The 56177-nt window shown below is 70.8% G+C and carries 57 protein-coding genes and 1 pseudogene (1 of these 58 only partly in view); 27 read left to right on the forward strand and 31 right to left on the reverse strand.

The genetic code is table 11. From position 1 onward, the window contains the following. Positions 1–472: 472 nt before the first annotated feature. The 3 genes from ACFWY9_RS17920 to ACFWY9_RS17930 are packed head-to-tail and all read right to left on the reverse strand — an operon-like array spanning position 473 to position 5062. Positions 473–1558: a glycosyltransferase family 4 protein gene (locus ACFWY9_RS17920; protein ID WP_378339289.1), complete on the reverse strand. Its 1086-nt coding sequence runs from the start codon at positions 1556–1558 to the stop codon at positions 473–475. Then, positions 1551–4103, reverse strand: coding sequence for a glycosyltransferase (locus ACFWY9_RS17925; protein WP_378339290.1), 2553 nt, complete (start codon positions 4101–4103; stop codon positions 1551–1553). Before ACFWY9_RS17925 ends, ACFWY9_RS17920 begins: the two co-directional genes overlap by 8 nt. 32 nt (positions 4104–4135) lie before the next feature. Continuing rightward, positions 4136–5062: a glycosyltransferase family 2 protein gene (locus tag ACFWY9_RS17930; protein ID WP_378339291.1), complete on the reverse strand. Its 927-nt coding sequence runs from the start codon at positions 5060–5062 to the stop codon at positions 4136–4138. A gap of 19 nt (positions 5063–5081) precedes the next feature. Here ACFWY9_RS17930 and ACFWY9_RS17935 point away from each other — a divergent pair, with 19 nt between their 5' ends. The 3 genes from ACFWY9_RS17935 to ACFWY9_RS17945 all read left to right on the forward strand — a co-directional run bounded on the left by ACFWY9_RS17935 (position 5082) and on the right by ACFWY9_RS17945 (position 8335). Further along, complete coding sequence (locus ACFWY9_RS17935; protein ID WP_378327980.1) at positions 5082–6158, forward strand: glycosyltransferase family 4 protein; 1077 nt, start codon at positions 5082–5084, stop codon at positions 6156–6158. Between the two features lie 92 nt (positions 6159–6250). Continuing rightward, positions 6251–7381 (forward strand): glycosyltransferase family 4 protein, encoded by a 1131-nt coding sequence (locus tag ACFWY9_RS17940; protein WP_378339315.1) that lies wholly within the window; start codon positions 6251–6253, stop codon positions 7379–7381. Between the two features lie 93 nt (positions 7382–7474). Continuing rightward, complete coding sequence (locus tag ACFWY9_RS17945) at positions 7475–8335, forward strand: glycosyltransferase family 2 protein (RefSeq protein WP_378339292.1); 861 nt, start codon at positions 7475–7477, stop codon at positions 8333–8335. On the opposite strand, the gene ACFWY9_RS17950 is transcribed toward ACFWY9_RS17945, so the two are convergent. Continuing rightward, a complete protein-coding gene (locus ACFWY9_RS17950; protein ID WP_378339293.1) occupies positions 8332–8769 on the reverse strand; it encodes a hypothetical protein in 438 nt (145 codons plus the stop codon). The two genes, ACFWY9_RS17945 and ACFWY9_RS17950, sit on opposite strands and share 4 nt — an antisense overlap. A 143-nt stretch (positions 8770–8912) precedes the next feature. On the opposite strand from ACFWY9_RS17950, the gene ACFWY9_RS17955 reads away from it, so the two are divergent. Both ACFWY9_RS17955 and ACFWY9_RS17960 read left to right on the forward strand, forming a co-directional pair. Further along, positions 8913–10016 carry a sugar phosphate nucleotidyltransferase gene (locus tag ACFWY9_RS17955; RefSeq protein ID WP_378327977.1) on the forward strand — a complete coding sequence of 368 codons (1104 nt, stop codon included), beginning with the start codon at positions 8913–8915 and terminating at the stop codon, positions 10014–10016. Between the two features lie 6 nt (positions 10017–10022). Next, a complete protein-coding gene (locus ACFWY9_RS17960) occupies positions 10023–10916 on the forward strand; it encodes a DNA-3-methyladenine glycosylase family protein (protein WP_378339294.1) in 894 nt (297 codons plus the stop codon). A gap of 243 nt (positions 10917–11159) precedes the next feature. Here ACFWY9_RS17960 and ACFWY9_RS17965 read toward each other — a convergent pair whose 3' ends face one another. From ACFWY9_RS17965 to cofD, 7 genes are all read right to left on the reverse strand, one after another. Next, complete coding sequence (locus ACFWY9_RS17965) at positions 11160–11645, reverse strand: hypothetical protein (RefSeq protein WP_378327975.1); 486 nt, start codon at positions 11643–11645, stop codon at positions 11160–11162. After that, the gene (locus tag ACFWY9_RS17970) at positions 11642–12049 is read right to left on the reverse strand and encodes a GntR family transcriptional regulator (protein ID WP_378327974.1); all 408 of its coding nucleotides are present in this window, start codon (positions 12047–12049) and stop codon (positions 11642–11644) included. Before ACFWY9_RS17970 ends, ACFWY9_RS17965 begins: the two co-directional genes overlap by 4 nt. Before the next feature lie 35 nt (positions 12050–12084). Next, positions 12085–12927 (reverse strand): hypothetical protein, encoded by an 843-nt coding sequence (locus tag ACFWY9_RS17975; RefSeq protein WP_378339295.1) that lies wholly within the window; start codon positions 12925–12927, stop codon positions 12085–12087. Between the two features lie 99 nt (positions 12928–13026). Further along, on the reverse strand, positions 13027–13524 hold the full coding sequence (locus ACFWY9_RS17980) for a hypothetical protein (protein ID WP_378339296.1): 498 nt from the start codon (positions 13522–13524) through the stop codon (positions 13027–13029). A gap of 29 nt (positions 13525–13553) precedes the next feature. Continuing rightward, entirely contained in the window at positions 13554–14099 is a 546-nt protein-coding gene (locus tag ACFWY9_RS17985; RefSeq protein WP_378327971.1) for an NUDIX hydrolase, read from the reverse strand. Beyond that, positions 14096–15445: a coenzyme F420-0:L-glutamate ligase gene (locus tag ACFWY9_RS17990; protein ID WP_378339297.1), complete on the reverse strand. Its 1350-nt coding sequence runs from the start codon at positions 15443–15445 to the stop codon at positions 14096–14098. The genes ACFWY9_RS17985 and ACFWY9_RS17990 overlap by 4 nt, the downstream gene beginning before the upstream one ends. Further along, the gene (gene cofD / locus ACFWY9_RS17995) at positions 15442–16437 is read right to left on the reverse strand and encodes a 2-phospho-L-lactate transferase (RefSeq protein ID WP_378327969.1); all 996 of its coding nucleotides are present in this window, start codon (positions 16435–16437) and stop codon (positions 15442–15444) included. The genes ACFWY9_RS17990 and cofD overlap by 4 nt, the downstream gene beginning before the upstream one ends. 182 nt (positions 16438–16619) lie before the next feature. Between cofD and ACFWY9_RS18000 the strand changes: the two genes are divergently transcribed. The 3 genes from ACFWY9_RS18000 to dapC all read left to right on the forward strand — a co-directional run bounded on the left by ACFWY9_RS18000 (position 16620) and on the right by dapC (position 18306). Further along, positions 16620–16799, forward strand: coding sequence for a hypothetical protein (locus ACFWY9_RS18000; protein WP_378327968.1), 180 nt, complete (start codon positions 16620–16622; stop codon positions 16797–16799). 98 nt (positions 16800–16897) lie between these two features. After that, complete coding sequence (fdxA, locus tag ACFWY9_RS18005; RefSeq protein ID WP_378327967.1) at positions 16898–17218, forward strand: ferredoxin; 321 nt, start codon at positions 16898–16900, stop codon at positions 17216–17218. Next, positions 17215–18306: a succinyldiaminopimelate transaminase gene (gene dapC, locus ACFWY9_RS18010; protein ID WP_378339298.1), complete on the forward strand. Its 1092-nt coding sequence runs from the start codon at positions 17215–17217 to the stop codon at positions 18304–18306. Before fdxA ends, dapC begins: the two co-directional genes overlap by 4 nt. 6 nt (positions 18307–18312) lie before the next feature. Here dapC and ACFWY9_RS18015 read toward each other — a convergent pair whose 3' ends face one another. Beyond that, positions 18313–18933, reverse strand: a complete 621-nt coding sequence (locus ACFWY9_RS18015) for a TetR/AcrR family transcriptional regulator (RefSeq protein WP_378339299.1) — start codon at positions 18931–18933, stop codon at positions 18313–18315. Between the two features lie 86 nt (positions 18934–19019). On the opposite strand from ACFWY9_RS18015, the gene ACFWY9_RS18020 reads away from it, so the two are divergent. Further along, a complete protein-coding gene (locus tag ACFWY9_RS18020) occupies positions 19020–20444 on the forward strand; it encodes an FAD-dependent monooxygenase (RefSeq protein ID WP_378339300.1) in 1425 nt (474 codons plus the stop codon). On the opposite strand, the gene ACFWY9_RS18025 is transcribed toward ACFWY9_RS18020, so the two are convergent. The 3 genes from ACFWY9_RS18025 to ACFWY9_RS18035 all read right to left on the reverse strand — a co-directional run bounded on the left by ACFWY9_RS18025 (position 20431) and on the right by ACFWY9_RS18035 (position 23320). Further along, complete coding sequence (locus tag ACFWY9_RS18025) at positions 20431–21411, reverse strand: CHAD domain-containing protein (protein ID WP_378339301.1); 981 nt, start codon at positions 21409–21411, stop codon at positions 20431–20433. The two genes, ACFWY9_RS18020 and ACFWY9_RS18025, sit on opposite strands and share 14 nt — an antisense overlap. A 465-nt stretch (positions 21412–21876) precedes the next feature. Next, positions 21877–22860 carry a 2,3,4,5-tetrahydropyridine-2,6-dicarboxylate N-succinyltransferase gene (gene dapD / locus ACFWY9_RS18030; protein ID WP_378327962.1) on the reverse strand — a complete coding sequence of 328 codons (984 nt, stop codon included), beginning with the start codon at positions 22858–22860 and terminating at the stop codon, positions 21877–21879. A 28-nt stretch (positions 22861–22888) separates the two neighbouring features. Further along, entirely contained in the window at positions 22889–23320 is a 432-nt protein-coding gene (locus tag ACFWY9_RS18035; RefSeq protein WP_378327961.1) for a hypothetical protein, read from the reverse strand. Between the two features lie 69 nt (positions 23321–23389). Between ACFWY9_RS18035 and dapE the strand changes: the two genes are divergently transcribed. Next, a complete protein-coding gene (gene dapE, locus ACFWY9_RS18040) occupies positions 23390–24463 on the forward strand; it encodes a succinyl-diaminopimelate desuccinylase (protein ID WP_378339302.1) in 1074 nt (357 codons plus the stop codon). Between the two features lie 10 nt (positions 24464–24473). Here the strand turns inward: dapE and ACFWY9_RS18045 are convergent, their stop codons facing one another. Both ACFWY9_RS18045 and ACFWY9_RS18050 read right to left on the reverse strand, forming a co-directional pair. After that, a complete protein-coding gene (locus ACFWY9_RS18045; RefSeq protein WP_378339303.1) occupies positions 24474–26069 on the reverse strand; it encodes a M28 family peptidase in 1596 nt (531 codons plus the stop codon). Positions 26070–26158: 89 nt separating this feature from the next. Then, positions 26159–28423, reverse strand: a complete 2265-nt coding sequence (locus tag ACFWY9_RS18050; RefSeq protein WP_378327958.1) for a M4 family metallopeptidase — start codon at positions 28421–28423, stop codon at positions 26159–26161. A 516-nt stretch (positions 28424–28939) separates the two neighbouring features. Here ACFWY9_RS18050 and ACFWY9_RS18055 point away from each other — a divergent pair. Next, entirely contained in the window at positions 28940–29728 is a 789-nt protein-coding gene (locus ACFWY9_RS18055) for a TIGR00730 family Rossman fold protein (RefSeq protein ID WP_378327957.1), read from the forward strand. Next, on the forward strand, positions 29728–30306 hold the full coding sequence (locus tag ACFWY9_RS18060) for a TIGR00730 family Rossman fold protein (protein ID WP_378327956.1): 579 nt from the start codon (positions 29728–29730) through the stop codon (positions 30304–30306). The genes ACFWY9_RS18055 and ACFWY9_RS18060 overlap by 1 nt, the downstream gene beginning before the upstream one ends. Before the next feature lie 51 nt (positions 30307–30357). On the opposite strand, the gene ACFWY9_RS18065 is transcribed toward ACFWY9_RS18060, so the two are convergent. After that, positions 30358–31026: a lysophospholipid acyltransferase family protein gene (locus ACFWY9_RS18065; RefSeq protein ID WP_378339304.1), complete on the reverse strand. Its 669-nt coding sequence runs from the start codon at positions 31024–31026 to the stop codon at positions 30358–30360. A gap of 50 nt (positions 31027–31076) precedes the next feature. Here ACFWY9_RS18065 and ACFWY9_RS18070 point away from each other — a divergent pair, with 50 nt between their 5' ends. Continuing rightward, on the forward strand, positions 31077–31973 hold the full coding sequence (locus ACFWY9_RS18070) for a glucosyl-3-phosphoglycerate synthase (protein ID WP_378339305.1): 897 nt from the start codon (positions 31077–31079) through the stop codon (positions 31971–31973). A gap of 36 nt (positions 31974–32009) precedes the next feature. Here ACFWY9_RS18070 and cydC read toward each other — a convergent pair. From cydC to ACFWY9_RS18090, 4 genes and pseudogenes are all read right to left on the reverse strand, one after another. Further along, positions 32010–33566: pseudogene (cydC, locus tag ACFWY9_RS18075) on the reverse strand (thiol reductant ABC exporter subunit CydC); the annotation flags it as partial. Further along, positions 33563–35122: a thiol reductant ABC exporter subunit CydD gene (cydD, locus tag ACFWY9_RS18080; RefSeq protein ID WP_378339306.1), complete on the reverse strand. Its 1560-nt coding sequence runs from the start codon at positions 35120–35122 to the stop codon at positions 33563–33565. The pseudogene cydC and the gene cydD, both read right to left, overlap by 4 nt. An 8-nt stretch (positions 35123–35130) precedes the next feature. Then, positions 35131–36126: a cytochrome d ubiquinol oxidase subunit II gene (gene cydB, locus ACFWY9_RS18085; protein WP_378327952.1), complete on the reverse strand. Its 996-nt coding sequence runs from the start codon at positions 36124–36126 to the stop codon at positions 35131–35133. A 3-nt stretch (positions 36127–36129) separates the two neighbouring features. Further along, positions 36130–37305, reverse strand: coding sequence for a cytochrome ubiquinol oxidase subunit I (locus ACFWY9_RS18090; RefSeq protein WP_378339307.1), 1176 nt, complete (start codon positions 37303–37305; stop codon positions 36130–36132). Between the two features lie 140 nt (positions 37306–37445). Here ACFWY9_RS18090 and ACFWY9_RS18095 point away from each other — a divergent pair, with 140 nt between their 5' ends. From ACFWY9_RS18095 to ACFWY9_RS18115, 5 genes are all read left to right on the forward strand, one after another. Beyond that, the gene (locus ACFWY9_RS18095; RefSeq protein ID WP_378327950.1) at positions 37446–37775 is read left to right on the forward strand and encodes a helix-turn-helix transcriptional regulator; all 330 of its coding nucleotides are present in this window, start codon (positions 37446–37448) and stop codon (positions 37773–37775) included. Between the two features lie 83 nt (positions 37776–37858). Then, positions 37859–38548: a permease prefix domain 1-containing protein gene (locus ACFWY9_RS18100; RefSeq protein ID WP_378327949.1), complete on the forward strand. Its 690-nt coding sequence runs from the start codon at positions 37859–37861 to the stop codon at positions 38546–38548. Further along, positions 38545–38880 carry a DivIVA domain-containing protein gene (locus ACFWY9_RS18105; RefSeq protein WP_378327948.1) on the forward strand — a complete coding sequence of 112 codons (336 nt, stop codon included), beginning with the start codon at positions 38545–38547 and terminating at the stop codon, positions 38878–38880. Before ACFWY9_RS18100 ends, ACFWY9_RS18105 begins: the two co-directional genes overlap by 4 nt. Continuing rightward, positions 38877–39332, forward strand: a complete 456-nt coding sequence (locus ACFWY9_RS18110) for an SRPBCC family protein (RefSeq protein ID WP_378327947.1) — start codon at positions 38877–38879, stop codon at positions 39330–39332. The genes ACFWY9_RS18105 and ACFWY9_RS18110 overlap by 4 nt, the downstream gene beginning before the upstream one ends. Beyond that, a complete protein-coding gene (locus ACFWY9_RS18115; RefSeq protein ID WP_378327946.1) occupies positions 39329–39892 on the forward strand; it encodes a DNA-3-methyladenine glycosylase I in 564 nt (187 codons plus the stop codon). The genes ACFWY9_RS18110 and ACFWY9_RS18115 overlap by 4 nt, the downstream gene beginning before the upstream one ends. A gap of 62 nt (positions 39893–39954) precedes the next feature. On the opposite strand, the gene ACFWY9_RS18120 is transcribed toward ACFWY9_RS18115, so the two are convergent. Continuing rightward, entirely contained in the window at positions 39955–40749 is a 795-nt protein-coding gene (locus tag ACFWY9_RS18120) for an enoyl-CoA hydratase-related protein (protein ID WP_378327945.1), read from the reverse strand. A gap of 191 nt (positions 40750–40940) precedes the next feature. Here ACFWY9_RS18120 and ACFWY9_RS18125 point away from each other — a divergent pair, with 191 nt between their 5' ends. Both ACFWY9_RS18125 and ACFWY9_RS18130 read left to right on the forward strand, forming a co-directional pair. Next, on the forward strand, positions 40941–41108 hold the full coding sequence (locus ACFWY9_RS18125; RefSeq protein ID WP_005155393.1) for a DUF3117 domain-containing protein: 168 nt from the start codon (positions 40941–40943) through the stop codon (positions 41106–41108). 88 nt (positions 41109–41196) lie between these two features. Further along, a complete protein-coding gene (locus ACFWY9_RS18130) occupies positions 41197–42663 on the forward strand; it encodes a leucyl aminopeptidase family protein (RefSeq protein WP_378327944.1) in 1467 nt (488 codons plus the stop codon). Between the two features lie 121 nt (positions 42664–42784). Here the strand turns inward: ACFWY9_RS18130 and ACFWY9_RS18135 are convergent, their stop codons facing one another. After that, positions 42785–43687, reverse strand: coding sequence for a LysR family transcriptional regulator (locus tag ACFWY9_RS18135; RefSeq protein WP_378327943.1), 903 nt, complete (start codon positions 43685–43687; stop codon positions 42785–42787). Positions 43688–43750: 63 nt separating this feature from the next. Between ACFWY9_RS18135 and ACFWY9_RS18140 the strand changes: the two genes are divergently transcribed. Continuing rightward, a complete protein-coding gene (locus ACFWY9_RS18140; protein WP_378327942.1) occupies positions 43751–45028 on the forward strand; it encodes an MFS transporter in 1278 nt (425 codons plus the stop codon). A 74-nt stretch (positions 45029–45102) separates the two neighbouring features. On the opposite strand, the gene ACFWY9_RS18145 is transcribed toward ACFWY9_RS18140, so the two are convergent. Next, a complete protein-coding gene (locus tag ACFWY9_RS18145; RefSeq protein ID WP_378327941.1) occupies positions 45103–45756 on the reverse strand; it encodes an O-methyltransferase in 654 nt (217 codons plus the stop codon). A gap of 188 nt (positions 45757–45944) precedes the next feature. Here ACFWY9_RS18145 and sigE point away from each other — a divergent pair, with 188 nt between their 5' ends. The 4 genes from sigE (at position 45945) to tatB (ending at position 49434) form a co-directional block, all read left to right on the forward strand. Further along, positions 45945–46574, forward strand: a complete 630-nt coding sequence (gene sigE, locus ACFWY9_RS18150; RefSeq protein ID WP_378327940.1) for an RNA polymerase sigma factor SigE — start codon at positions 45945–45947, stop codon at positions 46572–46574. After that, the gene (locus ACFWY9_RS18155; RefSeq protein ID WP_378327939.1) at positions 46571–47248 is read left to right on the forward strand and encodes an anti-sigma factor family protein; all 678 of its coding nucleotides are present in this window, start codon (positions 46571–46573) and stop codon (positions 47246–47248) included. The genes sigE and ACFWY9_RS18155 overlap by 4 nt, the downstream gene beginning before the upstream one ends. A 111-nt stretch (positions 47249–47359) precedes the next feature. After that, positions 47360–48898 carry a trypsin-like peptidase domain-containing protein gene (locus tag ACFWY9_RS18160; protein WP_378327938.1) on the forward strand — a complete coding sequence of 513 codons (1539 nt, stop codon included), beginning with the start codon at positions 47360–47362 and terminating at the stop codon, positions 48896–48898. Positions 48899–48981: 83 nt separating this feature from the next. Then, positions 48982–49434 (forward strand): Sec-independent protein translocase protein TatB, encoded by a 453-nt coding sequence (gene tatB, locus ACFWY9_RS18165; protein ID WP_378327937.1) that lies wholly within the window; start codon positions 48982–48984, stop codon positions 49432–49434. Positions 49435–49669: 235 nt separating this feature from the next. Here the strand turns inward: tatB and ACFWY9_RS18170 are convergent, their stop codons facing one another. The 4 genes from ACFWY9_RS18170 to ACFWY9_RS18185 are packed head-to-tail and all read right to left on the reverse strand — an operon-like array spanning position 49670 to position 53574. Then, entirely contained in the window at positions 49670–50818 is a 1149-nt protein-coding gene (locus ACFWY9_RS18170) for an Mrp/NBP35 family ATP-binding protein (protein WP_378327936.1), read from the reverse strand. Positions 50819–50828: 10 nt separating this feature from the next. Beyond that, positions 50829–51347, reverse strand: coding sequence for a DUF1003 domain-containing protein (locus ACFWY9_RS18175; RefSeq protein WP_378327935.1), 519 nt, complete (start codon positions 51345–51347; stop codon positions 50829–50831). Continuing rightward, positions 51340–52662, reverse strand: a complete 1323-nt coding sequence (locus ACFWY9_RS18180) for a magnesium transporter MgtE N-terminal domain-containing protein (RefSeq protein ID WP_378327934.1) — start codon at positions 52660–52662, stop codon at positions 51340–51342. The genes ACFWY9_RS18175 and ACFWY9_RS18180 overlap by 8 nt, the downstream gene beginning before the upstream one ends. An 18-nt stretch (positions 52663–52680) precedes the next feature. Next, positions 52681–53574: an aminoglycoside phosphotransferase family protein gene (locus ACFWY9_RS18185; protein ID WP_378327933.1), complete on the reverse strand. Its 894-nt coding sequence runs from the start codon at positions 53572–53574 to the stop codon at positions 52681–52683. Positions 53575–53665: 91 nt separating this feature from the next. Between ACFWY9_RS18185 and ACFWY9_RS18190 the strand changes: the two genes are divergently transcribed. Continuing rightward, positions 53666–54544, forward strand: coding sequence for a slipin family protein (locus ACFWY9_RS18190; RefSeq protein ID WP_378327932.1), 879 nt, complete (start codon positions 53666–53668; stop codon positions 54542–54544). On the opposite strand, the gene ACFWY9_RS18195 is transcribed toward ACFWY9_RS18190, so the two are convergent. Beyond that, on the reverse strand, positions 54541–55194 hold the full coding sequence (locus ACFWY9_RS18195; RefSeq protein ID WP_378327931.1) for a DUF4190 domain-containing protein: 654 nt from the start codon (positions 55192–55194) through the stop codon (positions 54541–54543). The two genes, ACFWY9_RS18190 and ACFWY9_RS18195, sit on opposite strands and share 4 nt — an antisense overlap. 61 nt (positions 55195–55255) lie before the next feature. Continuing rightward, on the reverse strand, positions 55256–55657 hold the full coding sequence (locus ACFWY9_RS18200; RefSeq protein ID WP_378327930.1) for a DUF4190 domain-containing protein: 402 nt from the start codon (positions 55655–55657) through the stop codon (positions 55256–55258). Positions 55658–55809: 152 nt separating this feature from the next. On the opposite strand from ACFWY9_RS18200, the gene ACFWY9_RS18205 reads away from it, so the two are divergent. Continuing rightward, positions 55810–56177: the 5' portion of an acyl-CoA dehydrogenase family protein gene (locus ACFWY9_RS18205; protein WP_378327929.1), read on the forward strand. Its footprint extends 829 nt past the window's final position; the window shows 368 of its 1197 coding nt (coding positions 1–368); the start codon lies at positions 55810–55812; its stop codon lies beyond the right edge, outside the window.

Here is a 56177-nt window from a genome sequence, read left to right on the forward strand (position 1 = left end):
ACGGGGGGTTGGGGATGTGTTAGGCACCGTTTGGGGGCTGTTTTTGCACTGAAGGCGTCCTTCAGCACGGCCAACGCACTGAAAGCGTCCTTCCGCACCCGGCTCGCCCCGAACCCGACGGCGCCGTTCAGCGTTCCCGCGGAGCTGGGCACTACCGGCATCGTAGAAGCACCGTCTGCGAGGCTCCACCCTTCCGTGAATGCCACATTGAGGGATTCAGAGTCTCTCGATGTGGCATTCACGGACTCGTGCGCCCTTCGGGACCTCGGCTTTCGTGGTTGTCCCCAGCCAAGCGCGATTGTGGACAACTTCCCGTCCCGCACCGCCGACGGCCCGTTTTCGTCGTACCTCCGCGATAGACTGGCCCAGGGCCGTCCCCCGGAGAGGGTGGGGGATACCCCTGGTAATACGTGACCTCAGGGGGAATCGGGTCACTGGGAGCGGTCGGGTCGAGCGGCGGAAACCGCGGGGATCAGCCGGAGACGGCGCGGCGGTAGGCCTCGACGGTGCGTTCGGCGCAGGTGCGCCAGGTGAAGCCCGCGGCGTGGGTGCGGCGGGCGGCGGAGGTGGCGACGGCGTGCGGGTCGATGACCGCGGTGCGCAGGGCGGCGGCCAGGCCCTCGACGTCGTCGTAGGGGACGAGGCTGGCGCAGTCGCCCGCGACCTCGCGCAGGGCGGGGATGTCGGTGCAGACGACGGGGACGTCCGACGCCATGGCTTCGAGGACGGGCAGGCCGAAGCCCTCGTCACGCGAGGGCAGCACGAGTGCCGAGGCGCCGGCCACGACCCGCCGGAGGTCCACATCGGACAGATAGCCGAGGTGCTGCGACCGCTCCGCGTGCGGGAACGGGCCGGGGCCGGCGAACACCAGCGGTGGCAGGTCAGGCGTCGTGGCGTGGGCGCGCACGAGCCAGTCGAGACCCTTGCGCGGCCCCGCGGCACCGGCGAACAGCAGGTACTGCTCCGGCAGGCCCAGCTCCGCGCGCTGCTCGTCCGTCGGTGGCCGGGCGGTGAACCAGGCCGGGTTCACGCCCAGCGGGGTCACCACGATCTTGTCCCGGTCGACGTCCAGCCGTTCGGCCACTGCGTCGGCGACGGCGGCTGTCGGGGTGCAGATGACGTCGGCTCGCCTGGCGCCGCGTCGCACCAGCCGGGGCAGGTCCTGGTCGCTGGGCCTCAGCTCCGCTGGATTGTCCAAAAAGGCCAGATCGTGGATGGTCAGCACGCCCGCGGCCCGCACTCGGCCCGGTAGCACGAAATTCGTCCCGTGCACGACGTCGGCCAGTCCCGCGAACAGTTCCACCGGCGGGAATTCTCCGTGCAGCCAGGCCTTGCGCAGCAGCCGCGCGGCCACCGGCATGCCCCGCGCCCGCGCGCCGTGCGGCAGGACGTGCCGCAGCCGCCGCCAGCCGCGTAACGTGAAGGCCACCGCGCGTGTGTCCACTTCGGACATCGAGGCCAGCTCCTCGCTCAGCGCCGCGGTGTACCGGCCGATGCCGGTCCTGGTGCCGAGCAGGGGAGTGCCGTCCAGCAGCACACGCAACGGTCGATCAGCCACGGCGCAACCGCTGCCTGGCGATCTTGAGGACCCGGCCGCCCGCCCGTCGCGCGAGCTCGCCCATGCCGCCGTCGTTGAGGTACTCCCGGACGAGCGCGACGTCGCGGCGCACCATTTCCTTGCCCCGCACGGGTTTCGTGGTCACGAGATCCGCCGATCCCGCCAGCCGGTCGGCGGCGGGGCGCGGATCCCGGCAGAACTCGACGAGCGGTTTCAACGCCTCGGGCCAGGCGAACCGCTGGGCGACCCCGGCGATCCGCTCGACGCATCCGGCGGCGAACTCCTCGTCGTACAACGCCTTTTCCAGTGCGTCGGCCAGCGCGTCGGCGTCCTCGGCGGGGACCACGACACCGAGGCGTTCGGCGCGGACGAGATCGGCGAAGGAGTCACCGTCGGTCGTGACGATCGGCAGCCCGGCCCACAGGTAGTCCAGCACGCGGGTGCGGAAGGCGAAGGTCGTCTCGACGTGCTCGAAGTGCGTGGTGACCCCGCAGTTCGCGTCGAGCAGCCAGTTCTGCCGCTCGCCGTAGGGCACCCACTGCTCGTTGAAGTAGACGTGTTTCCCGGTCAGCCCCAGCGAATCCGCCAGCCGGACGGTCCGCGCGCCGATGTCCATCTCGGCGACTTCGGGGTTCGGATGCTTCATCCCGAGGAACACGAGCCGGACGTCGGCGCGGCGCCGCCGCAGCTTCTCGACCGCGCGGACCAGGGTCAGCGGGTCGAACCAGCTGTACACACCACCGGCCCAGAGCACCACGTGGTCGGTCGCCCCGATGCCGAGCGCGGAACGCAGTCCCGGTCCGGTACGGGCCGGTGCCTCCGGCGACAGTCCAAAAGGGACGACCGCGAGCAATGACTGCGTCGTCGGATCGGCGTCGTAGAGCCGGGGCGAGAGCCTGCCGAGCGCGGCGAGGTGACCCAGCCAGAAATGACGCTGACGTTCCGACGCGCACAGGAAGAAATCGCCGCGTTCGAGCTGCGCGTCGAGCACCTTCGTGACTCCGGCGAGGTCCGCCGCGCGCTTGTCGTCGGCTATTCCCTTGCCCTGTTCCAGCAACTCCAGGTGCATCGGGTCGTACAGGTCGGCGACGACGATCTTGCTCGCGTACTGCTTTTTCAGCGACGGCGCGAGTTCGAGCACGTGCCCCTGCAGGATCACGATGTCGGCCTCGGCGATCGGCGCGTCCAGATCGTGCCGCTTGCCCGCGCTGACGCGGAACGGCGCGGGCGGCGGCGACACGTGCGGGTTCGTCGTGACGAGGTGGACGTCGTGCTCGCTCGCCAGGGTCGCGGCGATGTTCCAGGCCCGGATCGCCGGGCCCGCCATCCGCTCGGTGAGCGCGTCGCCGGTGATCACCAGGATCTTCCGGCGCTGCCCGAACGCGGCCTCGATGCCGAAGGCCTCGACGAGGATGTCATGCGCGGCGAGGTAACGCGGCAGCGGATACGCGGGCTCCAAAGCCTTGCGCAGCAAGGGAAGCAGATCGGCGTCGGTGCGCACGCGCGCGGCCTGCTCGACCGCGCGTGACTCCGCCAGCGACGGCAGCAGTTCGACGAACTGGTCGATCGCCAGCATTCCGGCGAGCGTCGTGCGCGGGATCGCTACGTCGCCGGTTTCGGCGGGCCCGACTCCGCGTTCGAGGTCGAGCTGGGTCGCGTCGAGATCGCCACGTGCCGTCGCCCGGCGGACCGCCAGCGCGAGCGCCGCGGGCAGCGCCTTCGCCAGCGACTCGTCGGAAAGGTTCTTGTACAGCGCGGCGAGTGCGTTGCGCTCCAACAGGAACGTCTCGCGGCCGGAGTCCGGGGCGTCCACCGCCGCCATCGTCGCGTGGTGCCGGTGGTAGGTCAGCGATTCCGGGACGTACCGGACGCGCCAGCCACGCAGGTTCAGCCGCCAGCCGAGGTCGACGTCCTCGTAGAACATGAAGAACCGCTCGTCGAACCCGCCGAGTTCGGCGAACACCGAAGCGCGGACGAACATCGCGGAGCCGGTGCCGAACAGCACGTCCTTCGCGACGTCGTGTTCGGCCGACGGGACGGCCGACAGCGGGCTGCCAGCGTGGCGCTTGTAGCCCATGCCGAACCAGGTGAGCCCGGCGTCGACGAAGTCGGTGCCGGTGCCGTCCCAGTCCAGGACCTTGCTGGCCACCGCGGCGACCCTCGGCTGGGCCCGGAGTTCGGCGACCGCGGCCGAGACCCAGCCGGGTGCGGGCCGGGCGTCGTTGTTGAGGAAGCCGAGGATCGTGCCGTTCGCGTGCCGCGCGCCGAGATTGCAGCCGCCCGCGAAGCCGCTGTTGACCGGCGATTCCACCAGCGTCACGCCGGGGACAGCCGCTTTGATGCGCGCGAGGTCGTCTCCGCCGGACGCGTTGTCGACGCAGATCAGCTCGGTTTCGGGTCCGTCCGAGGTACGTTTTCCCGCCGAGGACGCATCAGCGCAGTCGAGGTCCGAGGCGAGCGAGCGCAGGCACGTGATGGTGTCGTCCGCGCCGCGGTAGTTCACCACGATCACCGAGACGAGCGGTTGCGGGTCCCCTTGCGCCAAAGCCTGCTCCTGTCCTCGGGATTACGCAGATATTAGTGGCCCGCCCACGCCTCCCAGACCGCCCCTCGGCCGAGAGCGCTACGTCGCGTGATCATTCGGCGTGCGAACAATGCCGCCGGTAGCCGGAGGGCGACCTCTGCGAGTATCCGGCAGCGCAGGCCGAACCGGAAGTTCGGCGCGTCCGGTTTGCCCGATCGCAGTGGCAGCACGGCGGTGAGCAGCGCGAACCGGGCGAGCTGCCGCAGCGCGACGCCGCCGGGGGCGCAGCGCAGCAGGGTGAGCAGGCGGTTACGTTCGTTCCACCGGTGGAATTGCGGGCTACCCGGACGGGTGCTCGCCCCGTGCCGATGGCGCACGGCGGCCTCCGGCGCTCCGACGACGTCCCAGCCCGCCAGGCGCAGCCGCCACGCGGTGTCGGTGTCCTCGTAGTAGCAGAAGAACGACGCCGGTATACCGCCGACCGTACGCAGTGGACCGGTCCGGATCAGGGCCGCGCCGCCACAGAAGCCGAACACCTCGTCGGCGGGTTCGGGCAGGTCGGCGCCGTGGCCGTCGGCGGTGAGCCGGACGCCCGCCGACTGCGTCGAACCGTCCTCGAGGTCGAGCCGGGACGCGGCCGCGGCGGCGAGCGGCGCCGCGTCAAGGGTGTCCTCCAAAGTGGCCAGCCAGCCGGGCGCGGGTTCGGCGTCGTCGTTCAGCCAGGCCATGAGCGGGGTGTCGACCCGGCGCAGCGCCGTGGCCATCGCGCCGGCGTACCCGGTGTTGCGCGGCAGCCGCAGCACCTGGGGGGTGGACGGATGCGCCGCGAGCAGGGCGGCGGTGCCGTCGTCGGAGGCGTTGTCCACCACCAGCGTCCGATGTGGACGGGTCTGGGCGGCGAGCGCGTCGAGGCACGCGGTGACGTGCCCGGCACCCCGCCAGGTCACAACCACCACGGTGGTGGCGGGCTCGGGGGTCACCCGGGAGAGAATAGGCCCCGTGCCCCGACTGGTCGTCCTCGCCGAGCAACTGCTCGCCCCGGTGCCGGGTGGTACCGGCCGGTACACCGCGGAGCTGATGCTCGCGCTGGCCCGCACGGCGCCGCCTGGCTGGACGGTGTCCAGCGTGGTGGCGCGTCACCACGACGTCGAGGCCGCCGTTGTCGAGGGTGTCGAAGGTCCCCGGGTGCTGCGGATTCCGCCGCGCGCCCTGGTCGCGGCGTGGCAGCTGGGCCTGCCGTGGTGGCCGGGTGGCGACGCCGTGCACGCGCCGACGCCGCTCGCGCCGCCGCGCGTGCCCGCGGGCAAGACGCTGACGGTGACCGTGCACGACACCGTCCCGTGGACGCATCCGGAGACGCTCACCAGCCGGGGTGTCAGCTGGCACCGGTCGATGATCTCCCGCGCGGCACGGCGCGCGTCCGGTCTGGTGGTGCCGACCAGGGCGGTCGCGGACGAGCTCGCCGTGCTGATCGACGTCGACGTGCCGGTGAAGGTCATCCCGCACGGCGTGCGGATCCCGGCAGGGGACGCCGACGTCGAAGTGCCGGAGCGGTACGTGCTCGCGGTCGGGACCATCGAGCCGCGCAAGGGCATCGACGTGCTGATCGAGGCCGTCGCCGACCTCGAGGGCGTCTCGCTCGTGGTGGCCGGGCAGCAGGGCTGGGGCGGGGTCGACCCGGTGCGGCTGGCGAAGGACCACGGGCTGCCCGAGGAGCGGTTCCGGCTGCTCGGCCGGGTGAGCGACGCCGAGCTGGCGACTGTGCTGCGCGGGGCGGAGGCGCTGGCTGTGCCGAGTCTCACGGAGGGGTTCGGACTGCCGCTGCTGGAGGCGATGGCGGCCGGGGTGCCGGTGGTGCACACCGACGTCCCGGCGCTGGCCGAGGTGGCGGGCGGTGCCGGGCTGATGGTGCCGCGCGGCGACGTCGGGGCGCTCACGCTGGGGTTGCGCGAGGTGCTGGGGTCGGCGCAGCGTGCGGCCGAGCTGAGCACGCGGGGCAAGGAACGGGCGCGGGCGTTCACCTGGCGGGCCGCCGCCGAGGCCGTGTGGGCGATGCATCGCCGCAACCGGGATTGACACATCGGGGTGCCGGTGTCCCGCATTTCCCGGTTCTTGTCCGGGCGGGTGGGCTGCGGCTTTACTCTGCTCTGGTGACCGGTGATCCCCGTGTGCTGATCGACGCGACCGCGGTCCCTGCGGACCGGGGCGGTGTCGGACGTTACGTGGACTCCCTGGTGCAGGCGCTGGACCAGGACGGGGCGCGGCTCACCGTGGTGTGCCAGCCCCGGGATCTCGCGCTCTACGGCCGTCTCGCGCCGGGCGCCCGCATCGTTCCCGCGTCGCCTTCGACGTCGACGCGGACAGCGCGGCTCACCTGGGAGCAGGCGACATTGCCGCGCCTGACCCGCCGCCTCGCCGTCGACGTCGTGCACTCGCCGCACTACACGATGCCGCTGGCGGGCACGGCCGCGTCCGTGGTGACCCTGCACGACGCGACGTTCTTCACCGACGCGGTGCTGCACTCCTCGGTGAAGGCGCGGTTCTTCCGCGCGTGGACGTCGACCGCGTTGCGGCGGGCGACGGTGTGCGTGGTGCCGAGCGTGGCCACCGCGACCGAACTGGCGCGGGTGAGCCCGGTACGGCGGGCGGAGCTGGAGATCATCCACCACGGCGTCGACACCGACCGGTTCCATCCGCCCTCGCCCGAGGAGGTCGAGGCGGCCCGCGCGGCCGTCGGGATCGGGCGGACGCCGTACGTGGCGTTCCTGGGCGCGCTCGAGCCGCGGAAGAACGTGCCCGCGCTGATCCGCGGCTTCGCCCGCGCGGTCGCGGGCCGCCCGGACGCGCCCGCCCTGGTGCTGGCGGGTCAGCCGGGCTGGGACACGCAGGTGGAGCGCGCGCTCGACGCCGTCCCGCACCGGCTGCGGGTCATCCGCGCCGGTTACCTGCCGTTCGGCACGCTGGCCGGGTTCCTCGGCGGTGCCGAGCTGGTGGCGTATCCGAGCCTGGGGGAGGGGTTCGGGCTGCCGGTGCTGGAGGCGATGGCGTGCGGCGCGTGTGTCCTGACGACCCGGCGGCTGTCACTGCCCGAGGTCGGGGGCGACGCGGTGGCGTACTGCGGTGTCGGCGCCGGGGATGTCGCCGCGGCGATCACGGACCTCCTGGCGGATCCGTCGCGGCGGTCGGAGCTGGCGGACGCGGCGCAGAAGCGGGCGAAGGAGTTCTCCTGGGCGACGACCGCGGAGCGGCATCGGGAGGCCTATGCCAAGGCCTGGTCCCGCCACCACCGCATGTCCTGAATGTGGAACTCGGCATCGTGAACGTGGCACTCGCCGCAATCACGCTCGGTAGGGCAGCGATATCGCGTTCGGTGACGCGTGGACAATGGCCGGGTGACTGAGCACCCCAGCTACGGCGACGGGCTCGCCGTCGTGACCGTGACGTACTTTCCCGGTGAGACGCTCGAGCGGTTCCTCGACACGCTCAAGAAGGCCACCGATCGCGATGTCCAGGTGGTCGTGGCCGACAACGCCTCCACGGACGGTGCCCCGGAACGGGCGGCCGAGCGGGAGAACGTGCATCTGCTCAGCATCGGCGAGAACGTCGGGTACGGCACCGCCGCCAACCGCGGGGTCGCCGAGCTGGACGACAGCTACGGCTGGGTCGTCGTGGTGAATCCCGATCTCGAATGGGAGCCGGGTTCGCTCGACAAGCTGCTGGAGGTCGCGAAGCGCTGGCCGCGGGGCGGTTCGTTCGGGCCGCTCATCCATGATCAGGACGGCACCGTCTATCCCTCGGCGCGGCTGCTGCCGTCGTTCGGGCGCGGCATCGGGCACGCGGTGTTCGGCAAGGTGTGGCCGGGCAATCCGTGGACGCGCGCGTATCGCCAGGAGCGGGCGCCGGTCGAGCGGGTCGCGGGCTGGCTTTCCGGTTCGTGCCAGCTTTTCCGCCGGGAGGCGTTCGACTCGGTCGGCGGTTTCGACACGCGTTACTTCATGTACTTCGAGGACGTCGATCTCGGCGACCGGCTCGCCAAGGCTGGCTGGCTCAACGTGTACGCGCCGTCGGCGGGTGTCATGCACATCGGCGGGCACGCGACGTCACAGGCGTCGGCGAAAATGCTGCGTGCGCACCACGAAAGCGCGTATCGCTATCTCGCCGACCGCCACCGCGGGCTGCGCTGGAAGCCGGTGCTGGCCGCGATCAAGCTCGGCCTGACGCTGCGGTTGAAGCTGGAGACCCGGAAGGGCTAGATACCGTCGAGGCGGCGCGAGAGGTTGGAGCGGCCACTGGTCTGCTTGATCGTGGGGATCAGCCCGCCGACCTCTTCGCCGCTCGACGGCTGCTGCTCGGGGACCGGCTGGTCCTTGAGCGGGCTCGCGATCGGCTTCGCCTGGGGGCGCGGCGTCAACGGTGTGGTCGCCTGGTGGTGATTGCCGGGGACGTCCAGCCGCGTCGTCGGCGCGGACGTCGCCAGCGGGTGATCGTTCTCCTCGATCAGCGACGCGGGCAGCTGGGTCGTGGTGTCCGGATCGTGGCCACGGTCGATTTCGGTCACCAGCGAACGCGGAATCTGCTGGGTGTTGGCCGAGTCCATGGGCGAGGTCGCCTTGTCCGGCGTCACGACGAAGGCTCCACGCGCGCGTGCTCGTGCGAGCAAGGCGTCCGCCCGTTCCCGGGGGTCCATCCCCTCGGCCTCCCGACTGACCCGGGGCCCTCTGGGGAAAGGCCCACCTGTTTCCTGTCTAGGGTAGGCCCTCGGGGCGTCCGCCGTCAGGGTTTCCCGCGGCTTGTCGCCAGGCGGCGCGTGATACAAGAGGGAGTGGTGAGGTGACGACCGAGGTCGAAGCCACGTCGGGGGCCGGCACGGGCATCGACGCTGTCGTGCTGGTCGGGGGAAAGGGCACCCGGCTGCGCCCGCTCACCCTGTCGGCGCCGAAACCGATGCTGCCGACCGCGGGGACGCCGTACCTGAATCACCTGTTTTCCCGGATCCGCGAGGCCGGGATCAGGCATGTCGTGCTCGGGACTTCGTATCGGGCCGAAGTGTTCGAGGAGTACTTCGGCGACGGTTCCGCGCACGGCCTGGAGCTCGAGTACGTCGTCGAAGACGAGCCGCTGGACACCGCGGGCGCGATCCGCAACGTCTACGACCGGTTGCGCGCCGAGCACGTGATCGTCTTCAACGGGGACATCCTGTCCGGCGCCGATCTGCGTGCGCAGCTGCGCACGCACCGGGAATCCGGCGCCGACGTGACACTGCACCTGCAACGTGTCCCGGATCCGAGCCGCTTCGGCTCGGTGCCCACCGACGAGCATGGCCGCGTCCGGGCTTTTCTGGAGAAGACGCCGAATCCGCCGACCGACCAGATCAACGCCGGGTGCTACGTCTTCCGGCGTTCGGTGATCGAGTCGATCCCGGCCGGGCGGCGGGTGTCGGTCGAACGGGAGACGTTCCCCGGGCTGCTGGCCGACGGCGCGCATCTGCACGGTTTCGTCGACGCCTCCTACTGGCTGGACGTCGGCACGCCGGAGGCTTTCGTCCGCGGTTCCTCGGACCTGGTGCGCGGGGTGGCGCCGACGTCCGCACTGCCCGGCTCGGTCGGGGAGTCGTTGGTGCTCGACGGCGCTTCGGTGGCCGGGGGCGCGACGGTGTCCGGTGGTTCCACGATCGGCGCGAAGGCCGTGGTGGCCGAGGGCGCGACGGTGTCCGGTTCGGTCCTGTTCGACGGCGCGATCGTCGGTGAGGGCGCGGTGGTCGAGGATTCCGTGCTCGGCCGCGGGGCGAGGGTCGGCGCGGGAGCCGTGCTGCGCGGTGTGGTGCTGGGTGACGGCGCCGTCGTCGGTGCGCGGTGCGAGCTGTTGCACGGCGCGCGGGTCTGGCCGGACGTCACGCTGCCGGACGGCGGCGTGCGGTTCTCGAGCGACGCGTAGGCCTTCGTGTTCTGGCGTCCGACGTTCGAGGTGGAGCTGGGCCGGGTCCTGGCTCCGCTGCGGCGTGGGCGCGGTTCGTTGAACATCCTGACCGACGAACGGGGTGTCGTCTGGTACGCCGCGAACACCGCGGACGGGCCCGGCACGCTGGCGCTGCGCCGACGTGCCGACGGGATCGAGGCCGAGGCGTGGGGACCGGGAGCGGATCGGCTGCTCGACGGCGTCCCGGCGCTGTTGGGCGCGAACGACGACGACACCGGGTTCGTCGCGCACCACGAAGTCGTCGCGCGGGCACGGCTGCGCTCGCCGGGGCTGCGGCTCGGCGCGACGGGGCAGGTGTGGGACTGGCTCGTGCTCGCGGTGCTGGAGCAGAAGGTCGCGGGCAAGGAGGCGATCCGGTCGTGGGCCGAGCTGTGCCGGTGGTTCGGGGAGCGGGCGCCGGGGCCGGGCCCGGACCGGCTGCGGGTGCCGCCGACGCCGGCCGCGCTCCGGTCCCTGGTGGACTGGAAGTGGCATCGCGCCGGGGTGGACCTGAAACGGCGGACCACGCTGCTGAACGCCGCCCGCGTCGCGCACCGGCTGGAGCGGGCGGTGGAACTGGGCGGGGCCGAGGGCAGGGCACTGCTGCGGCTCGTGCCGGGGATCGGGGTGTGGACGGCGGCCGAGATCGCGCAGCGTGCCTGGGGTGACCCGGACGCGGTGAGTTTCGGCGATTACAACATCCCGTCGATGGTCGGCCATGCCCTGCTCGGCAGGAAACTCGACGATGCCGGGCTGGCGGAGGTCCTCGCGCCCTATGCGCCGCAACGGCAGCGCGCGATCCGCTACCTCGAGGCCGCCGGGATCTCACGACCACGCTTCGGCCCACGTCTTGCCCTACGCGACTACCGCGCCATGTAACTACCAGGCCCCCTTTCGCCCGGGGACGCGCCGTTAAGGCCACCTTACGGGCGTCAGACGCCCATAAGGTGGCCTTAACGGCATGGGAAGCCGCGGGTGGGCGAGGGACGCTTTCAGTGCGGTGGGCTCGCGCGTGGAGTGTGCTCGGGGCCGATTTCGTCGGACCCCGCTCGTAAGCTGTTTGGTAGGGGCGCTCAGGGTGTCCTGAATCTTCCGTTCATTCCTTCAGCGGACGGTCGGTGCTCAGGACGGCGCCTGCGGTGGCTGGCCTGGCGCGGGCGGCCGGCCCGGCTGCTGTGGCGGCTCGCCGGGATCTTGCGCCGCCGGTTCGGACGGCGTCGCTGATTCGGATGGCGGCGCCGGTTCGGATGGCGGCGTTGGATCGGACGGCGGGGCGTCAGGAGGCGGATAGCCGGGAGACGGGTATCCGGGCGCCTGGCCGGGCTGGGGCGGGTATCCCGGTGGGTAAGGCGGATAGCCCTGCGGCTGTCCCGGTGGGTAACCCTGTGGTTGCCCCGGTGGCGCGTAGCCGGACGGTGAATATCCGGACGGCGGGTAGCCCGGCTGCTGCGGCGGATAGCCGGGCGGCGGGCCGGGGTGGGACTTCCGCGTCGCGAGGACTATCGCCACCACGACGACGGCGACCACCAGCAGGATTCCCAAGACGATCAGCAACAGAAGCAACGGCGTGAGCGTCGACTCGGCCTCGGCGGCCAGCGTTGAGGTCACTGGGCGAATCCGTCCGGGATGCCGCGCGGCACGACGACGCTGACGGAGCTTTCGGCCAGCGCCGCGGACACGATGGCGATCGCTTCTTCCTTGCCCAGCCCCAGTTTGTGCACGGCCGCGGCATAGCGTGCGGCGGCCTGCTGGGCACGGTGCCGGTTCTGGTCGCCGGAGGCGCCGACGAAGCTTCCCGCCCGTCCGCGCGTTTCGATCAGCCCGGCCTCCTCCAGTTCCCGATAGGCCCGGGCGATGGTGTTGGGGGCGATCCCGAGGTCGGCGGCGAGCCGCCGCACCGTGGGGAGCTTGGTACCGACGGGCAGCGTCCGGTCGTTGATCTGGGTCGCCAGAGCCGAGCGGACCTGCTCGTACGGCGGCACCGGCGACGTGCTGTCCACACTGAGGAGCATTCAGACCGCCTCGAAGATGTCGATGGGTGTGGAGATCATGACGGTTGGGGCAGCCCGTAGTTGCCCGGGGGCAGCGAACGATGGCGACGGCGCTGCCTCAGCAACATCGTGACGAACATGGCGCCGACGCTGAGCACCATGTAGGCCAGTACGTACGGCGCGAACGGCGGTGGCAGGGGACTGTGGCTGGTGAGGTCGTTCAGCGGCGGGATGGCGAACACCGGGATCACGTAGTTGTCGGCGTCCCGGATCCGCAGCTGGTCGTCGACGGCGAGTGAGGCGTCGTTCTCCGCCACCGCCGGAGCGCGCAGGACGCTGGTGAGCGCGATGCCCGAACTGACTGCCGCGACGCCCAGCAGCGCGAGCCAGGCCCAGCCGTAGGCGGGTGACCCCGACGTCAGCGCCACCGCCAGCGCGAGCCCCGCACCGCCACCGAAGGTGAACACCACCGAAGCGGCGAACCAGCCACCGAGCAGCCTCAGGCGGGACGCGGATTCGACTCTGGTGACCCGGCACGCCAATCGGGCGGCGATCTGCCGGTCCCGGTGCCGCTGCTCGTACCAGACCGTGAGCTGGATCGTGGCCACCACGACGAAGATGTACGAGCCCCCGGGGAGCTGCTTCCCCACGCCGGGCAGGTACCGCAGGCCGAAGAGCACGGCGGAACCGAGAATCGCGACGCCGAGCGCAACGAGACAGGTCCGGGTCCGGAGACGCGGCGCGAACCGCATGCCGAGCCGGACGCACAGCAACCGGGTCGGCACGACGAGCCGGACGCCGCGCTGCGCCAGCCAGGTCAGCGCGGCCTGGATCTCCTTGGGTGTGGGCTCCAGCGGCTCGGCGGCCGCCGGAGGACTCCCCGACGCCGCGGCCGTCACGCCGCCTCCCCCTGTGTATGACATCCCGACCCCCTCGTTTGTAGCAAGCCTTGCGCCACTAGGTTGACACAATGCTCAATACAAAGTCAAGCAGGCTGGTCACCATCCCTGCGGTGGCTGCTGACCCTGCGGCGGATACCCGGGTGGCAGCGGCTGACCGCCGGTCGCGGGGTAGGGCCCGGGAGCGCCGTAGGGAGCACCCTGCGGCTGCATACCCGGCTGGGGCGCACCCGGCTGAGGCGCGCCGGGCTGCGGCGGCACCGGCTGGCCGAACCCGCCCTGCGGCGAAGGTGGCCCGGCCTGGCCGAAGCCCGGCTGCGGCTGCCCGAAGCCGCCGGGAGGCTGCTGCCCGAACCCGGCCTGCGGCGGCTGCTGGCCGAAGCCCTGCTGCGGGCCCATCGGCGGAGGCGGCGGGAAATTGCCCTGCTGGCCCTGGTTCATGTTCTGCTCGCGCCGCATCTTGCTGACCCGCACCGCGACCACGATGACGAAGATGATGATCGCGAGGACTAACAGTCCCAGCACGATCCAGCCGACGACGCCGTCACCGCCGCCGCTGTGGTGAATGTGGACCCGGTCCTGGAACTGCGTAGGCATGGTGGCGCCCCCTTTCCGCACCGGTGAGCCTAGTGCCCCGCGCCGTCCGGGATGGCCGCTTTCACCAGGTCGGCGAGATCTTCCGAACCCGGGGGCAGCGCGTCGGCCGGCCACCAGCGCAGGTCGTCCGATTCGGCGCTGCGCACCGGCTCGGCCCCGCGCGGTGCCCGCACCGTGAACCGGACGTCGAAGTGCCGCGTCGGCACGCCGAGCGAGCAGGTGATGGGGTGGACGTCGAGGTGCACCGGCTTCGGGACGAGTTCGAGGTCCCCGATCCCGGACTCCTCCCGCGCCTCGCGCAGCGCGGCTCCGGCGAGGGTGGCGTCCTCGGGCTCGCAGTGCCCGCCCAGCTGCAACCACCGGCCGACACGCGGATGCAGCGTCAGCAGCACCCGCGAGCCCGTGTCGTCCAGCACGACGGCCGACGCCGTGACGTGCCCGGCGGCGCACTGGCGGAGGCAGGTGTCCTCACCCGTGGCGAGAAACCCGAGGAACGCGTGCCGGAGGGATTCCTGGCCGGGATCGGCGGGTTTCCACGACTCCAGCGTCGCGACGGCGTTCGCGTGGAGAGTCACAGCTCGACCAGCCCCTCACCCGGATCCAGCGGGCCACGCGGGCCTGGCGCGCTGCCGGGATGCCCGATCGCGACCGCACCCAGCGGCTCCCACCGCTTGTCGAGGCCGAGCGTGTCGCGGACGATGTCGGCGGCGAAGATCGTCGAGCCGATCCAGCACGAGCCGAGGTCTTCCGCGGCGAGCGCGACCAGCAGTCCCTGCACCGCCGCACCGGCGGCGACGGTGAACATCGTGTGCTCGCACGCGTTGCGCCGCGCGTCCCGGTAGGTGTGCGCGCCGTCGGGGACCAGGAACGGGATGACGACCTCGGGGGCCCGGTACAGGATGTCCCCCCGGCTGAGCCGTTTCGCGATCTGCTCGGCCGTGAACTCGTCGCCTTCGAGGTCCGCGCGCCACGATTCCCGCATCGTGTCGAGGAGTTTCTTGCGGAGACCGGCGTCGCGCAGCCACACGAACCGCACCGGATGGGTGTGGTGCGGCGCGGGCGCGGTCAGTCCGGCGGCGACGGCCCGGCGCATCGCGTCCGGGTCCACCGGCTCGTCCGAAAACGTCCTGATCGAGCGCCGCGCGGGCACCGCCTCGCGACGTCCCTGCGCGATGGCCTCGTTGGTGCCCAGCCGGAACAGGTCGATGTCGACCGGCCGGATCAGATCCCGCGCCGTGGAGCCGTTGTCGGTGAGGGTGAGGCCGCGGACGACCGCGACCGGCATCCCGCCGAGCTTGCCCTTGACCAGGTCGGCGGCCGCGGCCAGCTCGTCGGCGACGGCGACCTCGGTGACCGCGAGTTCGTTGCCCTGCGCGTCGATCTGCCCGGCGTAGGCGTGCAGCACCCGCAGGCCGGACGCGCCGATCGCGGCGTCGGTCTGGCCGACGCGCCATGCCCGGCCCATGGTGTCGGTGATCAGCACCGCGACCTCGACGCCGAGCCGTTCCCGCAGGCCGTTGCGCAGCGCGAGCGCGGACGCGTCGGGGTCGGCGGGCAGCAGCGCGATCTCGTCGCCCGCCACGTTCGAGGCGTCGATTCCGGACGCGGCCTGCACGATGCCCAGCCGGTTCTCGGTGATCATCGTCCGCGCGATCCGCGCGACGACCCGCACGGCTTCCTGTTCGACCCACTCGCGCCGCGCGGCGTCCCGTTCCTCGGGATCGCTGGGCACCCGCACCAGCCGTCCCTCGATCTTCGAGACGACCTTGCTGGTCACCACCACGACGTCGCCGGACCGCAGCCAGCGTGCCGCGCCGGCGATGGCGCCGGTCAGGTCGTCGCCCGGCCGGAACTCCGGCAGCCCGGTGACCGGCAGGATCTCCAGCTTGGCCGAGGCGTGGTCGGCCTGGTTCCCCGTCACAGCGACACTCCGGCGAGATCGAGCGCCGCGCGCACCATCGCCGCGGTCGCGTCCACATCGGACATCAGCAACGGGACGTCCCGCACCGCGACCCCTGGCACGTCCACCTGCTCGCCTTCGGCCACCAGCCAGCCGTCGAGCACCCCGTCCCCTTCCTTGCGGGAGCCGTAGTGCCGCCCGACGGCCTCGGCCGAGGTCTCCACCCCGATCGCGCTCAGGCAGGCGTCGGCCATCCCGCGTAAGGCCTTGCCGCCGATGATCGGGGAGACCCCGACGACCCCGGCGGACGTCTTGCGCAGTGCCTCGCGCACGCCGGGTACGCCCAGCACCGTGCCGACCGACACCACCGGGTTGGACGGCGCGAAGAGCACCGCGTCGGCCCCGGCGATCGCGTCGAGCACGCCGGGCGCCGGTTTCGCCTCGTCGGCGCCGACCGCGACGATCGAATGCGCGGGCGGCTCGGCCCGGTAGCGGACCCACCACTCCTGGAAGTGCACGGCCTTGCGCTGGTCGGGCTGCTCAGGGTCGTCGATCACGACGTGCGTCTCGACCCGGTCGTCGGACATCGGCAGCAGCCGCACGCCCGGCTTCCACCGGTCGCACAGGGCCTCGGTGACCTGCGACAGCGGGTATCCCGCACGCAACATCCGGCTGCGGATCAGGTGGGTCGCGATGTCCTTGTCGCCGAGCCCGAACCAGGTCGGCTCGGCGCCGTACGCGGCGAGCTCCTCCTTGACCGTCCAGGTCTCGCCCGCATGCCCCCAGCCGCGTTCGGTGTCGATCCCGCCGCCCAGGGTGTACATGCAGGTGTCCAGGTCGGGGCAGATGCGCAGGCCGTGCATCCACACGTCGTCCCCGGTGTTCACCAGCGCGGTGATCTCGTGCGGTGACTCCGATTCGGCTGCTCCGGTCGCTGGCAGCCCCAGCGCGTGCTTGACGCCCAGCAGGAAGCGGGCCCCGCCCACTCCGCCGACCAATACGACGATCCTCACGACTTCGAATCCTTTCACGTGCGTCTCGCCGGTTCGCGGCGCCCGGTCGTGGGCGACGTCACATCCGCCCCAGGCGAAAATGCGGACCAGGGCGCTCGTGCGGGTTCGACTGGAGCTTTTCGTCGGTGAACGCGGTTAGATTGGGGCGTAGGAAGCGGCGGGGCGGAATTCCAGGAGTACCGATGAGCATCGCGCGCAAGGACGACCGGCACAACGAGGACCTGGTCAGCGAGATCGCCGACAGCTTCAACCGCGCGGTCGGCGAGAAGAAGGCCGAGGACGAAACCGCCGAGGCGAAGCCGAAGTTCGTCATCACCGGGGACAGCCGCGCCACGCCGCCCCCGCGCAGGCGGGAGCGCTGAGGCACCCGCCCTAAGGGTTGCCTCACCAACGGACGGGGTGCGGGACGCGCGTAATGTCCGCACCGATTGGGTAAGTGAGAGAAAAGCAGGAGTGCGCAGTGACCTACGTGATCGCCGAGCCCTGCGTCGACGTGCTCGACAAGGCGTGTATCGACGAGTGCCCCGTGGACTGCATCTACGAGGGTGACCGGATGCTGTACATCCACCCGGACGAGTGTGTCGACTGCGGCGCCTGCGAACCGGTCTGCCCGGTCGAAGCGATCTACTACGAGGACGACGTGCCGGACGACTGGTCCGACTACACCAAGGCGAACGTCGACTTCTTCGACGAGCTGGGCTCGCCGGGCGGCGCCTCCAAGGTGGGCAAGACCAGCCACGACCCCGCCTTCATCAAGGCGCTGCCCCCGCAGGGCGAATGAGCCGGATTTCGCTGCCCGATTTCCCGTGGGACTCGCTGGCCGGCGCCAAGACGCTGGCCGGTGCGCACCCGGACGGGATCGTCGACCTTTCGGTCGGCACCCCGGTGGACCCGGTGCCCGAGGGGGTCCGCGCCGCGCTCGCTTCGGTTTCGGACATTCCGGGCTATCCGACCACCCACGGCACGCCCGCGCTGCGTGAGGCGGCGGTCGCCGCGCTCGCGCGGCGGCACGGCGTCGAGGGCATCGAACCCGACGCCATCCTGCCGACGATCGGCTCGAAGGAGGCCGTCGCCTGGCTGCCCCGGTTGCTGGGCTTCGGCCCCGGTGACCTCGTCGTCATCCCCGAGCTGGCGTATCCGACCTACGAGGTCGGTGTGCTGCTCGCGGGCGCTTCGCTGGCCCGCGCGGACGGGCTCACCCAGCTCGGCCCGCAGCGCCCGGCGATGCTCTGGCTGAACTCGCCGTCCAACCCGACCGGCCGCGTGCTCGGCGTCGACCATCTGCGCAAGGTGGTCGAGTGGGCCCGCGAACGCGACGTCGTCGTGGTGTCCGACGAGTGCTATCTGGCGCTGGGCTGGGAATCCGAGCCGGTGTCCATCCTGCATCCGTCCGTCCACGGTGGACGGACGGACGGCCTGCTCGCGCTGCATTCCCTGTCGAAGTCGGCGAACCTCGCCAGCTACCGCGCGGGATTCGTCACCGGTGATCCGAAGCTGGTCGCCGGCCTGCTCGAGGTCCGCAAGCACGCGGGCATGATCGTCCCGCGTCCCGTCCAGGAGGCGATGACCGCCGCGCTGGCCGACGACGAGGCGCTCGCCGTGCAGCGCGACCGTTACGCGCGCCGCCGTCTTGTCCTGCGGAAAGCCTTGCAGGACAACGGTTTCGAGATCGAGCACTCCGAGGCGGGGCTCTACCTGTGGGCGACCCGCGGCGAGTCCGCCATGGACACCGTGTCCTGGCTGGCGGGACGCGGCATCCTGGTCGCGCCCGGTACGTTCTACGGTCCGGCGGGCCGTGACCACGTCCGGATCGGGCTGACCGCGGCCGACGAGCGCGTCGAGGCCGCCGCGCAGCGGTTGAGCCAGTAGCCCCGCTCAGTAGTCCTTGCCGGTGAGCCCGCGGTAGACGAACCGGGTCAGCCCTTCGACCGCTTCCTCGTCGGTCGGCGGTGTCCATCCCTCGGGCGCCGGGTCGAGCAACCACATCTGCGCGAAGCTGTCGACCAGCTGGTACAGCATCACGATGCTCAGCTCGGGCCGGGCGGGCAGCCGCCAGCCCGCGGCCGGGATGTGCGCGAGGTGGCCGGTCAGATCGCTTTGCTGCTCCGCTCCGAAGCGGGCCAGCGTGCGCGCGAACTCGTCGCTGACCATCGCGGCCTGGTGCAGTGCCTGCATGGTCGACGCGTTTTCCCGGTAGAACCGCCAGTACACCGACACGTGCCAGCGCACCGCGTCCGGGTCGGTGAAGTCGCTCTTGTGCCCGTCGGCTTCGGCCGACTCGTCGCTGTACGCGGCCAGGTCGGCCAGTAGTGCTTCGAGCAGTTCTTCCTTGCCCGCGAAGTGGTTGTAGAACGACCCCGCGGCGCGGCCCGCCTCGGCGGTGATGTCGGTGATCTTGGTGTTCAGGTAGCCCTTCCTGGCGAACACCCGCTTGGCCGCCGCCTTCAGCGCGGCCTCGGTCTCCGCGGCCTTCTCCTTGCGGCTCGTCGCCGTCATCACGCACCTCCCTTGACAGCGAAACCTAGCAGCGGTCATTCTGAATATAGATTCACTGAATCAAAATTCACTCACTGGGAGGGGTCATGGACATCGAGGTGCTGATCGCGGGGGCGGGCCCGACCGGGCTCACGCTGGCCATCGAGCTGGCGCGGCGCGATGTCGGCGTGCGGGTCGTCGAGAAGGCGGAGAGCCACTTCGCCGGGTCGCGCGGGGACGGGCTGCAGCCCCGCACGCTGGAGGTTTTCGAGGATCTGGGCGTGCTCGACGCCGTGCTGGCGGCCGGGGCGCCGCCGTTCGCGACGAAGATCTACGTCGGCGGGCAGCTCGTCGGCGAGCGGAGGATGGCCGAACCCGTCGAGCCGACGCCGTCGGTGCCGTACCCGAACGCCTGGGTTCTCGGCCAGTCGCAGACCGAGGGCATCCTGCGTGACCGGCTCGCCGAACTCGGCGTGCGTGTCGAGCTGGGCGCCGGGCTCGTCGGCTTCGAGCAGGACGACGAGGGGGTGACGGCGACGCTGGCCACCGGCGAGGTCGTCCGCGCGGAATACCTCGTCGGCGCGGACGGTGGGAAGAGCCTCGTGCGCAAGTCGCTCGGCGTCGCGTTCGAGGGCACCACCGACGAGTCGATCCGGATGCTCCTCGGCGACGTCCAGGCCGAGGGGCTGGACCGGGTGTACGGCCATTGGTTCGGCGCGGCGGAGAACCCGATGCACGGGGTCGTGTTCACGCCGTTGCCGGGTATGCCGCACTTCCAGTTCGGCGCGCCGCTCGGCGATGGGGAGATCGACGTCGAAACGGCGCTGCCCGCGTTGCAGGCGAGGGTCGACGAGTTCTCCGGCGAGCAGCGCGTCCGGCTGCACGATCTGATCTGGTCGACGGTGTGGCGGCCGAACATCCGGCTCGCCGCGCGGTTCCGCGAAGGCCGCGTGTTCCTCGCGGGCGACGCGGCGCATGTGCACCCGCCGACTGGTGGCCAGGGGCTCAACACCGGGGTCCAGGACGCGTACAACCTGGGCTGGAAGCTCGCCGACGGCTCACCGGGACTGCTGGACAGTTACGAGGCCGAGCGGCGCGCGGTGGCGGCTCGTGTGCTGGGCGTCAGCTCGGAACTGCTGCAGAAGTACGCGGACGGCGACGAGGACGCGCACAAGCGTGGCGAGGAGACGCAGCAGCTCGACATCACCTACCGGGGCGGGCCGCTGGCGCCCGCGGCTCTTGGTGCGTTGCGGCCGGGTGACCGCGCGCCGGACGCCCCGCTGGCGGACGCGAACGGCAAGCGCGTACGGCTGTTCGAGCTGTTCGCGGGTCCACACGCGACGCTGCTCGTCTTCGGCGACGGACCGCTCGACGCACCGGTGGGCGCGGTCGCCTACCGCGTCCTGCCCGCGGGATCGACCGCCTCGGGCGACGAGCTGGTCGACGTCGACGGGCACGCTTTCGCCGCGTACTCGGCGTCCCGGGTGCTGGTGCGTCCGGACGGCTACGTCTGGACGATCACCGCGGGATGACGGCGCGGGCGGCGGCGTCGACGGCGGCCCAGCGGTCCCGCCATGCCGCCCGCGCCTCGGCCTTGCGCTGGAGCTCCCGCTCGGCGATGCGGCCAGCGACGAACCCGACGTGGCCGTCGACGGCCTCCAGCACCGCGCGCATCCGCTCGGCCGCGACCACCGCGTCCTGATGATCGCCGAGGACGGTCTGGAACTTCTTGGTCGCGGAGATGAGTTCCTTGAGCCGCGCGGCCTGCTTCTTCTTCGCCGAGGTCTGGGCCAGTTCGGCGGCGTAGCGGAGTTTCTTGCCGTGGATGCGCAGCGCGTGCAGGTCGTCGTCGGGCGGGTCGGCCGGGAGCTCCCCGACGGCCTTGGCGAGCTTGCGATGCGGTTTGCGCAGCCCGGCGACGAGGTCGTGCTTTTGCTCCACTGTGGACTCTTCGGCGGACTCTTCGGCGGGTTCACTCCTGGTCAGCTCGCTGACGTTTTCGAGCATCGTGGTGTAGCGCTCGCTGGAGAGCGCGCGATTGAGACGGCGGCGGGCGACGCCGCGCTCGGTCACGAACTTCGACACGAGCCGACGGCCGGCGGCCTGGTCACGGACCTCGAAATCGGCGATGACCTCGCGCAGATGCTCGATGAGGACGTCGTAGTCGCGGACCTCGCCCAGCGACTGCCCGAGCCACCCCAGCTCGGCCCGGACCGCCTCGGCGCCGGGCCCGACGAGGGCGCCGGACAGCTTCAGCACGCTGCGCATCCGGCGCAGCGCGACCCGCATCTGGTGCAGGTCCTCGGGATCAGTGCCGGAACGCGTGCCTTCCTCGCGTTCGAGCAGTGCCCGGATCTCCCGGTCGAGCTTGGCGCGGACGTGGGTGGCCGCCGGATCGCCGGGACCGGCTTTCGCCGGTTTCTCGCCGAGGCCGAGCTCGGCGGGCGTGATCGTCGGGCGTCGGATGTGGGCGGCGCGAGACAACGATTCGGTGGTCACACCGTGAATGGTAGGTGAACACTCCGCTTGCGCCAGCCCCTGACCAGGGTACTTGCCGAGCGGGAGCAAAGGTCCCTCGCTCCCGCTCCGGGGCGGTGCCCGGGCGAGGCTCGGCGGATGCTCGGGCGAGGCTCGGCGGATGCTCGGAGTGGTGGCGATGCCGCGAACGACGCGTTGCGGACGTTGATCGTCCCGAACGACGCGCTCGGGACATGCACACACCGGGCGGGCCACAGCGCGACGCCGTGAAGGACCCCTTCACGGCGCTCAGTGCCGGTAAGGGGTCCTTCACGGCGCTGCTGACTGTGGGTGGGCGTGTTGTCCACACCCGGCCTCGCATGTGGACAACTCCCGCTCGCCGACCACTCGGAGCGCGGTTTCTGTCGTACCCCGCCGGTAGCGTTGTTATTGGGGCCGCCTCCCTGGGAGGGCGGGGGGCTGCTCCCAGGTAGGAGAACGCAGGGGTCAGTCGTTGGCGTGCAGGGCGGCGTTCAGTTCGATGCCGGCGCCGGTGCGGGCCACGACCTCGACGGCGCCGGTGGCGGAGTTGCGCCGGAAGACCGCGCCGGAGATCCCGGAGAGTTCCCGCGCCTTGACGGTCTTGCCCTCGAAGACGACCTTGGTACCCGCGGTGACGTAGAGGCCCGCCTCGACCACCGAGTCGTCGCCCAGCGAGATCCCGACACCGCCGTTCGCGCCGATCAGGCAGCGCTCGCCGATCGAGATGACTTCCTTGCCACCGCCCGAAAGCGTGCCCATGATCGACGCGCCGCCGCCGACGTCGCTGCCGTCGCCGACCACGACCCCGGCCGAGATGCGGCCCTCGACCATGGACGCGCCGAGCGTCCCGGCGTTGAAGTTGATGAAGCCCTCGTGCATGACCGTCGTGCCGCTCGCCAGGTGCGCGCCGAGCCGCGCGCGGTCGGCGTCGGCGATGCGGACGCCCGTCGGCAGCACGTAGTCGACCATGCGCGGGAACTTGTCGACGCCGTACACGGTGACCGGGCCCCGCGAGCGCAGCCGCAGCCGGGTCGCCTCGAAGTTCTCCACTGGGCACGGGCCGTGGTTGGTCCACACGACGTTCGCGAGCAGCCCGAACATTCCGTCCAGGTTCTGCCCGTGCGGCCGGACCAGCCGGTGCGAGAGCAGGTGCAGGCGGAGATACAGGTCGTGGGTGTCGGAGGGCGCGTCGGCCAGCTTGCCGATCGTGACGCGCACGGCGACCACCTCGACGCCGCGGGCGGTGTCCTGGCCGAGCAGCGCTGTCGCGTCCTCGCCGAGCAGCTCGGCCGCCTCGCCGTCGGACAGCCGCTCGGTGCCCGGCGTACCGGGCGCGGTCAGCTTCGGATGCGGGTACCAGGTGTCCAGCACCGTGCCGTCGTCGGCGATGGTGGCCAGCCCGACGCCGACGGCGCCGGTCGTTTCCGGGTTCGTGCTCTGCTCACTCACGCCCAGAACGGTAGCCGAAACACGCCGGTCAGCCAGTCGTGGCCTGCTGCGCCACCAGATCCTTGAGCTTCGTCACGGTCGCGGCGATGTCGGTGAGCGCCGCGGTGCACGCCCCGCCCGGCGTGGCCACGGTCGTGCAGCCCGCCGACCGGAACGCGGTGACCTCGCGGGCCAGCGCGTCCGCCTGGGCGACCAGCTGCTGGTCGGTGCCCGCCTGCTGGTGGGCGACCCGGCCGGTGCCGTCGATCTGGGTGACGTACTTCTCACAGCCGCTCGGCACCTGCGTGGCCGGGTTGAGGTAGCACTGGTCGGCGCTGAGCGCGTCGAGCTTGACCGGGAGCGCCTCGATGCCCGCCTGCTGCCCGCCCCGCTTGGGCGCGGGACCCGCCTCACGGGAACAACCGCCGAGCACGAGCAGCAGCGCGGCGGCCGCCACGACCAAGATCTTTCGCTTGCGCACGCCTCCACGGTAGCCCTCGGCCGGACAGCCCCCACCGGCACCGCACGCACGCCCGGTAGCGTGCCTGACATGACGTCGCTTGACCTGCAGCAGGACCCGGTCGACCTCACCGCGGCCCTGGTCGACATCTTCAGCGTTTCCGGCGAGGAGGCCGTCATCGCGGACGCGGTCCAGGCCGCGCTGGAAAAGCAGGCGCCGCACCTGGAGGTGGTCCGCAACGGCGACGCCGTACTGGCGCGGACGCACCTCGGGCGTGGTTCGCGGGTCGTGCTCGCCGGTCACCTCGACACCGTGCCGGTCAACGACAACCTGCCTTCGCGCCGGGAAGGCGGCGGGGACACCGAAATCCTGCACGGGCTGGGCTCGGTCGACATGAAGGGCGGCGACGCCGTCTTCCTGCACCTGGCCGCGACGCTGCCGGAGCCGAAGCACGACGTCACGTTCGTCTTCTACGACAACGAAGAGGTCGAGGCCGTGCGCAACGGGCTCGGCCGCATCGAGCGGGAGCTGCCGGAGTGGCTGGCCGGGGACCTCGCCATCGTCGGCGAGCCGTCCAACGCCGTCATCGAGGCGGGCTGCCAGGGCACCATGCGCGTCGAACTGCGTTGCACGGGCGCCCGCGCGCACACCGCGCGGGCGTGGATGGGGGAGAACGCGATCCACAAGGTCGGCGAGCCGCTGCGGAGGCTCGCCGCGTACGAGCCGAGGATCGTCGACATCGACGGCCTGACCTACCGCGAAGGCCTGCAGGCGACCAAGATCACCGGCGGGGTGGCAGGCAACGTCGTCCCCGACGAGGCCGTGCTCACTGTCAACCATCGCTTCGCCCCCGATCGCACGGCCGAACAGGCCGAGAAGCACCTGCGCGAGGTCTTCGACGGTTACGAACTGTCCGTTGTGGACCTTTCGCCCGGTGCACTGCCAGGGCTGGGCGCACCGGCGGCGGCCGAACTGGTCGCCGCCGCCGGTGGCAGGGCTTCCGCGAAGCTGGGCTGGACCGATGTCGCCCGCTTCGCCGCGCTCGGCATGCCCGCGGTCAACTTCGGCCCCGGCGACCCGACGCTGGCGCACACGCGTCAGGAGCACGTGCACACCGCCGAGATCCGCCGGGTCGCCGAGGTACTGCGGAACTTCCTGTCCTGAGGCGGTTACCTCAGACGGTGATCGACCAGCTGGACAGCTTGCCGGTGTCGTAGTAGTACGCGTCGTAGATCACGAGCGTCCACGTCCCATTGGCGTTCTCCGAGGTGACCGGGACCGAGAAGTCCTTGGTACCGAACGAAGTGCAGCTGCCCGAGCTTTCGGACTTCAGCGGATAGCTGCGGCCGCCGGGGCCGGTCAGGCTGATCCGGAGGTCTTCCGAGCAGGTGTGCGTGGCGGTGATCGACACCTTCACCGGGGTCACGGCCGCGCCGCTCGCGGTCGAGCTGATCGGGCTCGACACGGTCGCGAGGTCGTTGATCGGGTATTCGGTGTTGTTGGTGAACGTCCGCAGGGTGGGCGTGCCGACGGTGAGCGTGTACTGCGCCGTGTGGTCGGCGTCGGGACCGTCGCCGACCACCGTGACCTGGTAGGTGCCGTTCGGCGTGTTCGCCCCGGCGGCGATGGTCAGCGTCGACGTCCCTCCTGATTGGACGGTGGAGGGGCTGAACGTCGCGGTGGCGCCGGTGGGCAGCCCCGACGCGCTGAGCGCGACCTGCTGTGCCGAGCCGGACGTGATCGCCGTGCTCACGGTGACCTGAGTGGACTGTCCCGCTTGGACGGTCCCGGACGTCGGGTTCAGGCTGAGCGAGTAGTCGTTCTTCTGCGTGGCGGCGACGGCGAGCTTCCAGACCGCGTACCCGATGGCGTCGCTGTTCTTCTCCAGCGGCGTGTCCGGGATGTTCGACGTCGTGTCGCACGCGCGGTGGTAGCAGTTGTCGAACGGCTGACCCGCGGTGCCGCCCCACTTCTGTGCCTGCGCGGAACTCTTGATGTCGCCGGCGCCGGTGGCGAGCCCGCCGACCGGGATGCCCGCGCTCTTGAACGACGCGTGGTCGGACCGGCCGTCCCCTTCGCTGTCGCCCTCGGTCTGGATACCGATCGAGGCGAAGTACTCGTCGAAGATGGCCTTGATCGAGGCGACGTCGTCGTACACGAAGTAGCCCCAGTTCTTCGACCCGATCATGTCGAAGTTCAGGTAGGTCTTGATCTTCGACCGCTCGGCCGCCGGGAGGTTGTTGACGTAGAACCGCGAGCCGCGCAGCCCGGACTCCTCGTCGGCCCACCAGGCGAACCGGACGCGCTTGGTCATCTCCGGGTTCGTCTTGGCGAGCGTCAGCGCGGTCTCCAGGATCGACGCGCTGCCCGAGCCGTTGTCGTTGATGCCGGGGCCCGCGGTGACGCTGTCGAGGTGCGCGCCCAGCATGAGCACCTGGTTCGCGTCGCCCTTCGGCCATTCCGCGATCAGGTTCTGCGACTGCCCGGCACAGCTCGTGCAGGTCTGCCGGGTCGTGGTGAACCCGGCGGCCTTCAGCTTTCCTTCCACATAGGACACCGAGGCGTTGTACCCGCCGCCCGCCGCGCGGTTCCCGCCGTTCTGCTGCGCGATCGTCTGCAGCTGGTTCAGGTGTGCCTTGATGTTGGCGAGCGAAATGTCCGGTGGTGCCAACGCCGTGGCGGCTGTGGCCGCCTGTGCCGGAACCGCGGCGATCCCCAGCGCGAGCGTCAGCCCGGCGAACGCCGCCCCCGCTCTCCGCTTCCAGTTCATACTCTGCTCCTTCGGGGAGGGACGGTCCGTGGGGGCCTTCCCAAGGGACTTGTGGTCCCTTGGGAAGGCCCCCACGGACCTCTACGGAGCTAGACCGTGATGGTCCAGCTGGTGAGCTTGCCGGTGTCGTAGTAGTAGGCGTCGTAGATCACGAGCGTCCACGTGCCGCTGGCGTTCTCCGAGGTGACCGGGACCGAGAAGTCCTTGGTACCGAACGGAGTGCAGCTGCCCGAGCTCTCGCTCTTCAGGGAGTAGCTGCGCCCGCTCGGGCCGGTCAGGCTGATCCGGAGGTCCTCCGAGCAGGTGTGCGCCGCGGTGATCGACACCTTCACCGGGGACGCGGCCGCGTCGGTCGCGGTCGAGGTGATCGGGCTCGAAACCGTGGCGTAGTCGTTGATCGGGTACTCGGTCGTGTTGCTGAACGTCCGGACGCTGGACGTGCCGACGGTCAACGTGTACTGCGCGCTGTGATCGGCGTTCGCCCCCTTGGCGGCGACGGTGATCTGGCTGGTGCCGTTGGGGGTGTTCGCCGCGGTGGTGATCGTCAGCGTCGACGAGCCGCCCGACTGCAGCGAAGCCGGGTTGAACGTCGCGGTGGCGCCAGCCGGAAGGCCGGACGCGCTCAACGTGATGGCCTGCGCCGAACCCGTGGTGATGGCGGTGTTCACCTTCACGGTCGCCGACTGTCCCGCTTGGACGGTGCCGGACGACGGGCTCAGCGTGAGCGAGTAGTCGTTCTGCCCGGGGTTGCCGGTGCAGGACGGCTCACCGGAAACGGCGCCGACGCTGACGGCGTTCCACGCGGCCTTGACCGTGTCGTACTCGGCGCAGCTGCCGGGGTACAGCGCGACCGCGGCTTCCAGCGTCGCCTTGCGGGCGGCCTTGTGGTTCCACGACGAGGTCTTCTTCAACAGGCCGTTGTAGAAGATCTTGGCCGCCTTCTGGATGCCGATGCCGGTGACCGAGCTGCTGTTGCAGGTCGGGCTGGACGGCTTGCCACCGCCGGGGTTGCTGCCCTCGGCGAGCAGGTAGAACCAGTGGTTCTGCGGCCCGGCCGCGGCGTGCACCTCGGTGTTCGGGATCGAGGAGGAGTAGCAGTTCGGGTCGCCGACCTTCGACGGGTCGTACATGTAGCGGATCGGGCCCTGCCCGACCAGGTTCACGCCCTCGCCGACCTCGTAGTCCGGGGTGTCCTTGGCGTTGTTGGCGTAATGCTCGGTGATCGCGCCGAAGATGTCACCGGTGGACTCGTTGAGCCCGCCGTTCTCGTTGCCGGAACCCGCGCCGCCGGGGGTGAACTGGAAGATGCCGTGACCGAACTCGTGGCCGACGACGTCCATCGAGGTGGCCTGGCGCCGGTTGTCCTGCGAGTGCCCGAAGTGGGTCGACGAGCCGTTCCAGTAGGCGTTGACCTGGTTGAGGCCGACCGACGCCGGGAAGCCGCGCCCGTTGCCGTCGATACCGTTGCGGCCCAGCCAATCGCGCAGCATGTTCCACTCCTGCTGCACGGAGTAGAGCGTGTCGACGCACCCGGTCTCCAGGTCGGTGCCCGACCCGTTGCCCCAGTTGTCGCTCGACTTGGTGAAGACGGAACCACCCTCGCGACCGCAGCTGATCCCGTTGCGGTTGGGGTCGCGCATGGAGTAGCTGCCGCCGGAGCCCGTCGTGTCGATGGTGACGTTGCCGACGTAGTAGCTGTTCCCCGCGCCCAGCTGCGTCGCGGGCTGCTGCGGCGCGGCCGCGCGCGGCGCGACGGGTGCGTCGGCCTTGACGTCGTCGCGCTGGTCCAGCACGGCGCCGGTCGCGGCGTCCACGAACACGTGCAGGTTGCTCGGCGCCGTCGCGGTCTTGCCCGCGACCACCACTTCGTAGGCGAGCTTCGGGGCGTTTCCGGCCAGTACCACGAGGTTGGGAGCGCTTACACTGTCCACAGTGGGCAGTTGAGCGCTGGCGATCGACGCGGCTTTCGCGGAGTCGAGCGACGCCTTCGTGCCGACGGTGATCGGCGCGCTCTCCGCGGCGCTGGTGCCGCGGACCCGGCCGTTGCCGTCGGCGACCACTACCGCGTCCCCGCCGACGACCCGCAGGCCGCGGTAGGTCCGCTCGTAGGCGCTGTAGAACAGCCCGGACGCACCGGAAGTCACGCCGACCCGCTGGAACGCCTCGTCGGCGCCCTTGCGCAGCTGGTCGACGCCACTCGCGGCGGCGCGGTCGGCCGCGCTCACCGCGGCGGCTTCCGGGCTCGACGGCTGCGCGGCGGGAGCCGCGGTGGCCGGGAGGACCGGGAGCGCGAACGTCAGGGCTAGACCGGCCGCGGCCGCCAACCCTGTTCTGAGCCCTCGCTGAACTGTCATGGACAACCCTTTCTCCTTCATGGAGATCTCGCCCGGACGGCTTGGGAGCGCAGGAATCATCGACCGGGCAACGGATTCACGGGGGTGGATGGAGAGGTGCCCGAGTGCGCCACCGGGTAACGTGCTCGGACACCCCGAGTAAAGAATTCGTCACCTGCACCGTCAATGCGCCGGATGGGCTAGCGACCTGCGGGAACGCGAACCATCAACGTATGCAAACCCTTGAATTCCAAGGGTTTTGCCGTTCTTCGAGGTCAAACCCGACTTTCGTAGGATTTTCCGGCAAACAAGCCGATCGTCTCGACCATCGGCGCGGTGAACCGGACATATTGACGCCGTCCCGGGTGGACGGTAACTTGCGCGCCCCGGCTTCCCGCCGGGTTGTCCATTGTGGACGCAGAGGACGTGTCCGGCGGATTAATCGCGTTCAGCGCCCGGTCACGAGCCGGTCATCGGGTCTGGCCGCCGTGGTGCCGCTCGCGTTCTCACTGGACGTGACGCCGTAGTCTTGTCGGGGTGAGCGAACAGTCTGAATTCCCGGACGGCCAGTACCCCGAACGGCCGCCGGAGCGGCACAAGGGCCCGGTGGTCCTGCGCCGCGAACGCCGTGAACAGCCCGGTGGCACCACCGACCAGCGGTTGCTCGACGCGCGCGGGCCGAGCGACTGGGTGCACACCGACCCCTGGCGGGTGCTGCGCATCCAGGCCGAGTTCGTCGAGGGCTTCGGCGCGCTGGCCGAGGTCCCGCGCGCGGTGACCGTGTTCGGCTCGGCACGCACGAAACGCGACCACCCCGAGTACGAGCTGGGCCGCAAGATCGGCGGGGCGCTGGCCGACGCCGGGTTCGCGGTGATCACCGGCGGCGGGCCGGGCGCGATGGAGGCGGTCAACCGCGGCGCCGCCGAGGCCGGCGGGTTCTCGGTCGGGCTGGGCATCGAGCTGCCGTTCGAGCAGGGCCTGAACCCGTGGGTCGATCTGGGCGTCAATTTCCGCTACTTCTTCGCCCGCAAGACGATGTTCATCAAGTATTCGCAGGCCTTCATCTGCCTGCCCGGCGGGTTCGGCACGCTCGACGAGCTGTTCGAGGCGCTGACGCTGGTGCAGACCAAGAAGGTCACCAAGTTCCCGGTGGTGCTCTTCGGCAGCGACTACTGGGGCGGGCTGTACGACTGGATCGCCAAGACCGTGCTCGCCGAGGGCAAGATCGGCGAGAAGGACCTCGAGCTGCTGCACGTCACCGACGACATCGACGACGCCGTGCGGGTCGTGCAGGAGTCTTACCAGGCATGGGAGGACACCCACTGATGGCCGGGCTGCGTCGGGTGTGCGTGTTCTGCGGTTCCGCGATGGGCGGCTCCCCGGTGTACGCGGAGGCCGCCGCCGCGCTCGGGAAGCTGCTCGCCCAGCGGGGCATCGGGCTGGTCTACGGCGGCGCGAGCGTCGGCACGATGGGTGTCGTCGCGGACGCGGCGATGGCCGCGGGCGGCGAGGTGATCGGCGTCATCCCGCAGGCGCTGCGCAAGGTCGAGATCACCCACGAGGGGCTCACCGAGCTGCACGTCGTCGCGGACATGCACGAGCGCAAGGCGAAGATGGCCGAGCTGTCCGACGGTTTCCTCGCGCTGCCGGGCGGTGCCGGCACGCTGGAGGAGCTGTTCGAGGTCTGGACGTGGGCGCAGCTGGGCCTGCACGGGAAGCCGATCGGGCTGGTCGACGTCGCGGGCTACTACGCGCCGCTGATCGGCTTCGCCGACCACATGGTCACCGAGGGCTTCCTGCGCGAGGGCTTCCGGGACCTGCTCGCCATCGACGCCGATCCGGCCGTGCTCCTCGACCGCTTCGCCGCCTACGAACCGCCCCCGAAACCCAAGTGGGCCGAGTAGCACTCGTGAGCGTTCCGGCCGGTTAGAACCGGCGGGAACGCTCACGAGTCCCTACGCGGCGTCGGGGCGTTTGTGGTACTTGTCGACGTACTCCTGGCCCGACAGCTCGAGAATCGTGTACATGATCTCGTCGGTTACCGAGCGTCGGATCGCCGACGAGGAGTCCTGGCCCTCGTAGCGCGAGAAGTCCAGCGGTTCGCCGAAGGTGACGCTGATCTTCGTCAGTCGCGGAATGCGCTTCCCCTTCGGCTGGAGGTTTTCGGTGCCGCTGAGCGCGACCGGGACGACCTTCGCGCCGGTGGCCAGCGCCAGCGCGGCGACGCCGGTGTGCCCGCGGTGCAGCTTGCCGTCGAGCGAACGGGTGCCTTCGGGGTAGATGGCGAACACGCCGTCGGCGTCGAGCACCTTGCGGGCGGCGCCGAGCGCGGCGAGGCCGGCCTGCGCGTTGCCGCGTTCGACCGGGACGTAGCCGAGGCCGCCGAGGAACCCGGCCATCAGCCTGCCCTTGAGGCCCTTGCCGGTGAAGTACTCCGCCTTGCCGAGGAACTTGACCTGCCGCGGCGAGGCGAACGTGATCACCCCGGTGTCGAGCGCGGCCCGGTGGTTGGCGGCCAGGATCACCGGCCCCGTCGCCGGGATGTTGCCCGCCCCGCGGATCTCGGGACGGTAGATCGCGCGGACCAGCGGGCCCAGCACGAAACGGACGAGCAGCGGCAGCAAGGTTCCTCCACAGGACTGGTGATGCCTCCAGCATGGCACGATAGTTACTCGTGAGTTGGTTCGAGCGTCGTACCTGGCAGAACCCGGCCTGGACGCCTGAGGACATCCTGGCCGCGAAGCGTGACCGGACGGTTTCGGTCGTGCTACCGGCGTTGGACGAGGAACAGACCGTCGGCGCCGTCGTCGACTCCGTCCGCCCGCTGCTCGGGACGGTCGTGGACGAGCTGATCGTCGTCGACTCGGGCTCGTCGGACGCCACCGCCGACGTCGCCGCCGCGGCGGGCGCGCGAGTCGTGCACCGCGAAGACGTCCTGCCCGAGCTGCCGCCGCGGCCGGGCAAGGGCGAGGTGCTGTGGCGCTCGCTGGCCGCGACGAGCGGAGACTTCGTCGTGTTCCTCGATTCGGACCTGGTCGATCCGGACCCCGGATTCGTGCCCGCGCTGCTCGGTCCGCTGCTCGTCGAAACCGGCGTCCACCTGGTGAAAGGCTTCTACCGGCGACCGCTGCGGCTGGAGAGCACCGGCGGCGGCCGGGTCACCGAACTGCTGGCGCGGCCGGTGCTCTCGGCGCTGCGCCCGGCGTTGTCCGGCCTGATCCAGCCGCTCGGCGGCGAGTACGCGGGCTCACGGGAGTTCCTCGCGTCCGTGCCCTTCGCCGCGGGATACGGCGTCGAGATCGGGCTTCTGCTCGACGCCGAGGCGCGGTACGGAATGGACGGGCTCGCCCAGGTCAACCTCGGTGTCCGCAAGCACCGGAACCGGTCGTTGCTGCAACTCGGCGTGATGGCGCGGCAGATCCTCGGGACGGCCCTCGACCGCTGCGGGATCTCGCCGGGCGAGGCGGAGTTCACGCAGTTCGTGCAGGTCGCCGACGAGTGGCTCCCCGACGTCACCGAGGTCGCGCTCACCGGCCGCCCACCGATGCGGGACGTCCTGGCCCGCCGCTGACCTTGCCCTGACGGCATCTCGGCGCACCACGCGGCCGGAGTCGAGGTGCAGGACCTCGTCGAAGCCCGCGACGTGTTCGGGGCGGTGGGTCACGAGGACGACGGTGCCCGGAGCGGCGGCCAGCACGCGTGAGAGGACTTCGTCGCCGTGTGCGGTGTCGAGGCCTTCGACCGGTTCGTCCAGCACGAGTACCGGCGGCGCCGCCAGCACGGCGCGCGCCAGCACCAGCCGCTGACGTTGCCCGCCCGACAACGCGTCGCCGTCGGCGCCCACCAAGCGGTCCAGTTCGAGGTCGAACCCGGCGACGTCGCACGCCGCGCGCAGTTCGTCGTCCAAGGCGTCAGGCCTGGCCAGGAGCAGATTCTCCCGCACGGTCGCGTGGAACACGTGCGCGTCGGCGAGCGCCCCCGAGACGACCGACGGCAGCCGCACGGGGTCGTACCCGTCCAGCGCGCGGCCGTCCATGGTGACCCGCCCCGAGGTCGGCTCGACGGCGCCGAGCAGCAGCCGCAGCAGCGTCGTCTTCCCCGACCCGCTCGGCCCCAGGACGCCGACCCGCTTGCCGGGCGGCAGGTCGAGGTCGATCCCGGACACCGCGGGCGCCCGGCCCGGATACCGCACCCCGGCGCCGGAAAGCCGGAAATGCCCGGCGCCCGGCGGCATGGTGCCCGGCAGGGGCGCCGGTTCGGTGAGCACCGCGCGCACCCGCGCCGAAGACGCCCGTACTTCCGGCCAGCGCCGTGCGGCGTCGATCAACGGCAGGACCACCTCGAACGTCGTCAGCGTGCCCAAGGTCAGCGCGGCGGTGAACGGCAGCGAAACCCCGTCACACAGAACGAGCACGGCCGACGTCGTCAGCAACTGGACGAGGACACCGAGCGCGGTCAGCAGCCCGAGTCGCGCCGAGGTGCTCCGGTCCCGCCTGGCGAGTGCGCCGATCACGCCGTGCGCGGTGTCCACTGTGGATCGATACGCTCCGCTCGCGATCAGTTCACGACGTCCGGTGACCACCTCGACGGCGCGCTCGGCCAGTTCCGCCCGCGCCGGTGCGGCCGACTCCGCGGCCCGCGCGGTGACCCGGATCGTCAGCCACGGCAGCAGAATCCCGGCCACAGCCAGCCCGGCGGCCAGCGCGAGGGCCGCGCCGATGCTCGCGGTCGCGACCACCACCGTGGTGGTCAGGCCGGCGAACGCCGCGACCGACGCGGGCAGCACGCAGCGCAGCAGCCCGTCCTGCAAAGCGTCCACATCGGACACCAGCCGGGTCACCATGTCCCCGCCGGAGAACCGCGCGCTCCGATGCGGCAGCAGCGCCCGGTACACGCGGGCGCGTACGTCCGCCAGGTAGCGCAGGACGACCTCGTGCCCGGTCAGGCGTTCGGCGTAGCGCAGCCCGCCGCGCGCCAGTGCCAGCACGCGGACGGTGACGATCGCGACGGTCAGTGCTTCCAGCGGCGGCCGCTCGGCGGCTCGCAGGAGCAGCCACGCCGCGGTTGCCATCAGTCCCAGTCCCGCGAGTTCGGCGCCGGCCGCGACGAGTCCGGCGCGCGCGAGCCGCAGTTTGTCCTTTATGGACATCGTGAAGACGTTCACGCCAGCTCCCTTGCGCGCAGCCTGCCCGCGCGCACCTCGACAACGCGCGTCGCGAGTTCTGCCATGGCGGGCCGATGGGCGACCAGTACGGCGGTCCGGCCGTCGAGCATCCGGCGGGTCGCGCTCAGCACCGCGGCCTCGGTCCGGTGGTCGAGCCGGGCGGTGGGCTCGTCGAGCAGCAGCAGTCCGGTCTCGGTCCGTGCCAGCGCGCGGGCGAGCCCGATGCGCTGTCGCTGCCCGGACGACAGCCCTTCGCCCAGCTCGCCGATCCGGGTTCGGTAGCCCTCGGGCAACCCCGCGACGACCTGGTCCAGCGCTGCCGCCTTGGCCGCCGCCGCGACATCGGCCGGGCGGCCGAGCGCGATGTTGTCTTCGACGCTGCCCCGGAACAACGTCGGCCGCTGCGGGACCCAGGCGACGTCGGCCAGCCAGTCCTCCTGGTCCAGCTCCCGCAGATCGACGCCGTCGATCAGGACCCGCCCGCTCGTCGGGGTGACGAACCCGAGCAGCACCGCCAGCAGCGTGCTCTTCCCCGCACCGCTCGGTCCGAGCACCGCGATGTGTTCGCCCGCAGATACCGAGAGATCCACTTCGGACAGTGCGCGGTGATCTCCATAGTGGACACTGACGCGCTCGAGGACGATCTCCGGCGCACCGCGCCGTCGCGTCCGCGCTCCGGCCCGAGGCGTGCGCAGTGGCACCGCGAGCGTGTCGCGCAGCGCGGCCAGTCCTTCCGCGGCGGCGTGGAACTTCGCCCCGGCCGCCCGCAGCGGCAGATACGCCTCGGGCGCGAGGACCAGCACCAGCATGGCCGTGTGCGCGGTCATTCCGCCTTCCAGCAACCGGAATCCGATCGGCACTGCCACCAGGGCGACCGACAGCGTCGCGACGAGTTCGAGCACGAGCGCGGACAGGAACGCCACCCGCAGCGTCCGCAGGGTCGCGTCGGTGTGCGCGCCGGCCATCTCCCGGACGGTCCGTTCCTGCGCGCCGGCCCTGCCGAACACCTTCAGCGTCCCGAGGCCGCGGACGACGTCGAGGAAATGCCCGCCCAGCCGGGAAAGCAGGTCCCACTGCCGCTCGGTGCGGGACTTCGTGTGCAGGCCGATCAGCGCGGCGAACACCGGGACGAGCGGCACGGTCACGGTCACGATCAGCGCCGAGGCGAGGTCGGTCGTGAACAGCCGGACGAGCACCGCGACCGGCACGAGCACCGATGTCACCAGTGCCGGGAGGTATCCGATCAGATACGGCTCGGTGGCGTCGACACCCTTGGTGATCCGTGTCGCGACCGCGCCGGCCTGCTCGGCGTCCGAGCCGAGCAGACGACGGCGCAGCCCGGCCTTGACCGACGCGGTGAACCGGCCGGTGAACATGCCCTGCCCGCCGACGAGCAGCACCCGCGCGGCGATCGCGATGACGAGCGGGACGCCGATGCCGCCGCCGGTGAGCAGCGTCGCCAGGCCCTCGGCCTGGACGAGGACCACGGCCGCCGTCAGCGAACCGAGGCAGGTCAAGGAGATCAGGTACCGGCGCAGGCCGGGCAGCGGTGGCATGTCGTCTCCTAGAAGTGCAGCAGCGAACGGTCGTCGACCGGGTCGCGGTGGGCTCGCCAGGTCAGCCACTGCACGACGAGCAGCACGACGACCGCCGCCGGCCCGGCGTAGCTGAGCACCGTGAACGTCTCCGGTGCCGTGGCCGCGGCCTCGACGGAGAGCGCGTATCCCTTGTCCACAGAGGACACCAGCGCGGCTGGGAGCCGGATCGTGCCAACGGCGATCGCGGGCGCCGCGGACAGTGCCATCGCGCCGAGCAACGCCAGGCGATGGCGCTTGAATCGCAGTGCCACGGCCGTGACCGCGAACGCCACGAGCGCGATCAGCGGCGCGATGAACGCGAAGCGCGAGGTGCCGTCGATCGCGAAGGCGCCCCAGGCGATCGCGACGACGAGGAACGCCAGCACGGGCGCGAGGAACGCCGTCGCGAGCCGCCGTGCGCGTCCGGTCAGCTCGGCCGGGCCGCGCACGGTCAGGAACACCGCGCCCTGCAGGCAGAACAGCGCGACGAAACCGAGGCCCCACACCAGCGCGTACGGGTGGAACAGGGCAAGCAGATCACCGGTCGGCCTGCCCTCGGCGTCCAGCGGCAGCCCACGGACGAGGTTGCCGAGGAACAGGCCCCAGGACACCGCGGTCAGCGCCGCGCCGGCGACGATCCCGAACGTCCACGTCCCGCGCCGCGCGTCCGGGCGCCGCGAGCGGAGCTGGACCGACGCGGTGAACGTGACCAGTCCTAAGAGGAGCGTCACGACGAGGACGTACGCGCCGGAGAACAGCCGCTCCTCCAGATGCGGGAAGGCGCCGAACAGGACGCCGACGGCGGCGATCAGCCACACCTCGTTGGCCAGGAAGAACGGTCCGAGCGCGCCCAGTACCCGGCGTCGTCGCGGCTCGTCGCCGCCGAACGCGGGCAGCAGCATGCCGACGCCGTAGTCGTATCCGGCCAGCGCGAAGTAGCCGCAGGTCAGCAGGCCGAACAGACACCACCAGAAGGTCACCACGACTCACACTCCACTGAGGACGGCCGGCAGCGAGGCCGCCGGGGTTTCTTCTTCCTGCTCCGGACCGCGGCGCGCGACGCGGGACATCAGTACCCAGTCGGCGATCGCGAGCACGGCGAACAGGAGCGTGAAGGCGATGAAGGAGAACAGGATCTGGCCTGCGGGGATCCCGGCGACGGCGTCCGCGGTGCGGAGTTTCCCGTACACCAGCCACGGCTGGCGGCCGATCTCCCGGACCAGCCAGCCGAGGATCGCGGCGACGAACGGAAGCATGATGCCGTGCGTCATCAGGCGCAGCACGATCCGCGACTTCGCGAACCAGTCGCGGTACAGCAGCACGAGGCCGAGGCTCGAGCAGAGGAACGCGATGAACCCGAGATCGATCATGAAGCCGAGCGGCACGTCCACCGCCGCGTTGCCACTGGTCAGCTTGTCCGGCTGGTAGCTCTTCAGCCCGGGGAACTGGCCGAATCCGGCGCCGATGGTGAGCAGGCTGCCAAGGAACGAGGCCACCATGCCGATCCGCATCGACCGGCGGAAGAACTCGATTTCGGTGGTGCGCTTGCGGAAGTGATAGGCGCTGACGCCGACGACGAAGAAGCCGCCGGTCAGCAAAGCCGCCGAGAGCACGTGCGGCAGCGACGCGGTGAGTGCCGGGTTCGTCAGCAGCGCGCCGAAGTCCGCCAAGCGCAGCACGCCGTTCTCCGCCCGGGTGCCGACGGGGTTCTGCAGGAACGAGTTGGCCACCATGATGAACAACGCCGAGGCGTACGCGGTCAGCGTGACCAGCCAGATCAGCGTCAGGTGCAGCCACTTCGGCAGCCGTCCCCAGCCGAAGATCCAGAGCCCGAGGAACGTCGATTCGGCGAAGAACGCGACCAGCGTTTCGATCGCGAGCGGCGCGCCGAAGACGTCTCCCGCGATCCGGGAAAGCCCGGTCCAGGTCAGTCCGAACTGGAATTCCATCACGATCCCGGTGGCGATACCGAGTGCGTAGTTGATCACGTAGAGCTTTCCCCAGAACCGGGTCATGCGCAGCAGCCCGGGTTTGCCGCTGATGCTCGCCCAGGTCTGCATCAGTGCGACCAGGGTCACCAGGCCCAAGGTGAGCAGCACGAACAGGAAGTGGAAGGAGGTCGTCGTCGCGAACTGGAGTCTCGCGATCGGGAGTGCGTCCATGCCGCCGGACTATATACGTAGTGCGGCTACATGTAGCGGGCAAATGCATGATCCAGGGTCGATATGGGGGATTTTCCCTGGTGTCCCGGGGAAGTCCGGCGAATACGCTCTCCGGGTCGGTATGAGTAGACTGCCTAGGTATGAAGGCGGATAGCTTGCGAGGTCACCTCGACGCACTGCTGCTGGCCGTGCTCGACGGCCGGAAGCTGCACGGGTACGCGATCATCGAGGCCCTCCAGCTGCGCAGCGAAGGTGCGCTCGATCTGCCCACCGGCACCGTGTACCCGGCGCTGCGGCGGCTGGAGCGGGCCGGCTATCTGGCCAGCGAGTGGGACGTCGTGTCCGGCCGCAAGCGCCGCACCTACCGCCTCACCCGCTCCGGGCAGCAGGCATTGGCCGCCGAACGTGCCGAATGGCACGAGTTCACGACGGTCATCGGGGGAGTGCTGGGAGGCGGCGCATGGGCGTGACGGAGGCTGGCACGAGCCATAATCGCGAAGCTGCTGGTGGCAGCCGACCGGGTGCGGGTGTCCCGCATGGCACGGAGGCTGGCGTGAGCCACAATGTCCCGCAGGGCATCGAGGGGTACCTCACGGAGCTGGACCGGACGCTGTCCGGGCCCGCTTCGGCGAAGGCGGATCTGCTGGCGGAGGCGCGCGACGGGCTGCACGACGCCGCCGAGGCCTACCGCGACGGTGGCTGGGAGGCCGCCGAGGCCGAGCATCGCGCCGTCGCCGAGTTCGGCCCTGTCCGCGTCGTCGCCCGCGAGTACCAGGCCGAGCTCGGGATGCAGATGGGCATCCGCACGCTGTGGCAGCTCATCATCGGCGTCCCGCTCATGCAGCTGGCCTGGGACATGGCCCGCATTCTGACGTTCGGCGACTGGACGAAGCTGGATACGCCGACGCCGTCCTGGTACGGCTTCGTCGCCCACTTCACGCACGGCGCGGTGTTCGTCGTGCCGGTGCTCGGGCTCGGGCTGCTGGCCGGGATGCGGTGGCATTCCCGGAAGATGGACGGCAGCAGGCTCGTGCGGATGTCGGCGCGATTGATCGTCGTGGCCGTCGAGTTCAACATGCTCTCGGTCGCGTTGCTGATCATCGCGACCGGCATCGTGGACGCCGGCAGGCTGTTCCTGACCGTGCCGTGCGGGTTGCTGATGCTGGCCTGGGTGGCACTGAGCGCGCGTCTTGTCGTGCTCGCGCGACGTTCCTGGGGTGGGTGTGCCACGATCGTGGCGTGACGACCGCGCTGATCTACCTCGTAGTCATGCTGCTGGTGGCTGCCGTGGTGTTCCTGCTCGCCGCCGTCGTGTTCGGACGGGGTGAGGAGCTGGCGCCGCTGCCGCCCGGCAGCTCGCCGACCCGGCTGCCCGCCGAGGACATCACCGGCGCCGACGTCGGGGACGTGCGCTTCCAGCTCGTGCTGCGCGGCTACAAGATGTCCGAAGTGGACTGGGTGATGCGCAGACTCGGCACCGAACTGGACGAGCTGCGGGCGCGGGTGGCACAGCTCGAGGCCGCGCGGGAGGAGTCGGCGCCCGCGGTGTCTTCCCCGCACGAGGGCGCTCAGTGACCGACCTGGTGCTGTCGGTCGACGTCGGCGCGTCCGCGGGCACCACCTGGCTCGCGCTCACCGACTGGGCCCGCCAGGGCGAATGGATGCTGGGCACGAGCGTCAAGGTCGTCGAGGGCAACGGCCGCAGTGTCGGGACGAAGCTGGCGGCGTTCACCGGGATCGCCGGGATCGGCTTCACCGACACCATGGAGATCACCGGCTGGGAGCCGCCGGTACGGTGTTCGGTGCGGCATCTGGGGTCGCTGGTGCAGGGCACCGGCGTGTTCCAGGTGGTCGCGAAGGGCGCGAACCGCTCGGCGTTCGTCTGGGCCGAGCACCTGCGGCTGCCGTTCGGGCTGGTGGGCAGGCTCGGCTGGCCGGTGGTGCGCCCGGCTTTCGCGCTGGGGGTGCAGCAGTCGCTGCGCCGGTTCGCGCGGTTCGCGGAGGATTATTCGGTGGGGGATCGATGAGTTCGCTGGTGGGTACCGACGGCGTCGCGCGGTGTTCGTGGGGGAATTCGGCGCCGGACTACGCCGAGTACCACGACACCGAGTGGGGCGTGCCGTTGCGCGGGCAGGACGCGCTGTACGAGCGGCTGTGCCTCGAATCGTTCCAGTCGGGGCTTTCGTGGATCACGATCCTGCGCAAGCGGGAGGCGTTCCGGAAGGCGTTCAGGCGGTTCAAGCCGTCGGCGGTGGCCCGCTTCACCGATGACGACGTCGAGCGGCTGATGCAGGACGCGTCGATCGTGCGGAACCGGGCCAAGATCCAGGCCGCGATCACGAACGCGCGGGCGATCGCCGCGCTCGATAGGCCGTTGGACGATCTGCTGTGGTCGTTCGCGCCCACGAAGCACCGGCGTCCACGCACGATGGCGGACGTCCCGGCCATCACCGAGGAGTCGAAGGCGATGGCGAAGGAGCTGAAGAAGCGCGGCTTCGCCTTCCTCGGCCCGACGACCTGCTACGCGCTGATGCAGGCCACCGGCATGGTCGACGACCACGTCAAAGGCTGCTTCCGTGCGTGCTGAAGTGCCGTAAGGCCACCTTACGGGCGTCTGACGCCCGTAAGGTGGCCTTAACGGCACTCGCGCTACTTGCCCTGGAAGTTGGGTCGGCGCTTGGCGACGAAGGCCTCGACGGCTTCGGTGTGGTCGGCGGTGGAGCCGAGCGCGGCCTGCGCGGCGTCCTCGGCGGCCAGCGCTTCGTCGAGAGTGGACTCCGCGGCGACGGTGAGCACGTGCTTGATCTTCGCGTAGGCCACGGTCGGCCCACCGGCCAGCTTCGCGGCGACGGCCTGGGCCCGCGCGGCCAGTTCGTCGTCCGGGACGACCTCGCCGACCAGGCCGAGGCTCAGCGCTTCGGCGGCGTCGACGGTGCGCGCGAGGAGCATCAGCTCGGCGGCGCGGCCGTAGCCGATGAGCCGCTGCAGCGTCCACGACGCGCCCGAGTCCGGGCCGAGGCCGACGTTGGCGAAGGCCATCAGGAACGACGACGACGCGGCGGCGATCCGGAGGTCCGCGGCGTAGGCGAACGCGGCGCCCGCACCCGCGGCCGTGCCGTTGACCGCGGCGATGACCGGCTTCGGCATGTCGACGATCGCGCGGACGATCGGGTTGTAGTGGTCCTTCACGGTCCGTAACGGGGCGGGGTCGCCCGCTTGGAGCAGCCCGACGTGCTCCTTCAGGTCCTGCCCGGCACAGAACGCCTTGCCCGAGCCGGTGAGCACGACGGCGCGGACGGCCGGGTCCGCCGCGGCCTCGCGCAGGGCGGCGAGCAGCGTCTCCTTGAGCTCGACGGTCAGCGAGTTGTACGCCTGCGGCCGGTTCAGGGTCAGGGTCCGCACGCCGTCGGCGTCGGCGGTCAGCAGAACCTCGGATGTGGTCACGGAAACTCCTTCGGCGAAAGCGGTCAGGGGGAGTCTTTCAGTCCCGTGGGCGGCATACCAGCACCGATGCTCCCCGCAAAAGATCGGTCCGCGTTCGCGCCCGCCCGCTGATGAGGGACAATGGACAACAGACCCGGCTGGCTTTCACGAGCGCGACCCGGGCGCGCCGGTTGAGACGGAGGGAGCACGCTATGGCGGCCATGAAGCCCCGGACCGGAGATGGTCCCCTCGAAGTGACTAAGGAGGGGCGGGGCCTCGTGATGCGCGTACCGCTCGAGGGTGGTGGGCGCCTCGTCGTCGAACTCTCCGCGGAGGAAGCGAAGGACCTCGGCGCCGCATTGCAGGAGGTCACTGGCTAGTTCGCTCCGAAATCCCGTCCGTCCGACGTACCCCGGTCTCCCTCGGAGGCCGGGGTCGTGGTTCCTCTGCACCCGGAGGTTGCTCACTGTGCGTAACCCGCTACCCCCTGTTCCGACTAAGCTGCCCGAGATCGAGGTCTCGGATGGCCCCCGGCGCGGTGCCCCGACGGTGCTGCTGATCACGGCGCCGGGGGAGGAGGATCAGACGCCGGAGTTCGGCGGCCTGCGGGTCACCGGCAAGGCGGGCGAGGTGCGGGAACTGCCCGGTTCCGGCCCGCGCTGGGTCGCCGGGGTCGGTGACGGTTCGCCGAAGCAGTACCGCAAGGCGGGCGCCGTGCTGGTACGTGCCGTCGACGCCGCGCTGGCCGCGGACGTCGAGAGCGGTGAGAAAGCGTTTCGCGCGGTGCAGGTCGAGCTGCCCGAGGAGGCGTCGGGCGAGCACGTCGAAGCGCTGGCGATGGGCCTGCTGCTCGGGGGCTACCGGTTCTCCGTGACGTCCGATGACCCGAAGCCGTCGGTGCGTTCTTTCCGCATCCTCACCCGACACGAGCGGGCTGTCCCGGCGTACACGGAACTGGTGGAGCGCGTACGCGATCTCGCTGCCGCGTCGGCGCTCGCGCGGGATCTGGCGAACACGCCGTCGAACGTGAAGAACCCGGCTTGGCTGGCCGACACCGCGGCCAAGGTCGCCGGCGCGGAGCAGGGGCTCACGGTCGTGGTCCGCGACGAGAAGTGGCTGGCGGAACAGGGCTTCGGCGGAGTGCTCGCGGTCGGCGGCGGGTCGGCGAGCCCGCCGCGGCTGATCGAGCTGGAGTACCGGCCGCGCGGCGCGTCCGCCCATCTGCTGCTGGTCGGGAAGGGCATCACGTTCGACACCGGCGGGCTGTCGATCAAGCCGGCGGACGGGATGCACCTGATGCGCACCGATATGGCGGGCGGCGGCGCGGTCATCGCCGCGGTGCGGGCGATCGCGGCGCGGCGCCTTCCGGTCCGGGTCACCGCGCTGGTGCCGTCCGCGGAGAACCACGTCTCGGGTTCGTCGTACCGGCCGGGCGACATCGTCCGGCACTACGGCGGGAAGACGACCGAGGTCGGCAACACCGACGCCGAGGGGCGGATGGTGCTGGCCGACGCGCTGGCGTACGGGATCAAGCGCTTCAAACCGGACGCCGTCGTCGACGTCGCGACGCTGACCGGCGCGATGAAGGTGTCGCTCGGCCTGCGGACGGGCGGGCTGTTCTCGTCGTCCGACGAGCTGGCTTCGCGGGTCGTTTCGGCCGGTGAGCGGGTCGGCGAGGCGTGGTGGCGAATGCCGCTGACCGAGGACTACGCCGAGCTGATCCGCGGCGAGCTGGGCGACGTGCGCCAGGCGCCGGGCGGCCCGGGCGGGATCACCGCGGCGCTATTCCTGCGCGAGTTCACCGCCGGCCTGCCGTGGGCGCACCTGGACATCGCGGGCCCCGCGCGAGCGGACAAGACCTACGACGACGTCGTCCCCGGCGCCACCGGCTTCGCCGCCCGCACCCTGGTCGAACTCGCCGCCTCCTACACGTGAGCCAAAGTCCGTGAAGGCCTCTTACCGGCGTTGAGCGCCGGTAAGGAGGCCTTCACGGCCCGGCGCTGGGAGGCGGCGGGAGCAAGGGACCTTTGCTATCGTTTGGCGACGAAACCGCAGGTCAGAACAGGGGTGCGGCGGTCAGGACGTGATCGCGGAAGCCGGCGACGGCGGGTGGCAGCTGCTCGTGCGCCCGCCACGCGAGCCCGACGGTCCGGCGCACCGGCGGGACCAGCGGCACCTCCGCGACCCCGGCGGGCGTGCCCGGTTCGAACCGGGGCAGCAGCGCGACGCCGAGCCCGGCCGCGACGAGCCCGCGCACGGTGTCGGACTCCTGCCCCTCGAACGCGATCCGCGGGGTGAACCCGGCGGCCGCGCTCAGCTCGTCGGTCATGCGGCGCAGGCCGTAGCCGTGTTCGAGGAGCACGAACTGTTCGTCGGCCAGTTCCGCCATGCGCACGCTCGACCGCCGCGCGAGCCGGTGCGTGGCGGGGACGGTCAGCAGGATCTCCTGTTCGGCGAGCAGCACCGAGGCCAGCGTGGGGTCGTCCGGCAGCGGGGCGATCAGCGCGAGGTCGAGTTCGCCGTCGATGAGCCGGTCGAGCATGTCCTGCCGCGAGCCCTGGACCAGGGTGAACCGGACGCGCGGATGCCGGGCCCGGTGGTCGCGCAGCATCGTGGGCACGATCGACCGGCCCATCAGGTGCAGGAACCCGAGGACGACGTGCCCGGTCTCGGGGTCGATCTCCTCGCGTGCCCGCCGCGCTCCCGCTTCGACGTCGGCCAGTGCGCGTTCGGCGGCCTCGGCCAGCAGCTCGGCGGCCCGGGTGAGGCGGATCCCGCGTCCGTCGTGGACGGTCAGCGGCGTGCCCAGCGACTCGCCGAGCGCGGCGACGCGCCTGCTGACCGTCGGCTGCGGGACGCCGAGCAGCTCCGCCGCGCGTGTGATGTTCCTCGTCTTCCGGAGCGTGGTGAGCAGGAGCAGCTGCGGCGCGAGCTGGGCAGTCAGGCTTTCATACTCCATCGCATGGATTATGGGCCATGGACGTATTGGACGTATTGATTAGCCGGGCTTACTTTCCGGGGTGTGACCACCGCAGCGCGCTCCGCAGTGTCTTCCGCCAAGACGTCCCGGCGGGTCAAGATCGCCGTCGCCGCGGCGGGGATCTCCTCGTTCGCCCTGCTCTACGCGCCGCAGCCGGTGCTGCCGCAGCTCGCCGTGGAGTACCACCTCGATCCGGGAAGCGCGTCGCTCGCGGTCAGTGTCGCGACGGGCGCGCTCGCGATCGCGGTGCTGCCGATCGCGGTGCTGTCCGAGGTGATCGGCCGCCGCCCGATGATCCTCGGCTCGGTGATCCTTTCCGTGGTCTTCGGTCTGCTGGTACCGCTCGCGCCGTCGTACCCGGCGATGCTGGTCGTACGTGCCCTGCAGGGTGTGGCGATCGCGGGCTTCCCCGGTGTCGCTGCCGCTTACCTGGCCGAACGGCTCGGCAAGGCGGGCGTCGCCGCCGCTGTCGGCGCGATGATCGCGGGGAACACCATCGGCGGCATGCTCGGCAGGCTGGCCAGCGGTTTCACGGCCGACGCGCTGGGCTGGCGCGGCGCGATGTATGTCGTCGCCGGGGTCAGCCTGCTGTGCTCGGCCGTCACGGTGGTCACCCTGCCCCGGACGTCACACCGGGTGTCAGGGGAGCAAGGGACCTTTGCTATCGCTTCGCGGGGCCTCGGGAACCAGCTGCGGCAGGTCGCTTCGGGGCTCGCGACGGCGGTGCGGCGTCCGGTCCTGCTCGCGCAGTACGCGGTCGCGTTGCTCGCGATGGGCGCGTTCGTGGCGCTGTACAACGCGGCCGGCTTCCGTCTCACCGGCGAGCCGCTGGACCTTTCGCCCGCGATCGCGTCGCTGGTGTTCCTGGCCTACGCGCTGGGCTCGGTGTCCTCGGCTGCCGCCGGGCGTCTGATCGCCCGCGTCGGCCGGACTCGCGCGCTGATCGGTTCGTTGCTGCTGACGCTCGTCGGGGCCGCCCTCACCCTGCCGGACTGGCTACCGCTGGTCGTGCTGGGCTTCGTCGTCCTGACGGCCGCCTTCTTCTCCGCGCACGCCGTCGCGAACGGCTGGGCCGCGGCCGAGGCGCCCGACGGCTCGCGCGGGCAGGTGTCCGGGCTGTACACGCTGTCGTACTACCTGGGCAGCAGCGTCGGCGGCGCTGTCGGCGGGTACGTCTACGGGCATGCCGGCTGGTCGTGGCTGATCGGCGCGGTCGCCGTCTGGCTGCTGCTGGCGGTGCTCGCGGTCGCCACCGGAGCCACCCGGACCTCGCGCGCGACGGCCGGACAGGAGCAAGGGACCTTCGCTCACGTTCGTTAGTGCACTAATGGTTGGCAGGCCAAGGGACGATAGCAAAGGTCCCTTGCTCCCTTTTCGCAGGTCAGACGCACCGCTCAGCTGGCGGCGGCCACCAAGAGCCCCCCGCCGACCGGGAGCAACGCGGGCACCAGCCGCTCGTCCTCCCGGATCGCCCGCGCGACCTCCCGCAGGCCCATCGTCTCGGGATCCCGCCGCGCCGGGTCGAACATGCGCCCGTCCGCCAGCACGTTGTGGAACGCGATGATCCCGCCCCGCCGGAGCAGCGCGACGCCCTTTTCGTAGTAGCCCGGGTACTCCATTCTCGCGGCGTCGACGAACACCAGGTCGTAGCCGCCGGGGGTCAGCCGGGACAGGACGTCGAGCGCGCGGCCGATGATCAGCCGGGAGCGGCCCGGCGGCAGCCCGGCCTCGGTGAACGTCCGCCGGGCGGCGCGCTGGTACTCGGGTTCGATGTCGATCGAGGTGAGGACGCCGTCCGCGGCCATCCCGCGGAGCAGGCAGAGGCCGCTCACGCCGGTACCGGTGCCCACCTCCACCACGGCCCTCGCGCACAGGGTCGCGGCCAGGAAACCCAAGGTCGCGCCCGCCGCCGGGCTCAGCGGCTCGCAACCGAGCTCGTCCGCGCGCGCCCGCGCGGCGGCCAGTACCTCGTCATCGGGCAGGTACCCATCGACGTACTCGGTCTCGGCGGGACCGGTCGCCGAGGCCGCATGCGTCCCGGAGTTCACGCAGGGAGGTTAGCGTTGCTTGTCGATAAATCAGCGCAGACTCCCTGGTAAGCCCGCTGGCGACTTCTCAGATAGTTCTCAGTCTCGTCTCACTAGAACCATAAGGAGACACGACAGACTCAGTCTCGTAGATACGGGAACACCGTGCCGATGGCCCGCGTTGGGTGGAGTAGTTGGGAGACACGCTGATGGAGGTGCCTGCTCCGCCGATGCAGAACGCCGTTTCGGACATGCCGGAGGTCAAGCCGGTGACAGTCGGTTCGCCGGACCAGGGGGAGGCGGCATGGACGCCCCCGTCCTGGGACGAGGTCGTGCGCGAACACGCCGACCGCGTCTACCGGCTCGCGTACCGGCTCACCGGGAACACGCACGACGCCGAGGACCTCACGCAGGAGACCTTCATCCGGGTCTTCCGGTCGCTGGCCTCCTACAAGCCGGGGACGTTCGAGGGCTGGCTGCACCGCATCACCACGAACCTCTTCCTCGACATGGCGCGCCGCCGCTCGCGAGTGCGCATGGAGGGGCTGCCGGAGGACACCGACCGGATCGTCGGCGACGACCCGAGCCCGGAGCAGGTGTACTCGAACACGCACCTCGACCCGGACCTGCAGGCCGCGCTCGACGAGCTGCCGCCGGAGTTCCGTGCCGCGGTCGTGCTGTGTGACGTCGAAGGCCTGTCGTACGAGGAGATCGGCGCGACGCTCGGTGTCAAGCTGGGCACCGTGCGCAGCCGGATCCACCGCGGCCGCCAGGCGCTGCGCGCGTCGCTGGAGCGTCGTCGCGCGGTGGCCCAGGAATCTGCGAAGGTGTCGGTATGACCGCACCGCGCTGGGGCCTGCCCGAGTCGCATCTCCTGCCCGACGCCGTAGTCGCGTTCGTCGACGGTGAACTGTCGCTCGGGGCGATGGACAGGGCGGCCGCCCATATCGCGCGGTGCGCGAGCTGCGCGGCGGACGTCACGGCGCAGCGGCAGGTGGTCGCCGCGGTCAAACGCGCCGGGGAACCCTCGATGTCGGCCGGATTCCTGGCCAGCCTCCGAGCCATCCCGGAGCAGACCGAGCTGCCCAGCGCCCCGGACAACCTGGCGGTCACGGCCGACGGCCAGCTCGTCGCGATCCAGCGTCCGGACAGGGTCGCCGGGCTACGGGAGACCGGTGTGCTCGGCGGGACGGCGCCGATCGGTTCGGCGGCACCGCTGGGCCAGTCCCCGAACGTCCTGGGTGGCGGCCGCATGGGCGGCGCGCGGAAGCGGGCGGCACAGGGGGCCGGTGTGGTCGTCTCCGGTCTGGTGCTGAGCGCGCTCGCGCTGGTCGGGACCTCCGGGGACAGCGGGAGCGACGCGGGCACGGATCCGGCGAGCAAGGCGCCGCAGAACGCGAACCTGCTGCCCGCGCGGATGGCGGTGGCCCCGTCGTCGCAGTTGCCGACCCCGGCGCCGACCTCGGTGACCCCGGTCGCACCGGCTGCGCACGCGCCCGCCGCGGCACGCTGACGGCGTTGACGATGAGGCGCTGACAGGCATTTCACTGCCGTTTCGGCAGACTCGGTGCCCGAGGCTTGGGTATCGTCACGCCCAGCCACCGATCTTGAGCCCCGGGGAATGATGACCGAGCAGCAGCCGAACACGCACCCGCCCCAGTCCGGTACGGCTGGCGAGGATCGGCTGGCCCCGCGCCCGCTGGACCGCCCGGCGGTCGATCCGGCGCAGGCGGCCACGTTCGGGCGGCCGCACGGCGTCGACGGCGCCTTCGACAAGCTGTACACGCCCGGCACCACGAACGGCAGGACCACGCCGCCGCTGGATCTCGCCCCGCCCACGCCGGAATCCCTCGCCGAGGCATTCCGGCGTCCGCCGGGTGCCGAAGGCGTGGTCCTGGAACGGCCTCGTGAGGCCCCGGCGGGCTCCGACGGTGGCACCGAACCTCCACTGTGGACGGAAACGTCCGATCCGTGGCGTGATCCCGCCGCGGGCGCGGTGCTGGCCGGTCCGGCGGAGCAGGCCGAGGCGGAGGACAAGCCGGGGCGTCGTCCCGCGGGTGCGTTGCTGAGCCTGCCCGAGGTGTTGTTCGGCAGGCGTGTCCAGCCGAAGGCACTGGCGCTGCTGGGTGTGGTGGCGCTGCTCGTCGGCGCGGTCGGCGGGCTGATCGGCTGGTGGATCGCCGACACCGGGAGCGAGCTCACCGGTACGGCGACGATTTCCGAGGCCGAGGCGGCGAAGGAGCGGCCGGCGGGCTCGGTCGCGAACATCGCCAAGCGGGTATCCCCGGCCGTGGTCTCGCTGGAGGTGTTCAAACCCGGCGGCAATTCCGGCGAAGAGGGCTCCGGCGTCGTGATCGACCCGCAGGGCTACGTGCTCACCAACGAACACGTGATCTCCTCCGCGGTCGCGGACCAGGCCGTGAAGATCACCGCGGTGTTCGTCGACGGCACCCGCACCGAGGCCAAGGTCGTCGGCGCGGACCAGAAGACCGACCTCGCGGTGGTGAAGGTCAGTGTGACCAATCCGACCGTGCTGCAGATCGGCAAGTCCGCCGACCTGCAGGTGGGCGACTCGGTGATCGCCGTCGGCTCCCCGCTGGCGCTGCAGAACTCGGTGACCGCCGGGATCGTGAGCGCGCTGAACCGCCCCATCACCGCGGGCGGCGACAATGGCGCGCCGCCGGTCACCTACGAAGCGATCCAGACCGACGCCGCCATCAACCACGGCAACTCCGGCGGCGCGCTCGTCGACTCGACCGGTGCGCTGGTCGGGATCAACTCGTCGATCCGGTCGTCGGGCCAGGACGGCGGCAGCATCGGCATCGGCTTCGCGATCCCGAGCGACTACGCGATCAAGATCGCCAAGGCGCTCATCAAGGACGGCAAGGTCGCGCACGCCGACATCGGGATCAACGCGTCCTCGACGGTGGCCGGGTCCAAGACGATGGGTGCCCAGGTCAAGAACGTGGCGCCGGGCGGGCCCGCGGCGAACGCGGGCATCAAGGAAGGCGACGTTGTCACCAAGATCGGCGGCAAGCTGGTCCGCGACTCCGCCGAACTGATCGTCGCGGTCCGCGCGCACAACGTTGGCGAGGTCGTGCCCGTGCAGGTAGTGCGTGACGGGGCGTCACTGGTCGTCGACGTGACGCTGGTTTCGGACTGACAGAGGACTCGTCCGCGGGCTGCCGGAGCGGGGTTCCGCGCAGGTACGCTGGGCGGGTAGTCACCGACGCCGGAGGTTCACGGGTGTTCGAAAGTGTCGGCTGGGGCGAGATCCTCGTGATCATCATCGCCGGCCTCTTCATCCTCGGCCCCGAACGGTTGCCGGGAGCCGCCTCCTGGCTGGCCAAGAGCGTCCGCAAGGTCCGTGAGTTCGCCAGTGGCGCGCGGGAACAGCTCCGGGAGGAGATGGGCCCCGAGTTCGAGCAGCTGCGCAAACCCCTGGAAGATCTGCGCGGCCTGCGCAACTTCGACCCGAAGCGCGTGGTCACCCAGCACCTGTTCGACGGCGACAGCGACCCGCTCGGCATCACCGGCTTCAAGAACGACATCAACGGGACGAATGGCGTGAACGGGACCAACGGTGTGAACGGCACCAACGGCTCCGCGAAGCCGAACGGCTTTCCCGCCGCGAGCACTCCGCAGGCCGAGCCCCTCAAACCCGGCGAACGTCCCCCGGTCGACCCCGACGCCACCTGATCCCGACTCAGTTCTTGCGAAGGTCACCTTGAGGAACCTGAGTTCCCTGAAGGCGGCCTTCAGCGCGTCCTGACCCGCCCGAGGGGAGCAGGGGACCTTTACTCACGCTTGTGTGCTGAGCACAACTAACGATAGTAAAGGTCCCCTGCTCCGTCCCGGCGATAGCAAAGGTCCCTCGCTCCCGTTCCCGGGGCGGCTCATGCACCGCGGTCGCACCGTGCACGTCGGAGAGAGCTCAGCGGCGCCCGGTGGGGGTGACGTTGAGCATCATCCCGGCCAGCCCGCGTGCCCGGACGGTCAGCTTCGACGCCGCCTCGCGCAGCACAGCCGACGCCGGGGCATCGGGCGCGGCGAGCACCAGGGGAGTCCCGGCGTCGCCCTGTTCGCGCAGCCGCGGGTCGAGCGGGACCTGGCCGAGCAGCGGCACCTCGGAGCCGACCGACTTCGACAGCGAGTCCGCCACCGTCTGCCCGCCGCCCGAGCCGAACACCTCCATGCGTTCCCCGGACGGCGTTTCCAGCCACGACATGTTCTCGATGACCCCGGCCACCCGCTGACGCGTCTGCAGCGCGATCGCCCCGGCGCGCTCGGCGACCTCGGCGGCGGCCTGCTGCGGGGTGGTGACCACCAGGATCTCCGCGTTCGGGATCAGCTGTGCCACCGAGATCGCGATGTCGCCGGTGCCCGGCGGCAGGTCCAGCAGCAGGATGTCGAGGTCGCCCCAGAACACGTCCGCGAGGAACTGCTGCAGCGCGCGGTGCAGCATCGGGCCGCGCCACACGACCGGCGTGTTGCCCGGGGTGAACATGCCGATCGAGATGACCTTCACGCCGTGGGCCTGCGGCGGCATGATCATCGTGTCGACCTTGGTCGGCTTCTCCCGCGCGCCCAGCATGCGCGGGATCGAGTGGCCGTAGATGTCCGCGTCGACCACGCCGACGGACAGCCCGCGCTCGGCCATCGCGGCGGCCAGGTTCACCGTCACCGACGACTTGCCGACGCCGCCCTTGCCGGACGCGACGCAGTACACCCTGGTCAGCGAGCCCGGCTGGGCGAACGGGATGACCGGCTCGGCGGCGTCGCCGCGCAGCGATTTCCGCAGCTCGGCGCGTTGCTCGTCGCTCATCACGTCGAGTTCGACGCGGACGTCACGCACTCCGGGGAGCTTCGCCACCGCTTCGGTGGTGTCCTTGGTCAGCGTCGCCTTCAGCGGACAGCCCGCGACGGTCAGGTAGATGCCGACCTTGACGACCCCGTCGTCACCCACCTCGACGTCCTTGACCATGCCGAGGTCGGTGATGGGTTTCTTGATCTCCGGGTCGTACACGTCCTTCAGCGCGTTGCGGACGTCGTCGACGCTGGGGAGCTGCTGTGTACTGGTCACCCAGCCCATGTTACGTACCGGTAGGGCTGCTCTGTTTGTCCCGGTTGGATTTCGGCTTGCGCGGCTTGTCGAGGTCCTCACGCAGCCGGTCCAGTTCGCTACGCAGGTAGTCGCGCGTGGCGACCTCGCCGACGGCCAGCCGCAGCGCGGCCAGCTCCCGCGCGAGGTACTCGGTGTCGGCCTTCGTCTGAGCGGCCCGGTTTCGGTCCTCCTCCAGCGAGACGCGGTCGCGGTCGTCCTGGCGGTTCTGCGCCAGCAGGATCAGCGGCGCCGCGTAGGCGGCCTGCGTCGAGAACGCCAGGTTCAGCAGGATGAACGGATACGGATCCCACTGCAGCGAGACGGCCGCCAGGTTCAGCGTGATCCAGACGATGACGATCAGCGTCTGCCAGAAAAGGTACTTCCCGGTCCCGAGAAACCGCGCGATCTTCTCGGTGAAGCGCCCGAACGAGTCCGGGTCGATGTTCAGCCGGAACCGCGTCTGGCTGCGCGGCTGGTCCAGCCGCCGCCTGCCGGTCAGTTCAGGCACGGTCCGCCTCCTCGTGCTCATGGTCGTCGTCCTCCGCGGCACTGTCGCCGGTGACATCGTGCAGGCCGGTTTCGCGCCAGTCCTCGGGCAGCAGATGGTCGAGGACGTCGTCGACGGTGACGGCGCCGAGCAGGTGGTCCTCGGCGTCCACGACCGGCGCGCACGCCAGGTTGTACGCCGCGAAGTAGCGGGTCACCTCGGCCAGCGGGGCGGTCGGGCGCAGCGCCGTCAGCCCGGTGTCGACGGCGCTCGCGACCAGTTCGGCCGGGGGCTCGCGCAGCAATCGCTGGAAGTGCACGACACCGACGAAGCGCCCAGTCGGAGTGGCCGAGGGCGGGCGGCAGACGAACACCATCGTCGCGAGCGCCGAGGGCAGTTCGGCGTTGCGGATGTGCGCGAGCGCTTCGGCGATCGTGGAATCCGGGGCCAGCACCACCGGCTCGGGCGTCATCAGCCCGCCCGCGGTGTCGGACGAGTACGCCAGCAGCCGTTTCACCGGCGCGGACTCTTCCGGCTCCATCAGTTCCAGCAGCCTGTTCTGCTCGGCGGGGGCGAGCTCGGCCAGCAGGTCGGCCGCGTCGTCCGGGCTCATCGCCTCGAGGATGTCGGCCGCGCGTTCCTCGGCCAGGTACGACAGCAGCTCCTTCTGGTCGTCCTCCGGCAGTTCCTCGATCACGTCGGCGAGCTTCTCGTCGTCCATCGCGTCGGCGACTTCGTGACGGCGTTTCAGCGGCAGGTCCCGCACGGTGGCGGCGACGTCGACCGCGCGCATGGTGTCGAACAGCATGAGCAGCTGCCCCGCGCCCTGTGGCTGGCCGGACAGGTCGGTCAGCCCGAGCCCGGCCACCTCCGACCACGGCAGCACCTGCATCGCCGACCGCCGCCTGCCGAGGCCGAGCCTGCTGGAGCGCTCCCGGATCGCCAGCTTCGCCAGCACCCAGTCGCGGGTGCGGGTGGGCTCCATCGCCGCGTCGACGACGGTGATCCTGGTCTGCGACCCCGGCAGCGTCGCGTGCGCGTCGAGCAGCTGGCCGAGCACCAGGACCTCGTTGGGGCGCTGGTGGAAATGCCGCATGTTGACCGATCCGGTGGCCAGCGTCACCGCGGTCGGCTCGATCGCGGTCACCCGCAGCATCGGCACGAAGACCCGGCGGCGGGTCGCGAGCTCCACGACCAGGCCGAGGATGCGCGGCGGCTGCTGGTCCAGGCGCAGGCCGGCGACCAGGTCACGGACCTTGCCGATCGACTCGCCGTCGGGCCCGAAAACCGGCAGACCAGCCAACTGAGCCGCGAAAACCCTGTTCACTGGGGCCATGGGGCAAAGGCTAGCGGGTCATCCGGCGGTTCGCGCGAGAGCCCATCGCGTGATCATCGGCGCGGGCGCGGTGGGGGAATCGTCGTCTTCGTCCTCGATCAGCCAAAGCCAGTTCTGGACGCCGCGTACGAGCGTCCACGCCCGCGCGCGCTCGGCGTCGAGGTCGGCGGCCGCGACGATCGCCGCCAGCCGATCGTCCAGAGTGGACTCCTTGAACCGGTTCCACAGCAAGGGAATCACGCCGTACTCCAGATCGCCCGCGAGCGGCTTCGGGTCGATGACCAGCCATGGCTCCCGCTGTCCGGCCAGCACGTTCTCGAAGTGCAGGTCCTCGTTCACCAGCAAGTTCGCCGAAGAAGGCCCGAGCGAACGACAGACCTCGACGGCGGCGTCGACGAACTCGCGCGGGAACGGTCTCCCCAGCTCTTCCCACTCCTCCGGCAGATCCTCCGCCAGCCGCCCCGCTTCGTCGCGCAGGTTCCGGGTCAGCCGGGGCGGCGCCGGAACGGCCAGCCGCCGGGCCAGCCCGCCGATGATCCCGACGGCTTCGTCCAGTGGCTCGCCGTCGAGCGTCCGGGTGGCGTCCAGCCGTTCGAGAAGCAGCGCGCCGTCGTCGGATGCGTTGTCCAGCAACAGAACCGCGCCTCGACCGGCCCATGTGGACAGTGCGAGCGGCTCGTCGGCGGTGTCCTCGTCCTGGAAGCCCAGCTTCAGCACCACCGGTGTCCCGTCGGGCAGCCGGGCGGGCTGGACGACGCCGACGTAGCCGTGCATCGCGGCGCCCTCGAACGTCAGGTCCCACTTCCGGGCGTACCGCGCGGCCAGCTCGGGCACCGTGGCCAGCCAGGCGACACCCTCGTCCCCGAGGACGGACGGCACCTGAGCGGCGAATTCCGGCGGGATCTCGATCACGCGTCCAGCCTGCCAGCCGGGGGCAAGAGCATTTCCCCCATCGGCGCCCGGGCGTACTCTCGGGGAGGGGGAGCGACCCAACGGAGCTGCCATGTTGATGGGAATCCTCAGCGCGGTCGTGCTCGCCGGTGGTGCCTGGCTCGCGGCGAGCGTGCGCGTGGTCAAACAGTACGAACGCGGCCTGATCTACCGCTTCGGCCGCGTCCGGGCGAGCGTCCGTGAGCCGGGACTCACGCTGCTCGTGCCGTTCGTGGATCACCTGCAGAAGGTCAACATGCAGATCGTGACCATGCCGGTGCCGGGGCAGGACGGCATCACCCGCGACAACGTCACCGTCCGGGTCGACGCTGTCGTGTACTTCAAGGTCATCGATCCGGTGGTCGCGGCCGTAAACGTACAGGACTACCGCTCCGCGGTCGGCCAGGTCGCGCAGACCTCGCTGCGCTCGATCATCGGCAAGAGCGACCTCGACGATCTGCTGTCCAACCGGGAACGTCTCAACCAGGGCCTCGAGCTGATGATCGACAGCCCCGCGCTGGGCTGGGGCATCCACATCGACCGGGTCGAGATCAAGGACGTGGCGTTGCCGGAGGCGATGAAGCGCTCGATGTCGCGGCAAGCCGAGGCGGAGCGGGAACGGCGCGCACGCGTCATCTCCGCCGACGGTGAACTGCAGGCCTCGCACAAGCTGGCGCAGGCCGCGGCGACGATGGCCGACACGCCCTCGGCGTTGCAGCTGCGGCTGCTGGAGACCGTGGTGCAGGTGTCCTCGGAGAAGAACTCGACGCTGGTGCTGCCCTTCCCGGTGGAACTGCTGCGTTTCCTCGACGCGCAGACCCTGAAGGCGACCGAGCCCGCGAAGGAGGCGCCCGCACCGGAACCGCCCGCGGCGGAAGCGAACGGCCACGGTGCCCCGGCGCCGAGACTGCCCCAGGAATCCGACGTCGTGACCCCGCGGCCCGCGGACTAGTTGTCGAGCTTTCCGTTGACGCCCAGGATGATGATCGTGGTGAGGAAGCCGATGTAGAGCGCCACGATGACGTAGCCGACGACGACCGCGGCCAGCGCGATGCTGCGCCCGCCCGCTTCGCCGCGGTTGGCCTTGGCCAGCGCGATGTGTCCCATGATCAGCCCGGGCAGCGCGGTGACGCACGAGCAGAACCCGAGGATCGAGCACACCAGCGCGCCGATCGCGAGGCCGTTGTCCTGCGATTGCGCCGAACCCATCGGCGGGACGCCGAACGGCGCGGGCGGGCCGTAGGCGGGTTGGCCGTACGGCGTTCCGTATGGCGGGGGAGGCGGCGGGTAGGCCGCGCCCGGATACGGCGTCGCCTGTGGCGGCGTGGTGTCCGCGGCGGGTGGGGCGAACGGGTCCGCCGGGGGAGCGTCCGCGGCGGGCGGCGGGCTCGCCGGTGGCTCGGCGCCCGGGATGTTCGCGACCGGGATGTCGAGCGGGACGACCGGTTCGAACGGTGCGGGGTCGGCCGTCGCGGGTGGCTCGTAGGAGCTGGGCTCGGCGGTGGACGGCGCTTCGTACGGCGCGGGATCAGCGGTCGCCGGCGGCTCGTAGGACGGCTTCGCCTGTTCGGGCCGGTCCTGCGGGTCGGGTGTGGTGCTCATGGGCTGTCCCCTTGGTGTTGATTCGCCGGGCCCTAACGGTAACGCCCGTGCCGGTGCGGGCTCAGCGCGTCCCGGCGACCCCGCCGAGGAAGGCGATGCCGAAGATGATCCAGAGCACGAACGGGATCAGCCAGAGCCCGACCGTGACGTAGCCGATGATCATCCCGGCCTGCGCCATGCCCTGGCCGCCCGCTTCGCCGCGTTTGGCCTTGCTGTAGGCGACGTGGCCGAAGATGATGCCGAGGATCGACGTCAGTCCGCAAAGGACGATCCCGATGAGGGAGCACACCAGCGACGCGATCGCCATGCCCTGCTCCTGCTGCGGCATCGGGCCGTAGCCGTAGTAGCCGTAGGGGACGGGCGGCCCGTAAGCCGGGGGATACGGCTGGCCGTAGGTCGGCGGCTGCTGTCCCGGCGGCAACTGCGGCTGCTGGCTCCCGTACGGGTCCTGCGGATAGGTCATCGTTCCCTCACCCTCTCGCGACCCGTCAGCGTAGCTCCCGGCCGGGTGAGCGTGAGCACCCTCATAGCAGGGTGCCGGGTTTCGCGTCATACTCACCGGTAACCCAGCGCCGGGAGCCGGCGTCCCCCTCCTGTCGGAGAAAGAGAGCTGCGATGGCCCGCCTCGCCCAGACCGCCGGTTTGACCGATGTGCAGTCGGAGATCCTTGCCACGGTTCGTTCGTTCGTGGACAAGGAGGTCATTCCGCACGCGCAGGAGCTGGAGCATTCCGACACCTATCCCGCCGACATCGTCGAGGGGATGAAGGAGATGGGGCTGTTCGGGCTCACCATTCCGGAGGAGTACGGCGGGCTCGGCGAGTCGCTGCTGACGTATGCGTTGGTGGTCGAGGAGATCGCGCGCGGCTGGATGAGCGTGTCCGGCGTGATCAACACGCACTTCATCGTGGCGCACATGATCAAGCAACACGGGACGCCGGAGCAGAAGCAGCATTTCCTGCCGCGGATGGCGACCGGTGAGGT

The sequence above is a fragment of the Amycolatopsis sp. NPDC059027 genome (assembly GCF_042739735.1).
Taxonomy (GTDB): domain Bacteria; phylum Actinomycetota; class Actinomycetes; order Mycobacteriales; family Pseudonocardiaceae; genus Amycolatopsis.

Excerpts from the sequence above, each read along its gene's own strand:
- ACFWY9_RS17950 (WP_378339293.1), bottom strand. The coding sequence starts at position 8,769 with ATGGACCCCCGGGAACGGGCGGACGCCTTGCTCGCACGAGCACGCGCG.
- ACFWY9_RS17970 (WP_378327974.1), bottom strand. The coding sequence starts at position 12,049 with ATGCTCCTCAGTGTGGACAGCACGTCGCCGGTGCCGCCGTACGAGCAG.
- ACFWY9_RS17980 (WP_378339296.1), bottom strand. The coding sequence starts at position 13,524 with ATGCCTACGCAGTTCCAGGACCGGGTCCACATTCACCACAGCGGCGGC.
- ACFWY9_RS18000 (WP_378327968.1), top strand. The coding sequence starts at position 16,620 with ATGAGCATCGCGCGCAAGGACGACCGGCACAACGAGGACCTGGTCAGC.
- dapC (WP_378339298.1), top strand. The coding sequence starts at position 17,215 with ATGAGCCGGATTTCGCTGCCCGATTTCCCGTGGGACTCGCTGGCCGGC.
- ACFWY9_RS18015 (WP_378339299.1), bottom strand. The coding sequence starts at position 18,933 with ATGACGGCGACGAGCCGCAAGGAGAAGGCCGCGGAGACCGAGGCCGCG.
- ACFWY9_RS18020 (WP_378339300.1), top strand. The coding sequence starts at position 19,020 with ATGGACATCGAGGTGCTGATCGCGGGGGCGGGCCCGACCGGGCTCACG.
- dapE (WP_378339302.1), top strand. The coding sequence starts at position 23,390 with ATGACGTCGCTTGACCTGCAGCAGGACCCGGTCGACCTCACCGCGGCC.
- ACFWY9_RS18045 (WP_378339303.1), bottom strand. The coding sequence starts at position 26,069 with ATGAACTGGAAGCGGAGAGCGGGGGCGGCGTTCGCCGGGCTGACGCTC.
- ACFWY9_RS18050 (WP_378327958.1), bottom strand. The coding sequence starts at position 28,423 with ATGACAGTTCAGCGAGGGCTCAGAACAGGGTTGGCGGCCGCGGCCGGT.
- ACFWY9_RS18060 (WP_378327956.1), top strand. The coding sequence starts at position 29,728 with ATGGCCGGGCTGCGTCGGGTGTGCGTGTTCTGCGGTTCCGCGATGGGC.
- cydD (WP_378339306.1), bottom strand. The coding sequence starts at position 35,122 with ATGCCACCGCTGCCCGGCCTGCGCCGGTACCTGATCTCCTTGACCTGC.
- ACFWY9_RS18090 (WP_378339307.1), bottom strand. The coding sequence starts at position 37,305 with ATGGACGCACTCCCGATCGCGAGACTCCAGTTCGCGACGACGACCTCC.
- ACFWY9_RS18095 (WP_378327950.1), top strand. The coding sequence starts at position 37,446 with ATGAAGGCGGATAGCTTGCGAGGTCACCTCGACGCACTGCTGCTGGCC.
- ACFWY9_RS18115 (WP_378327946.1), top strand. The coding sequence starts at position 39,329 with ATGAGTTCGCTGGTGGGTACCGACGGCGTCGCGCGGTGTTCGTGGGGG.
- ACFWY9_RS18125 (WP_005155393.1), top strand. The coding sequence starts at position 40,941 with ATGGCGGCCATGAAGCCCCGGACCGGAGATGGTCCCCTCGAAGTGACT.
- ACFWY9_RS18135 (WP_378327943.1), bottom strand. The coding sequence starts at position 43,687 with ATGGAGTATGAAAGCCTGACTGCCCAGCTCGCGCCGCAGCTGCTCCTG.
- sigE (WP_378327940.1), top strand. The coding sequence starts at position 45,945 with ATGGAGGTGCCTGCTCCGCCGATGCAGAACGCCGTTTCGGACATGCCG.
- ACFWY9_RS18155 (WP_378327939.1), top strand. The coding sequence starts at position 46,571 with ATGACCGCACCGCGCTGGGGCCTGCCCGAGTCGCATCTCCTGCCCGAC.
- ACFWY9_RS18160 (WP_378327938.1), top strand. The coding sequence starts at position 47,360 with ATGACCGAGCAGCAGCCGAACACGCACCCGCCCCAGTCCGGTACGGCT.
- ACFWY9_RS18180 (WP_378327934.1), bottom strand. The coding sequence starts at position 52,662 with ATGGCCCCAGTGAACAGGGTTTTCGCGGCTCAGTTGGCTGGTCTGCCG.
- ACFWY9_RS18190 (WP_378327932.1), top strand. The coding sequence starts at position 53,666 with ATGTTGATGGGAATCCTCAGCGCGGTCGTGCTCGCCGGTGGTGCCTGG.
- ACFWY9_RS18195 (WP_378327931.1), bottom strand. The coding sequence starts at position 55,194 with ATGAGCACCACACCCGACCCGCAGGACCGGCCCGAACAGGCGAAGCCG.
- ACFWY9_RS18200 (WP_378327930.1), bottom strand. The coding sequence starts at position 55,657 with ATGACCTATCCGCAGGACCCGTACGGGAGCCAGCAGCCGCAGTTGCCG.